Origin of the sequence: Caballeronia udeis (assembly GCF_001544555.2) — a bacterium.
Taxonomy (GTDB): domain Bacteria; phylum Pseudomonadota; class Gammaproteobacteria; order Burkholderiales; family Burkholderiaceae; genus Caballeronia; species Caballeronia udeis.
In genome coordinates this window covers 1-56277 of sequence record NZ_FCOK02000003.1, presented here as the reverse complement: position 1 = coordinate 56277, position 56277 = coordinate 1, and the positions used below count along the sequence as shown (strand labels likewise).

54 protein-coding genes and 1 pseudogene are annotated in these 56277 nt (G+C 61.6%); 32 read left to right on the top strand and 23 right to left on the bottom strand.

Translation table 11 applies throughout. The annotated features are described in order from the left end of the window. The first annotated feature begins 413 nt into the window (after positions 1-413). Both AWB69_RS03255 and rpsU read left to right on the top strand, forming a co-directional pair. The gene (locus AWB69_RS03255) at positions 414-1361 is read left to right on the top strand and encodes an aldo/keto reductase (RefSeq protein WP_062082082.1); all 948 of its coding nucleotides are present in this window, start codon (positions 414-416) and stop codon (positions 1359-1361) included. Positions 1362-1725: 364 nt separating this feature from the next. Then, a complete protein-coding gene (gene rpsU / locus AWB69_RS03250) occupies positions 1726-1938 on the top strand; it encodes a 30S ribosomal protein S21 (protein ID WP_031357080.1) in 213 nt (70 codons plus the stop codon). A gap of 270 nt (positions 1939-2208) precedes the next feature. Here rpsU and AWB69_RS03245 read toward each other — a convergent pair whose 3' ends face one another. The 3 genes from AWB69_RS03245 to AWB69_RS03235 all read right to left on the bottom strand — a co-directional run bounded on the left by AWB69_RS03245 (position 2209) and on the right by AWB69_RS03235 (position 4277). Continuing rightward, on the bottom strand, positions 2209-2568 hold the full coding sequence (locus tag AWB69_RS03245) for a hypothetical protein (RefSeq protein WP_062082080.1): 360 nt from the start codon (positions 2566-2568) through the stop codon (positions 2209-2211). 161 nt (positions 2569-2729) lie between these two features. After that, positions 2730-3155: a hypothetical protein gene (locus tag AWB69_RS03240; protein ID WP_062082078.1), complete on the bottom strand. Its 426-nt coding sequence runs from the start codon at positions 3153-3155 to the stop codon at positions 2730-2732. 477 nt (positions 3156-3632) lie between these two features. Then, the gene (locus tag AWB69_RS03235) at positions 3633-4277 is read right to left on the bottom strand and encodes a DNA-3-methyladenine glycosylase I (protein ID WP_062082076.1); all 645 of its coding nucleotides are present in this window, start codon (positions 4275-4277) and stop codon (positions 3633-3635) included. Between the two features lie 254 nt (positions 4278-4531). On the opposite strand from AWB69_RS03235, the gene AWB69_RS03230 reads away from it, so the two are divergent. Together AWB69_RS03230 and AWB69_RS03225 are read left to right on the top strand one after the other, a co-directional pair. Then, positions 4532-5434, top strand: a complete 903-nt coding sequence (locus tag AWB69_RS03230) for a BadF/BadG/BcrA/BcrD ATPase family protein (RefSeq protein ID WP_062082466.1) — start codon at positions 4532-4534, stop codon at positions 5432-5434. Between the two features lie 39 nt (positions 5435-5473). Then, positions 5474-6310: a Cof-type HAD-IIB family hydrolase gene (locus AWB69_RS03225; protein ID WP_062082074.1), complete on the top strand. Its 837-nt coding sequence runs from the start codon at positions 5474-5476 to the stop codon at positions 6308-6310. A gap of 149 nt (positions 6311-6459) precedes the next feature. Here the strand turns inward: AWB69_RS03225 and AWB69_RS03220 are convergent, their stop codons facing one another. Beyond that, positions 6460-6744: a PXPV repeat protein gene (locus tag AWB69_RS03220; protein ID WP_062082072.1), complete on the bottom strand. Its 285-nt coding sequence runs from the start codon at positions 6742-6744 to the stop codon at positions 6460-6462. Between the two features lie 348 nt (positions 6745-7092). Further along, positions 7093-7812: an aquaporin Z gene (aqpZ, locus tag AWB69_RS03215; RefSeq protein ID WP_062082070.1), complete on the bottom strand. Its 720-nt coding sequence runs from the start codon at positions 7810-7812 to the stop codon at positions 7093-7095. Positions 7813-8107: 295 nt separating this feature from the next. On the opposite strand from aqpZ, the gene AWB69_RS03210 reads away from it, so the two are divergent. Continuing rightward, a complete protein-coding gene (locus AWB69_RS03210) occupies positions 8108-8413 on the top strand; it encodes an H-NS histone family protein (protein ID WP_062082068.1) in 306 nt (101 codons plus the stop codon). A 196-nt stretch (positions 8414-8609) separates the two neighbouring features. On the opposite strand, the gene AWB69_RS03205 is transcribed toward AWB69_RS03210, so the two are convergent. Beyond that, positions 8610-9680, bottom strand: coding sequence for a glycosyltransferase family 4 protein (locus AWB69_RS03205; protein WP_062082066.1), 1071 nt, complete (start codon positions 9678-9680; stop codon positions 8610-8612). 766 nt (positions 9681-10446) lie between these two features. On the opposite strand from AWB69_RS03205, the gene motA reads away from it, so the two are divergent. The 13 genes from motA to AWB69_RS03140 all read left to right on the top strand — a co-directional run bounded on the left by motA (position 10447) and on the right by AWB69_RS03140 (position 23874). After that, on the top strand, positions 10447-11307 hold the full coding sequence (gene motA, locus AWB69_RS03200; protein ID WP_062082064.1) for a flagellar motor stator protein MotA: 861 nt from the start codon (positions 10447-10449) through the stop codon (positions 11305-11307). Between the two features lie 33 nt (positions 11308-11340). Continuing rightward, positions 11341-12321 carry a flagellar motor protein MotB gene (gene motB, locus AWB69_RS03195; protein WP_062082062.1) on the top strand — a complete coding sequence of 327 codons (981 nt, stop codon included), beginning with the start codon at positions 11341-11343 and terminating at the stop codon, positions 12319-12321. Between the two features lie 88 nt (positions 12322-12409). Further along, positions 12410-12790, top strand: a complete 381-nt coding sequence (locus tag AWB69_RS03190) for a response regulator (protein ID WP_062082060.1) — start codon at positions 12410-12412, stop codon at positions 12788-12790. A 121-nt stretch (positions 12791-12911) separates the two neighbouring features. Beyond that, complete coding sequence (gene cheA, locus AWB69_RS03185; protein ID WP_062082058.1) at positions 12912-15173, top strand: chemotaxis protein CheA; 2262 nt, start codon at positions 12912-12914, stop codon at positions 15171-15173. Positions 15174-15220: 47 nt separating this feature from the next. Beyond that, the gene (cheW, locus tag AWB69_RS03180) at positions 15221-15754 is read left to right on the top strand and encodes a chemotaxis protein CheW (RefSeq protein ID WP_062082056.1); all 534 of its coding nucleotides are present in this window, start codon (positions 15221-15223) and stop codon (positions 15752-15754) included. 66 nt (positions 15755-15820) lie between these two features. After that, a complete protein-coding gene (locus AWB69_RS03175; RefSeq protein WP_062082054.1) occupies positions 15821-17623 on the top strand; it encodes a methyl-accepting chemotaxis protein in 1803 nt (600 codons plus the stop codon). A gap of 169 nt (positions 17624-17792) precedes the next feature. Beyond that, complete coding sequence (locus AWB69_RS03170) at positions 17793-18740, top strand: CheR family methyltransferase (protein ID WP_062082052.1); 948 nt, start codon at positions 17793-17795, stop codon at positions 18738-18740. Further along, entirely contained in the window at positions 18737-19456 is a 720-nt protein-coding gene (cheD, locus tag AWB69_RS03165; protein ID WP_062082050.1) for a chemoreceptor glutamine deamidase CheD, read from the top strand. The genes AWB69_RS03170 and cheD overlap by 4 nt, the downstream gene beginning before the upstream one ends. Positions 19457-19458: 2 nt before the next feature. After that, a complete protein-coding gene (locus tag AWB69_RS03160; RefSeq protein ID WP_062082048.1) occupies positions 19459-20568 on the top strand; it encodes a protein-glutamate methylesterase/protein-glutamine glutaminase in 1110 nt (369 codons plus the stop codon). Positions 20569-20647: 79 nt separating this feature from the next. Next, complete coding sequence (gene cheY, locus AWB69_RS03155; protein WP_062082045.1) at positions 20648-21043, top strand: chemotaxis response regulator CheY; 396 nt, start codon at positions 20648-20650, stop codon at positions 21041-21043. 11 nt (positions 21044-21054) lie between these two features. Further along, the gene (cheZ, locus tag AWB69_RS03150; RefSeq protein ID WP_062082464.1) at positions 21055-21747 is read left to right on the top strand and encodes a protein phosphatase CheZ; all 693 of its coding nucleotides are present in this window, start codon (positions 21055-21057) and stop codon (positions 21745-21747) included. 288 nt (positions 21748-22035) lie between these two features. Beyond that, complete coding sequence (locus tag AWB69_RS03145) at positions 22036-22563, top strand: DUF2844 domain-containing protein (RefSeq protein WP_407923009.1); 528 nt, start codon at positions 22036-22038, stop codon at positions 22561-22563. An 18-nt stretch (positions 22564-22581) separates the two neighbouring features. After that, positions 22582-23874 (top strand): DUF3443 domain-containing protein, encoded by a 1293-nt coding sequence (locus tag AWB69_RS03140; RefSeq protein WP_062082043.1) that lies wholly within the window; start codon positions 22582-22584, stop codon positions 23872-23874. A 128-nt stretch (positions 23875-24002) separates the two neighbouring features. Here the strand turns inward: AWB69_RS03140 and AWB69_RS03135 are convergent, their stop codons facing one another. From AWB69_RS03135 to argS, 4 genes are all read right to left on the bottom strand, one after another. Continuing rightward, positions 24003-24800 carry an SDR family oxidoreductase gene (locus AWB69_RS03135; protein ID WP_062082041.1) on the bottom strand — a complete coding sequence of 266 codons (798 nt, stop codon included), beginning with the start codon at positions 24798-24800 and terminating at the stop codon, positions 24003-24005. Between the two features lie 16 nt (positions 24801-24816). Further along, positions 24817-25470, bottom strand: a complete 654-nt coding sequence (locus AWB69_RS03130; protein ID WP_062082039.1) for a thiol:disulfide interchange protein DsbA/DsbL — start codon at positions 25468-25470, stop codon at positions 24817-24819. A gap of 199 nt (positions 25471-25669) precedes the next feature. Beyond that, positions 25670-26425, bottom strand: a complete 756-nt coding sequence (locus AWB69_RS03125) for an SPOR domain-containing protein (RefSeq protein WP_062082036.1) — start codon at positions 26423-26425, stop codon at positions 25670-25672. 210 nt (positions 26426-26635) lie between these two features. Then, complete coding sequence (argS, locus tag AWB69_RS03120; protein WP_062082034.1) at positions 26636-28420, bottom strand: arginine--tRNA ligase; 1785 nt, start codon at positions 28418-28420, stop codon at positions 26636-26638. Between the two features lie 482 nt (positions 28421-28902). On the opposite strand from argS, the gene AWB69_RS03115 reads away from it, so the two are divergent. After that, the gene (locus tag AWB69_RS03115) at positions 28903-29229 is read left to right on the top strand and encodes a DUF1840 domain-containing protein (RefSeq protein WP_062082031.1); all 327 of its coding nucleotides are present in this window, start codon (positions 28903-28905) and stop codon (positions 29227-29229) included. Positions 29230-29370: 141 nt separating this feature from the next. Here AWB69_RS03115 and AWB69_RS03110 read toward each other — a convergent pair whose 3' ends face one another. The 6 genes and pseudogenes from AWB69_RS03110 to AWB69_RS03085 all read right to left on the bottom strand — a co-directional run bounded on the left by AWB69_RS03110 (position 29371) and on the right by AWB69_RS03085 (position 37044). Then, complete coding sequence (locus AWB69_RS03110; RefSeq protein ID WP_062082029.1) at positions 29371-29589, bottom strand: hypothetical protein; 219 nt, start codon at positions 29587-29589, stop codon at positions 29371-29373. 154 nt (positions 29590-29743) lie between these two features. Continuing rightward, positions 29744-32479, bottom strand: a pseudogene (gene metH / locus AWB69_RS03105) (methionine synthase); the annotation flags it as partial. A gap of 47 nt (positions 32480-32526) precedes the next feature. Beyond that, a complete protein-coding gene (locus AWB69_RS03100; RefSeq protein WP_062082460.1) occupies positions 32527-33603 on the bottom strand; it encodes a homocysteine S-methyltransferase family protein in 1077 nt (358 codons plus the stop codon). 200 nt (positions 33604-33803) lie between these two features. Beyond that, entirely contained in the window at positions 33804-34061 is a 258-nt protein-coding gene (locus tag AWB69_RS03095) for a BTH_I0359 family protein (RefSeq protein WP_056358215.1), read from the bottom strand. A 701-nt stretch (positions 34062-34762) separates the two neighbouring features. After that, complete coding sequence (locus AWB69_RS03090) at positions 34763-35989, bottom strand: DUF3108 domain-containing protein (protein WP_062082027.1); 1227 nt, start codon at positions 35987-35989, stop codon at positions 34763-34765. 182 nt (positions 35990-36171) lie between these two features. Continuing rightward, on the bottom strand, positions 36172-37044 hold the full coding sequence (locus AWB69_RS03085; RefSeq protein ID WP_062082456.1) for an IclR family transcriptional regulator: 873 nt from the start codon (positions 37042-37044) through the stop codon (positions 36172-36174). A gap of 279 nt (positions 37045-37323) precedes the next feature. Between AWB69_RS03085 and AWB69_RS03080 the strand changes: the two genes are divergently transcribed. The 4 genes from AWB69_RS03080 (at position 37324) to AWB69_RS03065 (ending at position 41287) form a co-directional block, all read left to right on the top strand. After that, positions 37324-38310, top strand: coding sequence for a fumarylacetoacetate hydrolase family protein (locus tag AWB69_RS03080; protein WP_062082025.1), 987 nt, complete (start codon positions 37324-37326; stop codon positions 38308-38310). 149 nt (positions 38311-38459) lie between these two features. Next, a complete protein-coding gene (locus AWB69_RS03075) occupies positions 38460-39638 on the top strand; it encodes an ABC transporter substrate-binding protein (protein WP_062082022.1) in 1179 nt (392 codons plus the stop codon). Positions 39639-39662: 24 nt separating this feature from the next. Then, on the top strand, positions 39663-40490 hold the full coding sequence (locus tag AWB69_RS03070; RefSeq protein ID WP_062082020.1) for an enoyl-CoA hydratase/isomerase family protein: 828 nt from the start codon (positions 39663-39665) through the stop codon (positions 40488-40490). Positions 40491-40552: 62 nt separating this feature from the next. Then, a complete protein-coding gene (locus AWB69_RS03065) occupies positions 40553-41287 on the top strand; it encodes a PhaM family polyhydroxyalkanoate granule multifunctional regulatory protein (protein WP_062082017.1) in 735 nt (244 codons plus the stop codon). 50 nt (positions 41288-41337) lie between these two features. On the opposite strand, the gene AWB69_RS03060 is transcribed toward AWB69_RS03065, so the two are convergent. The 4 genes from AWB69_RS03060 to AWB69_RS03045 are packed head-to-tail and all read right to left on the bottom strand — an operon-like array spanning position 41338 to position 45308. Next, the gene (locus AWB69_RS03060; RefSeq protein WP_082913245.1) at positions 41338-41952 is read right to left on the bottom strand and encodes a chalcone isomerase family protein; all 615 of its coding nucleotides are present in this window, start codon (positions 41950-41952) and stop codon (positions 41338-41340) included. Beyond that, entirely contained in the window at positions 41883-43166 is a 1284-nt protein-coding gene (locus AWB69_RS03055; RefSeq protein WP_082913244.1) for an SAM-dependent methyltransferase, read from the bottom strand. The genes AWB69_RS03060 and AWB69_RS03055 overlap by 70 nt, the downstream gene beginning before the upstream one ends. Positions 43167-43173: 7 nt before the next feature. After that, positions 43174-44016 (bottom strand): DUF1365 domain-containing protein, encoded by an 843-nt coding sequence (locus AWB69_RS03050; protein WP_062082012.1) that lies wholly within the window; start codon positions 44014-44016, stop codon positions 43174-43176. After that, positions 44013-45308, bottom strand: coding sequence for an NAD(P)/FAD-dependent oxidoreductase (locus tag AWB69_RS03045; protein ID WP_062082010.1), 1296 nt, complete (start codon positions 45306-45308; stop codon positions 44013-44015). The genes AWB69_RS03050 and AWB69_RS03045 overlap by 4 nt, the downstream gene beginning before the upstream one ends. An 891-nt stretch (positions 45309-46199) precedes the next feature. Between AWB69_RS03045 and AWB69_RS03040 the strand changes: the two genes are divergently transcribed. Together AWB69_RS03040 and rfaE2 are read left to right on the top strand one after the other, a co-directional pair. Next, the gene (locus AWB69_RS03040) at positions 46200-47072 is read left to right on the top strand and encodes a ferritin family protein (protein WP_062082008.1); all 873 of its coding nucleotides are present in this window, start codon (positions 46200-46202) and stop codon (positions 47070-47072) included. A gap of 164 nt (positions 47073-47236) precedes the next feature. After that, positions 47237-47719: a D-glycero-beta-D-manno-heptose 1-phosphate adenylyltransferase gene (rfaE2, locus tag AWB69_RS03035; protein ID WP_062082006.1), complete on the top strand. Its 483-nt coding sequence runs from the start codon at positions 47237-47239 to the stop codon at positions 47717-47719. A gap of 20 nt (positions 47720-47739) precedes the next feature. Here the strand turns inward: rfaE2 and AWB69_RS03030 are convergent, their stop codons facing one another. The 3 genes from AWB69_RS03030 to AWB69_RS03020 are packed head-to-tail and all read right to left on the bottom strand — an operon-like array spanning position 47740 to position 49767. Next, positions 47740-47979: a hypothetical protein gene (locus AWB69_RS03030; protein WP_062082005.1), complete on the bottom strand. Its 240-nt coding sequence runs from the start codon at positions 47977-47979 to the stop codon at positions 47740-47742. A 13-nt stretch (positions 47980-47992) separates the two neighbouring features. Then, positions 47993-48823: a type III pantothenate kinase gene (locus AWB69_RS03025; RefSeq protein WP_062082002.1), complete on the bottom strand. Its 831-nt coding sequence runs from the start codon at positions 48821-48823 to the stop codon at positions 47993-47995. Beyond that, entirely contained in the window at positions 48820-49767 is a 948-nt protein-coding gene (locus AWB69_RS03020) for a biotin--[acetyl-CoA-carboxylase] ligase (RefSeq protein ID WP_062082000.1), read from the bottom strand. Before AWB69_RS03020 ends, AWB69_RS03025 begins: the two co-directional genes overlap by 4 nt. Before the next feature lie 183 nt (positions 49768-49950). On the opposite strand from AWB69_RS03020, the gene AWB69_RS03015 reads away from it, so the two are divergent. From AWB69_RS03015 to AWB69_RS02985, 7 genes are all read left to right on the top strand, one after another. After that, complete coding sequence (locus AWB69_RS03015) at positions 49951-51084, top strand: MlaE family ABC transporter permease (RefSeq protein WP_062081998.1); 1134 nt, start codon at positions 49951-49953, stop codon at positions 51082-51084. Then, positions 51084-51962, top strand: a complete 879-nt coding sequence (locus AWB69_RS03010; protein ID WP_062081996.1) for an ABC transporter ATP-binding protein — start codon at positions 51084-51086, stop codon at positions 51960-51962. Before AWB69_RS03015 ends, AWB69_RS03010 begins: the two co-directional genes overlap by 1 nt. Before the next feature lie 84 nt (positions 51963-52046). Continuing rightward, positions 52047-53006: an MlaD family protein gene (locus AWB69_RS03005; RefSeq protein WP_062081993.1), complete on the top strand. Its 960-nt coding sequence runs from the start codon at positions 52047-52049 to the stop codon at positions 53004-53006. Between the two features lie 111 nt (positions 53007-53117). After that, entirely contained in the window at positions 53118-53786 is a 669-nt protein-coding gene (locus tag AWB69_RS03000; RefSeq protein ID WP_407923008.1) for an ABC-type transport auxiliary lipoprotein family protein, read from the top strand. A gap of 105 nt (positions 53787-53891) precedes the next feature. Then, complete coding sequence (locus AWB69_RS02995) at positions 53892-55067, top strand: VanZ family protein (protein ID WP_062081991.1); 1176 nt, start codon at positions 53892-53894, stop codon at positions 55065-55067. A gap of 54 nt (positions 55068-55121) precedes the next feature. Beyond that, positions 55122-55454, top strand: coding sequence for a (2Fe-2S) ferredoxin domain-containing protein (locus tag AWB69_RS02990; RefSeq protein WP_062081989.1), 333 nt, complete (start codon positions 55122-55124; stop codon positions 55452-55454). Positions 55455-55465: 11 nt separating this feature from the next. Next, entirely contained in the window at positions 55466-56098 is a 633-nt protein-coding gene (locus AWB69_RS02985) for an alpha/beta hydrolase (protein ID WP_062081987.1), read from the top strand. Positions 56099-56277: the final 179 nt, after the last annotated feature.

Here is a 56277-nt window from a genome sequence, read left to right as displayed (position 1 = left end):
AAGAGGCCCGCGAAGCGCAGCGATACGCTCCCGATATCCAGGCTGGACGGGGAACGAACGTCGCCGTCATCGCACTAGCCAAGAAAATAGCCTGAACGAACTGCGCGTTGCTGGCTCGAGTATGTGAACAGGAGTCCCAGATCAGGGTGATGACTGCACGATTGCAATGAACTTTGCACTTTCATCGATTGCACAAGTAATTTGATCCAATGGCAAACAAAGGGCTCCTGGCGGTTCCGAGCGAGGTAGCCGGCCGCCTACTTGGGTTAGCGCGGCCCATGAAAAAACTTGAGGACTTGGGTAAGGATTCGTAGGGGAATAGCGATCGGCGTGCAGCCTGCGAGTAAACGGATTCGCGGGTATTCTTTTCGGGTCGGTTATTGCGTTTTGTCTATAACAACCCGGGAGTCTCCATGCAGCACCGCACTATCGGTACGTCGGACCTCAAGGTCGCGCCACTCGTTTTCGGCGGAAATGTATTCGGCTGGACCGCCGATGAACGCACGTCGTTTTCCATCCTCGACGCCTTTGTCGACCACGGCCTTAATTTCATCGATACCGCCGACGTCTATTCAGCCTGGGTCGACGGCCATCAGGGCGGCGAGTCGGAGACGATCATCGGCAAGTGGTTCAAGGAAAGCGGCAAGCGCGACAAGATCGTGCTGGCGACGAAAGTTGGCATGCTGAGCACGCGGCCGGGGCTATCGGCGGCGAATATCGAGGCTGCTGTCAACGATTCGCTGAAGCGCCTGAAGACGGATTACATCGACATTTATTTTTCCCATCGCGACGACGATAAAACACCGCTCGTGGATACGCTCGGCGCATATCAAAAGCTGATTGCGGCGGGGAAGGTACGCGTAATCGGCGCGTCGAATTACACCGGTGAAAGGCTGGAAGAGGCACTGAATATATCGGCGAAGGAGGGGATTCCGGCTTATCAGGTGCTTCAGCCTGAATACAACCTTTACGATCGCGCCGGCTACGAGAATGACCTGGAACCGGTTATCAAGGCGCATAAGGTATCGGTCGTGACGTATTACAGCCTGGCGAGCGGTTTCCTGAGTGGAAAATACCGGTCCAAAACCGATACCGAGAACAGTGCACGTGGCGCGAAGGTGGCGGGTTATCTGAACGACCGGGGCTTGAGAATTGTGAGCGCGCTCGTTAAAGTGGCGGACCGTCACGACACGGAGCCGGCGGCAATCGCACTTGCATGGCTGATCGCGCGCCCGGGTGTGACAGCGCCGATCGCGAGCGCGACTTCGGTCAAGCAGCTCGAGACCCTCGCCCATGCGACCCGCATTAATTTGGCGCCAGAAGACGTCGCTATACTCGACGAAGCCAGCAATCCGGACTGAAAGCGGTAAAAAACGCGCATGATCATGGGGTTGCCCCTTCGCAAACCTCGGCAAACAGGTGTTGCGGGGTTGGCGACGGGGCGCCGATCTGATAACATCTCGCCCGAATCGAGATTTTTGCCCGATGGCGAAGCTATTTTTAAGCGACGCCGGGCGGCCCGAAGTGCGCTGTTCCGTTTTCGACAGACCTGCGCATGCCGTGATCGGCGGTGAAATCCCACCTCTCTCTTTTCCGGCCTCCGTGGCCGCTTTGCTCGTGTCCGCTGTTGTCGGGTGGACGATCGGAGTGCCGGCGCGCGGCGTTGCCTTGTGCAGTACGCTTCGCCGCGCAGTCAGAAAAACGTATCAGCGATTTAGGACATCCATGACCACTATTGTTTTGAAAGAAAACGAGCCGTTCGACGTCGCGATCCGTCGCTTTCGCCGGACCATCGAAAAGAACGGCCTGATCGCCGAACTTCGCGAACGCCAGTCGTATGAAAAGCCGACGACGGCACGCAAGCGCAAGAAAGCGGCAGCAGTCAGCCGTCTGCGCAAGCGTCTGCGCAGCCAGATGCTGCCCAAGAAGCTTCACTAAGTCTTGGCAGGTTGCAGCCCGGTTGATGGGCTGCACCAAGCAAAACGGCGATGCCGCCCGCAAGGGTTGCATCGCCGTTTTGCTTGGTTGCTTCGGTTTGCTGTTTTTACGTTGCGGCCCTATTCGGGCTTGCGGCTCGGCTTGTTGGCGTTGTCTATGAGCCGGTTGAGCGGATCTTCCGCCGTGCGCGGATCTTCCGCCGTGCCTTGTCTTTGGGCGCGGCGGGATTTCACCCGGGCCGTCGGGCGCTTGTCCGACGTTTACTCGCGCCTAGATAAACGCGTGCCGTTCACCTACGCGCGCGAGAAGCTGAGGCCATTCGTCCACGCTGAAATCGTCGTGGACTTCCTCCAGCTCGATCAGCAATTCGACGATCTCCGGATCGTAGGCATTCACCTCTGACGCGTACAGCGCGCGCAACAACGAGCCGTCCTTCGCGTGCCGGTAGTACGAGATCCCAACCCCCTCGATCTCCGGCCGATACAACTCGTCGGCGATCAGGGACCCGATAGCGCACTTGCGGCCATTGCCGCTGCGCAGCCGGCACGAACCGTTTTCATCCTCCGATACAGCCCGTTGCGCGAGCAGATGGTTGCTTACGCGTTCGTAGATGTCTCTCGCCGTTAACATTGCATTGCTCGTTGCTTTAATTATTGCGTTGCATCGTCCGATGCTCGTTTCTTAGTTCAACGCAAGCGCGGACTCGCTTCATTCATGGGGCTTTTGCGATGTCATCACTTGTCCTTCGTGATTGACTCGCGAAGCCCCGCGGAACCCTGCCAATTTCGCGCTCAGGCTGCCGATCTAAGGCGATCCGCCGACAAGTTGAACTGCCGGGCGATGGACGCAAAGCGTTCACGCCATTCCCACTTGCCGAACACGTCGTGCACGTTTTGCAGGCAGCTGAGCAGCTCGACGGTTGTTGGATCGTAGACATTGATATTCGAGCGCAAGAGTGCGCGCTTCAGCGCTGCGACGCCGACATCCATGTAAGGCGGCACGGTTTCCGGCCCTTTGCCGACGTAGCGAATGGGCACGCCTTCCATGGCGGTCATGTAATCGCGCGCCTTGATGAAACTGCCGACGGGACAACCGCCGCAATACCCGCGATATGCACCGCCGCCGCGCGGCAACAACGCTGCCTGGCCCTGGCCAAACAGGTGATGGACGGCACGGTCGAAGATTTCCTGGTGCGTCAAGAAGTTGAGGTTTTTCATTCTGGTTCTCCCCTGCGCCGACAACTGCGGTGCTTCGTGGGTGTTCATCTAACAGCGTTATCAGTATCGGACGCGGACTCGGTCGGCAAAGCGCGATCGACCACATAAAACCGCGTTATGTCGCCGGCGTGTCTGTTTCGCCGCGATCGTTCACACCGTCTGAATACGCTTGGTAAGCGGTACGAAGCGACAGCCGTCCCAGAGTCATCCGATTCGCTGGAAAAAAGCCGCTTACAACGTATTTATAGCGGTTCTTTCCGGTAAAAAAGTGCCGCTATGTGCGGTTGGCCGCAATTTTGACATGATGCCCGCCTTCCTGCACAGGGGCAGAATCCCCGTAAAGGCTTTGTAGTAAAGGCTTCAGAGCGTGATTCACCCCGTAGGTACCGCTATCGTCAGGATTTTCCCTGATGAGAGATGAAACCGCGAAAAATGTTGCGAAAACGCAATGTACGTTTCGAAAATCAGTGGAGCAAATTATCTAATTTGTTCGACGCTTGGCGGATTCTCGCTTGGGACGGCCGCGTTGTCGCGGAACCGGCAGAAACAGGCAGCCTCATGGTCGTTGACCATGCCGGTTGCCTGCATGAACGCGTAGCAGATGGTTGTTCCGATGAACTTGCAGCCGTATTTCTTCAGGGCACGGCTCATGGCGTCGGAGATTTCGTTGGAGGCGGGTGCTTGTGCATAGGTTGCGCGTGGGGTGTCGATAGGCGTATTGCCGACGAACGACCACACAAAATTCGCGAACGAACCGTGTTCCGCCTGGATGCGCTGCACCGCGCGAGCGTTGGCGACCGCCGCCGAGATCTTTGCGCGATTGCGGATGATGCGGGGATCGAGCAGCAGCCGGGCTGCGTCGTCTTCGCTGAAAGCGGCCACCCGGTCGATGTCGAAGTCATGGAACAGAGCCCGGTAACCCTCCCGCTTGTTCAGGATCGTGGACCATGACAGCCCGGCCTGTGCGCCTTCCAGCACGAGCATTTCGAACAGATGGCGATCGTCATGGGACGCCACGCCCCACTCTTCATCGTGATAGTGGGCGAGTGCTTCGGTTGTTGCCCAGCCGCAGCGGTGGGGCTCCGTGCTGTTATCCGGGCTGCTTTTTTTCGGGTTCGTCATGTCGGCTTCTGGGAATGCGTAGTTGGCGTTTGATCAGCATAGGCGGAAGGACAAGGCGAGAACAGTCGGCCGATCGGTCTGGTTCTCCGGTGGGCCGTCGCGTGGCGGCTCCCTGCAGGCATTGGCCTGATGTCCGGCTCCAATATCAGCGGGCTCATGGCAGAAGCTTGCCGGATGCGCAGGCAGTGCGGTGGCGCCGCATACCCCATTCGGCTGAGTGGCGGCGCGCGGGTCGTGCCGTTAAGCTTGCGGACATGACTACTTCAACTTACACCCACAAGTACCTGATAGGCGTCGACGGCGGCGGCAGCGGTACGCGCGTCGTCCTGGCAGACACAGACGGCATTGAATTGGCACGTGCGACGGGAGGGCCGTCAGGCTTGGCGCTCGGCGTCGAGAGAGCGTGGGACGCTATCGAAGCGGCGTGCGTGCGCGCCTTTGAAACAGCGGGCTTGCCGTTCGAGTGGCGTGCATGCGCGCTTGGCTGCGGTCTTGCGGGCGTGAATCACGCGGGGTGGCTGGCGCAGTTTCACGCAACAGCGCCCAATGGATGCGCGCTTGCCGTCGAAAGCGACGCCTTCACCACGTTGCTCGGCGCGCACGGAGGCGAGCCGGGCGTGATCGTGGCGCTGGGAACGGGCAGCATTGCCGCGTCGCTGGACGCGAGCGGTCAGCTCAGGATCGCAGGGGGTTATGGTTTTCCAAGCGGGGACGAGGCGAGCGGAGCCTGGTTGGGTTTGCGGGCGGCCGCCCATTTGCAGCACGTGCTGGACGGTCGGGCGCCCGCCGACGACTGGTCCGCGGCGTTGCTCGAGCGCACGGACGCGACCGATCGGGACAGCCTCGTCGTATGGCTGTGCGCGGCGAATCAAACGGGTTATGCGACGCTGGCCCCGACTGTGTTCGAGCACAGAAACCATCCGTTCGCGGCGCGTCTGCTGGAGGACGCGGGGCGTGAGATCGAAAAAATGGTGTCGGCGCTGGACCTGGATCACGCTTTGCCGGTGGCGCTGTGCGGCGGCCTGGCCGTGCCACTGGAGCCATTCGTGCCGGAAGAGCTCCGCGGCCGGTTACGCCAGCCGCTAGCGGACTCCGCTTCAGGCGCGCTGCAACTGGCTCGCCAGGCTGCGAGCCGAAAATCGCTCCATGGGGGCTAAAATGTCAGGTTCCTAACGGCTTAAAGGAAAGCGCTTCCCATGTATTCCATCATCGCTACCGATCTCGACGGCACCTTGCTCAACAACGACCACCAGGTCGACCCGTTCACCGTCGAAACGGTCCGCGAGCTGGAAGCGCGTGGCGTGCGTTTCATCATCGCGACGGGGCGGCACTATCGCGATGTGGTCGGGATTCGGGAAGTGCTCGGCATTGACGCTCACCTGATCACGTCGAACGGCGCGCGCATTCATGCGCCGGACAATGAACGTATTTACGCCCGTGACATCGCTCCAGCGGCGGTGCGCCGCCTCGTTCAGCCGGATCTGGCGGGAAGCGAGCGCGTGATCGTGAATCTCTTCGCCGACGACGCCTGGTTGATCGACCGCCACGCACCTGAATTGCTGGTGCTTCATCAGGACTCGGGTTTCGACTATGACGTAATGGACCTGCGTGCGCACGACGGCGAGAACATTGCGAAGGTGCTGTATATCGGCGAGCCGGACGATCTCAAGGTGACTGCGGCGAATCTCGAACGTGAATTCGGCGATTCCATCTACGTTACTTATTCGATGCCGGATTGCCTGGAGGTGATGACATCGGATGTGTCGAAGGGACGGGCATTGCAGTTCGTGCTGGACCGGCTCGATATTGACACTGCGCATTGCGTCGCTTTCGGCGACAACATGAACGACATCGATCTGCTCGAAACGGCGGGCCGGCCATTCATGATGAACAACGCGAATCCGGCGCTGGTAAAACGCCTGCCGAATGTCCCGCGGACCGGCAACAACTTCGAGGCCGGCGTCGCGCATCAACTGCGCGCGTTATTCGGCATGACGGATGAACTTGCCTCGCCGGCGCGCGCTGACGAATAAAGGGGCCGAATCGGTCATTGCGGCAGCGGTCGTCCGCGGTGCTGGGACGTAGGGAATAACGTAGGGAACAGAAGGAAAAAGGGAGCCGCCTATACCGGCCGCTCCCTTTGCTCAAACAACCCTTGGCAAACCTCTACAACCAGCGTCACCTATCCTCGACGATTCCAGCCGTCACGACCATAGCCGCCGTGATCCCAGCCGGTGCGGTTCCAGCGTCCGCGGTCCGGACCGCCCCAGCGGTCATCGCGATGACCCCAGGCGGGCGGCGGCGCGCGATAGAACGGCGCGGGCTGGACATAAACCGGTGCGGGCTGCACATACCCGGGCTCGCCGAGCGACAGTCCTATGGAGAGATCAGTGTGAGCCTGCGCGACGCCAACCGCTCCCACTGCAAGACCGGCGGCCACCAGCAAATGAGTGACGATGCGTTTCATGGTGTTCTCCTTTTAGGGCGACGCGTGTCGCATGACTCCAATCTACGCAATGACCGTTTTACGAGTATCGACGAGTTGTTAGCAGATGAAAGTATGGCGAAAGTTGAAGTCAGGGTTTGTCCGTGGAGTAAATACCCGCAAAGTCCTGTCAGCCATCGTTTGTCGGACATTTCGTGAGCCCGGCATAAGTAAATTGACGTTTAACACCCCCGCAGACCGTAAGCCGTCATTACATTTGTCGCAGATTATTCATATAGATCGGCTATTCGGACCCGATACAAACGAATTGGGCAATTAAAAAAACGGGCGTCGAGCGCCCGGTTTTTTCGGCTTTCACCGTTTTTTAATTCAGGCCGCAGCAAGCGCCTGCTTTTTCGCACCGGTCAGCAATGGATAAACCACGCCAGCGATGACCGCGCCGATAATCGGGGCCACCCAGAACAGCCACAGCTGTTCCATTGCCGCGCCGCCCACAAACAACGCCGGGCCGGTGGAACGCGCCGGGTTCACCGAGGTATTCGTGACCGGAATCGAGATCAGGTGGATCAGCGTCAGGCACAGGCCAATGGCGATTGGCGCGAACCCGGCAGGTGCGCGGCTGTCGGTAGCGCCCAGGATGACAAACAGGAAGAAGAACGTCATGACGACTTCGCACACGAGCGCGGCGATCATGGCGTAATGACCCGGCGAATGATCGCCGTAACCGTTGGTGGCAAAGCCGCTGGCAACGAGGTCGAAGCCCGGCGCGCCGCTGGCGATCACCGACAAGACATACGCGCCAATCACGCCACCGACCACTTGGGCGGCAATGTACGGAACCAGGTCGCGGACCGGGAAACGCCCTGCGACCGTCAAACCGACGCTCACCGCCGGGTTCAGGTGGCAACCCGAAATATGGCCGATAGCGTAGGCCATGGTGAGCACGGTCAAGCCGAATGCGAGCGCCACGCCCGCGAACCCGATACCGAGTTGAGGGTAACCCGCCGCGAGCACTGCGCTGCCGCAGCCGCCCAGCACGAGCCAGAACGTACCAAACATTTCTGCGCCGAGGCGCTGTCCTAATCGCATGATTCGAAGTCCTAAAAGTATATAAAAAACCGAAACAATTCCGGCGCTCGTGACCATGACTATTTGTACGGACCACTGCGGCGGGTAGGCAGTGTAATCCGAGTCCGGAGGTTAATTGTCAAGAATTGTTAAAACGCCATGAACTAAGGGAACTCTTATTAGGAATGCCCTATAGTTTCAAGACTCTTCTCATTCGCATTAGGACTTTTTGCAATTGCATGTTCAAACGTTGCATCTTTTAATCGATGCCGTTACGCTTCCCAATAATCGCGGGCTATTAGAAAGGGTTGAGAAAATGTCGCAATACACTGAGCTCAAAGCGCAGATCGCCAAGCTTCAGGAGCAGGCGGAAGAGGCACGCCGCGCTGAACTGGAAGCAGTACTGGCGGATATCCGGCGCAAGATTGTGGAGTATGGGCTCACGGCCCAGGACCTGGGGCTGTCGGTCGTCCGGCGAGGCCGGCCACCGAAGAAGGAGCCGCTACCCCCGATCTATCAGGATCCCAAGTCTGGCAGCACCTGGAGCGGGCGCGGCAAACCACCGAAATGGATCGCGGGAAAGAACCGTGAGCGCTTCCTGATTAGTCAGGCGCATTCGTAAAGGCGCTTGGCAGCGGCATCGAATAGTGCAGACAAAAATAGAAGCAAGATGTCAGCATGAAAGGCAAAGCACAAAAAATCCGTCCTTTCAGACGGATTTTTTGTGCTTTGCAATAAAGTGTCAGATAACGATGCAATCATCGTTTCCAATCAAGTCAACGCCCAGTCTTCAGGCGGCTAAAAAAATTAGCTGAAAGTTAGCCGGCTGCAACGCGGCGCAGTACCGGGCGTTTCGCTGCTTGCAGCAACGCGGTGTAAGCCTCGACATAGTTCAGCGCCATGGTCTTCGCGCTAAAGCGGCGTTCGAACTGCGCGCGAATTTCGGTGCGCGAGAGCTCGCCCAGGCGCTGGAGCGCCCCAACCGCACCCTGCACGTCCTCGCAAATGTAGCCCGTTACGCCGTGGTCAATCACTTCAGGCACCGAACCGCGATTGAACGCAATCACCGGCGTACCGCAAGCCATGGCCTCGATCATCACCAGACCGAACGGCTCCGACCAGTCGATCGGGAACAGCAGCGCCTTCGCGCCCGACAGGAACTCCGGCTTTTGCTGCTCGTTGATCTCGCCAACGAATTCAACGCTGGCCTTCGACTCCCTCAGCAACGGCTCGATCGTGCTCTTGAAGTATTCCTGGTCGACCTTGTCCACCTTGGCGGCAATCTTCAGCGGCAGACCGCTTTGGGCAGCGATCTTGATGGCGAGATCGGCGCGCTTTTCCGGGCAGATACGACCCAGGAACGCCAGGTACTCAGGCTTCTTGTGCGTTTGCGGCGTCAGCAGGTTTTGCGGCAATCCGTGATAGATCGTGTTGAGCCACGCGGCTTGCGGCAGCGGCACACGTTGCGAATCCGAGATCGAGACAACCGACGCCTCGGGGAACGCGTTGAACACCGGTTGCAGCTCCGGCAAATCCAGCCGGCCGTGCAGCGTGGTCACAAACGGCGTGTCCATTTGCGAGAACACCGAGAACGGCATGTAGTCGAGGTGGAAGTGCAGCACGTCGAACTCGTGCGCGCGGCGGCGGACATTCTCAAGCAGCAGCGCGTGCGGCGCATTCCAGTCGCGGATCGACGGATCGAGGCGCAATGCGCGCGGCCAGGCTGCTTCCAGCGTCGCCTTGGTCTGCGAATCGCCGCTCGCGAACAGCGTCACGTCGTGACCGAGATCAACCAGCGCGTCCGTCAGGTACGAGACAACGCGCTCGGTGCCGCCGTAGAACTTCGGGGGGACTGCTTCGTGCAACGGTGCAATTTGTGCGATACGCATAACGTGACTCTCCTGTTCGTGAGGGCTTCAACGCACAGTCTCCGAAACGAAAACCGGTAAAGCCTTGGCAGACGGGCCAGCGCCTATGCTGCCGCCCCTGAAAATAGGACCCGAATGAATCGGGTTATCCCTTACGTCCATTATCGAGATGACTCTCTTCATCAACGAGTCATTTTTCAAACGCTTAACCTTGTTACAGGCCGCAACACCGGCCGTTACGAAGCTCGGCGGATTGCTGACGCCCAAGTGCTGCAAGCGATTGCGTGTCCGTCATCAAATTGCGCGGTGCAGGATGCATTGCCCAGGACGGCAGATACAGCAATGCCCGTGCCACCGCCCAGGCGTGCTGGTTATGCCTTTCCTGTGTTGGTGCTAACCCGTGGTCATGAAAATAAATGCACGTCGCGTAAAGATATTCCCCGGTCCGCCGTTAGTCAGACGATAAGCCTGCGGGGTCTGAGAAGCGGTTTGTCCGGTCCCAACCCGCTCGTGCTTGCTTACAATTTATTGCCGATTTGTAAGCCGTGAATCGGCATATTTACCCGGTTTTTTTGCCGGCAAAACCTCGGGCTTTGCCCTGGAAGCCGGCAAACGATCAAACAGCCTCATCCGGCCGACCACCTTGCTGGCTTGAATGCACCGCCAACAAAGACGTTGCCGGTGTTCGGGCCGGCCGCCCGTCCGCTATTTCCCTTCAAAGTTTTCCAGCCGCTTGCCGTAAACCACTTAACGGCGGTTTCGCCGATGCAACCATGAGGGCTCGACTGTGCTGATTTTCATCGGAACACTAGTGACGCTGTTGTCCGTTTTCGGCGGTTATGCGCTGGAAGGCGGTCACCTTGGCGCATTGGTCCAGCCGGTTGAAATCCTGATGATCGCGGGCGCCGGCCTGGGCGCGTTCATCCTCGGCAACGGCATGAAGACGATCAAAGCCACGCTGCGCGTGATCCCGACGCTCTTCAAAGGCTCGAAGTACAACAAGGACGTGTACATGGAGTTGATGGCGCTGCTCTATGTGCTGCTCGCAAAAGCACGCAAAGAGGGCACGCTGACGCTGGAGTCGGACATTGACGATCCGGCCAAAAGCCCGATCTTCGGCCAGTACCCGAAGATCCTGGCGGATCGGCATATCGTCGAATTCCTTACCGATTATTTGCGCCTGATGGTCGGCGGCAACATGAACGCGTTCGAGATCGAAAGCCTCATGGACGAGGAGATCGAGACGCATCACGCGGAAGGCGAAGGCCCTGCACACGCGCTGCACAAGGTAGGCGACGCAATGCCCGCGTTCGGTATTGTCGCGGCCGTGATGGGCGTGGTCCACACCATGGCGTCCGCCGATCAGCCGCCGGCCATCCTGGGCGAAATGATTGCGCAGGCGCTGGTCGGGACGTTCCTCGGCATTTTGCTTTCTTACGGGTTGATCGGTCCGCTTGCGAGCGTCGCGGAACAGCGCGTGGCCGAGTCGACCAAGATGTTCCAGTGCATCAAGGTGACGATCCTGGCGAGCCTGAACGGCTACGCACCGGCTATCGCGGTCGAGTTCGGCCGCAAAGTGCTCTTCTCCACTGAGCGTCCGTCGTTCTCCGAACTGGAAGAACACGTGCGCCGCGTGAAGGCGAAGTAACCGCCTTCAGCGACCGAGCGCCCGGAACCCGCCATGCCGACCAACAAAGATCGCCCGATTTTCATCAAGCGCGTCATAGCGAACAAGAAGGCGCACCACGGCGGCGCGTGGAAGCTGGCGTACGCCGACTTCATGACGGCAATGATGGCGTTCTTCCTGTTGATGTGGCTGTTGAGCGCGGTGTCGCCGGTGCAGCGGCAGGGGATTGCCGAGTATTTCAACATGCCGCTCAAGAACGCGATCATGGGTGGGCCGCGTAGCGGGATGGACTCCAGCATCATCAACGGCGGCGGACGCGATATTTCAAGCCCCGAGCCGGGTACGACCCGCATGAGCGACGGTACGCGGCGCGTGGACCGGCTCGACGAACAGACGCTGAAAGCGGCGCAAGGCGAGCTCGAACGGCGCGACCAGGCGCGTCTGCACGACCTGCAGGTCAAGCTGATGGCGGCGATCGAAGCGAATCCGGTGCTGCGCCAGTTCAGGCAGCAGATCCGGATCGATTCGACACAACAGGGTCTGCGCATCGAGATCGTCGATACCCAGAAGCGCCCGATGTTCGGGCTCTCCAGCAACAACGTGGAACCCTACATGCGCGACATCCTGCGCGAGATCGGCAAGGCGCTCAACGACGTGCCGAACCGGATCGTGGTGCAGGGGCACACCGACGCCAATCAGTACGCGGGCGGTGAAAAGGGCTACAGCAACTGGGAGTTGTCAGCGGATCGCGCGAATGCGTCGCGGCGCGAGCTTATCTCGGGCGGCATGGACGAATCGAAGGTGTTGCGGGTGCTTGGACTCGCCTCGACGCAGAACCTGAACAAGCAGGATGCTTTCGATCCCGAGAACCGGCGTATCAGCATCCTGGTATTGAACCACCGGTCGGAGGAGTCCATGACACGCGAGGACATGCCGGCGACCACGATTACCAGCAACGCGGGCGGTCCGGGAGAGCTCAAGCCCGACCTCGGTCCGCTGGCGCCGGCATTGCCGGCCAAGCCGGCGGCGCCGTGACGGCTGCACCATGACAGCGGCAGGATCAAACACGCTCACGAGAGCACGAGAGCACGACAGGAACATCGGACAGAGGGCGGCACACATCATGATCAAGAACATTCTGGCTATCGACGACTCGGCTGCCATGCGGCAAATCCTCTCGGCGACGTTTGTCGCGGCGGGGTATCGCGTGGCGGTGGCCACGGATGGCGCAGAGGCCTACGAAGCGGCGCTTGCCGAACAGTTTGATCTGGTGATCACCGACCAGAACATGCCGGCAATGAGCGGCCTGGAGCTGATCGGGAAACTGCGCGGACACCGCGCTTATGCGAATACGCCGATCCTCGTGCTGACGACCGAATCGGGCGAGCCGTTCAAAGCCGCGGCGCGTGCGGTGGGCGCGACGGGGTGGATCGAAAAGCCGTTCGATCCGGACGTGCTGACCGATCTGGTAGCCACGCTGTCGGAAGCGGAGCACCCGCACTGAAGCAAACCGGTTTTGGCATGAAGCATGACGCATCAGGCACTAAGCATCAGGCACGAAGAACACATTAGCTTTTACGACGCGCATAGCGACGACAGACAAGGCATCCGGTGGTGACCCAGGCATGACACTCGACATTACGCAGTTCTATCAAACATTCTTCGACGAAGCCGACGAGCTGCTCGCGGATATGGAGCAATTGCTCCTCGCGCTGAATCTGGCGAACCCCGATCCCGAGGATCTCGGCGCGATCTTTCGCGCGGCGCATTCGATCAAGGGCGGCGCGGCCACGTTCGGGTTTTCGGCACTGACCGAGACTACGCACATCCTCGAGTCGTTGCTCGACCGGGCGCGCAATAACGAACTGGTCTTGCGTCGCGACATGATCGATACGTTCCTTGAAACCAAGGACGTGCTGTCGGATCAGCTCGGCGCGTATCGCGCCAGCGCTGAGCCGGATGCCGCGGCAGCGAAGGCGATTTGCGCCAAGCTTGAATACTTGCGAGACAACGATCCGGCCGATGGCATTGCTGCCGCGGAAGTAGCAGAGCCGGAATCGGAGCATGAAGCGGAGCCGTCGTTCGCCGAGTCCGCCGCGATCGCACAGGATCTCGCGCAAGTCGCGCTGGCGCTCGGGCCGAACGAACCGCCGCCGCATGTAGTCGAGCAAGCCAACGAAGCGGTCGAGGAAGAAGGTGAGTGGACCGCTTTCCCGGCGACCGAACTTCCTGCCACGCCGGCCGGGCAAGATGGACCTCATCTGAAGATTACGTTGCGGGGGGTAGGAGAGAAGGACCAGGCTCTGCTGACCGAGGAGCTTGGAAACCTGGGTACTGTTGTCGGGGAACTGAAGTCGGGCGGCGACTTGACGCTGTGGCTCGACTCGGATGTGTCCTCCGACGATATCGTCGCCGTGTGCTGTTTCGTGATCGATGAAGCGCAGATCGCGGTGAGCCGCGGCAATGCAGCGGATGCGGTACCTGCAGGTGGGTCGCAAGCCGCTGCAGAGCAGGAAGAGTTGAACGAGGTGGCAGCAGAAGCACCCGCATCTGAGAAGACGGAACCGGCGGCAGCTTCTGCTGCTGCCGCCGAGTCCCGCGCCAAGGCTCCTGCAAGCGCAGCGGTCGCAGAAGCGACTGACGCGCCGAAAGCACCGGAAGGCGACAAGAAAACCCGCACGGCAGCCGCGCCCGCTGCCGCGGAAGGCAGTTCCATTCGTGTCGGCGTGGAAAAGGTGGATCAACTGATCAACCTCGTCGGCGAACTGGTGATCACGCAGGCCATGCTTGCCGAGACCACGAGCACTTTCGACCCAGCATTGCACGACCGCCTGTTCAACGGCATGGCGCAGCTCGAACGCAATGCGCGTGATCTGCAGGAAGCCGTGATGTCCATCCGCATGATGCCGATGGACTACGTCTTCAGCCGTTTCCCGCGCCTCGTGCGTGACCTCGCCGGGAAGCTCGGCAAGGAAGTCGAACTCGTCACGTTCGGACAGGCGACGGAACTGGACAAGAGCCTGATTGAACGGATCATCGACCCGTTGACGCACCTCGTGCGCAACTCGCTTGATCACGGCATTGAAACGGTGGAAGCGCGCCGGGCGGCGGGCAAGGCGGCGGTGGGGCAACTGGTGCTGTCGGCGGCGCATCACGGCGGCAACATCGTGATCGAAGTCAGCGACGACGGCGCGGGCCTGCGCCGCGACAAGATTCTTGCGAAGGCGCTCAAGCAGGGCATGCAGGTCAGCGAGCAGATGTCCGACGACGAAGTCTGGCAACTGATCTTCATGCCGGGTTTCTCCACTGCCGAACAGGTCACGGACATTTCCGGCCGCGGCGTGGGCATGGACGTGGTGAAACGCAACATCCAGGCGATGGGCGGCCATGTCGAGATCCAGTCGCGCGAAGGCAAGGGCACGACCACGCGGATCGTGTTGCCGCTGACGCTGGCGATTCTCGATGGTATGTCGGTGAAGGTGGGCAGCGAGATTTTCATCCTGCCGCTGAACTTCGTGATGGAGTCGCTGCAACCCGTTGCCGACGATATCTACACGGTCGCCGGCGGCGAGCGCGTGGTGCGCGTGCGGGGCGAGTATTTGCCGCTGGTCGCGCTGCACCAGGTGTTCGAAGTGGTCGATGCACGCACGGAACCCACGCAGGGAATCATCACGATCATCCAGTCGGAAGGGCGCCGTTTCGCGATGCTGATCGACGAGCTGGTCGGCCAGCAGCAAGTGGTGGTGAAGAACCTGGAAACGAATTACCGCAAGGTGCACGGCATTTCCGCCGCGACGATCCTGGGTGACGGCAGCGTCGCACTGATCGTCGACGTAGCGGCGCTGAACCGTGAAAACCGCTCGGCGCATGGCGCGCTGACGCACTAGTCAGACAGCAGATAGTCGGAACATCCAACCAATTTTTGGAGGCTAACGTGGCAGCAGACATCCAATCGATTACTTCGGCGGCACAACGCCGTGACGTTCAACGTGTCAGCCAGGCAGAAGCGGCAGGACAGGAGTTCCTCGTCTTCACGCTGGGCGCGGAAGAGTACGGCATCGACATCCTGAAGGTGCAGGAAATTCGCGGCTACGACAACGTCACGCGCATTGCAAATGCGCCGGCGTTCATCAAGGGCGTGATCAACTTGCGCGGCATTATCGTGCCGATCGTCGACATGCGCATCAAGTTCAATCTCGGCCGCGTGGAGTATGACAACCAGACGGTCGTGATCATCCTGAACGTCGCGCATCGCGTGGTGGGCATGGTGGTGGACGGCGTGTCCGACGTGCTCACGCTGCAAGCGGACCAGGTCATGCCGGCGCCGGAATTCGGCGCCACGCTCACCACCGAATACCTGACGGGCCTCGGCACCGTCGACGGCCGGATGCTGATCCTGATGGACATCGAAAAGTTGATGACGAGCAAGGAGATGGAGTTGATCGACTCCGTCGCCGTGTCTGCTTGAGACTGCTTGCGACTCGCTTGAGACTTTATGTAACTGGCTTACCAACACGCTGGTCGGGAAGAAGACATGCTTAAGAACTGGTCGATTCGTACCACGCTGACGCTCGTGGGCCTGCTGTTCGTGGGATTTGCTGCAGTGGTGAGCGCGTTGTCGCTGAACGGCTTGCGCTCGGCGGGCAATTCGCTTTCCCTGCTGGCGGACAGCGACATGGTGTCCATGCGCGCACTCAACGAAGCGTCGTCGAACCTGCTGCGCTCACGCGTGGCGCTCGACCGCGTTCGCGGGTTGACCGAAGCGAACAACGCTGATGAAGCCAAGAAGGTGCTCGAGCGCGGGCAGTTCCTGCTCGACAAGTCGAACGAGAGCTGGAAGCTGTTCTTGTCGACGCCAAAGCCGATGCTGCCACAAGCCGCACTGGACGATATCGTGGCGAAACGTGACGCGCTGATGCATGACGGCGTCGAACCGGAGTTCGCGGCGATGCGCGCCGGCGACATGGCCGCGTATCACGCCATTGCGGACACCAGGATCAGCCCGATGTTCATCGCCCTCGACGCAGCGACAGCTATCACGTCCGACTTGACGCAGAAGCATGCCGAGCAGTTGCGCGCGGACGCGGCGGCGAGCATTACGCTGCTGATCGAGGTGATCGTTGGCGTGATGGTGCTGGCCGTGCTCACGCTGATTGGCACGCGCGTCGCGCTGGGCGGCATGATCGTGCAACCGATCAACGACGCTGTCGATCACTTCGAGCGCATCGCTCAAGGCGATCTGACGAAGTCGGCGCACACGGACAAGACCAACGAGATCGGCCGGTTGTTTGCCGGCATCGAGCGGATGCGAACGAACCTGACCACGATGGTCGGGTCGGTGCATCACGGTGCGGAATCCATCGATGTCGGCGCGCGGGAAATTGCGAGCGGCAACACGGATCTCTCGCAGCGCACGGAAGAACAGGCGGCGTCGCTGCAGGAAACGGCGTCGAGCATGGAGCAGCTCACCAGCACTGTGAAGCAGAACGCCGAGAACGCGCGCCAGGCTTCGCAACTGGCCGTCAACGCGTCGGATATTGCGTCGCGGGGCGGTCAGGTGGTGGAGCAGGTGGTCGGCACCATGAGCGCGATTTCATCGAGTTCGAGCAAGGTGGTCGACATCATCGGCGTGATTGAGGGCATTGCATTCCAGACCAATATTCTCGCGCTGAACGCGGCCGTGGAAGCGGCGCGGGCGGGTGAGGAAGGGCGCGGTTTTGCGGTTGTCGCCGGCGAAGTGCGAAGCCTCGCGCAACGCAGCGCGGCAGCGGCGAAAGAGATCAAGTCGCTGATCGGCGACTCCGCCGCGAAGATCGAAAGCGGCTCCGTGCTGGTTGGCCGCGCCGGCGAGACGATGGACGAAATCGTGCAGGCCGTGCGCCGCGTCACCGACATCATGGGCGAGATCAGCGCCGCGTCGGACGAGCAGTCGCAAGGCATTGAACAGGTGAGCCGCGCCGTCGGACAGATGGACGAAGTCACGCAGCAGAACGCGGCACTGGTTGAACAGGCTGCAGCCGCAGCGGCGTCGCTTGAAGAGCAGACACGCAAGTTGAAGGACGTGGTCAGCCACTGGCAAGTCAGCAGCGACGCGCCCTCCGCCGACCCGCGCGCCCGACTTGAGCCGAAGGTCATCGCCCGGCCGCACGCCAGCCCGGCGATTAAAGTTGCTGCACGGCCTAACGTCACGGCTAATCGCGCCGTTAATAAGCTTATCGCCTCACCGGCTCCCGCCGCTTCAGCCGCGGCAACACCGGCAACACCGGCAATACCGGCCGCGAAAGCGCCCGCCGCGAAGGCTGCGGTTGCCGTGTCCGGCGACTGGGAAACTTTTTAAAGCAGTATCAGACGACCATGCCGGCCCATTGCATCGCGCTCCCTGACGAGCATTTCATCGAAGTGCGCGAACCGGGCGCAAGGCAAGGGGCTGGGTGGTTGTCGAAGAAACGCGGTGCAACGCCCGTACGGGATGCAGCCGATGCACGTTCCAGCAGAACAAAGGCTAGATGATGGCAACGCGCCCGCCCGTCGATACACCCCGCGACCGGACCAGAAACGGTTCGGAAGTGGAACGCGACTTCGAATTCACCAACGCCGACTTTGGCCGCATTCGCGAGCTGATTCACCGGCGCGCGGGGATTTCGTTGTCCGAGCACAAACGCGACATGGCGTACAGCCGTCTCGCGCGACGCCTGCGCGCCTGCAATATCGATACGTTCCGGATCTATCTCGACCGTCTTGAAGCGCAACCGGATAGCGACGAGTGGGAAGCGTTCACCAACGCGCTCACCACGAACCTGACCGCGTTCTTCCGCGAATCGCATCATTTTCCGATCCTCGCGACGTTCGCGAAGAGCCGTCCGCAGCCGTTCTCGGTGTGGTGCTCGGCGGCGTCGACGGGAGAGGAGCCGTATTCCATCGCCATGACATTGATGGAAACGCTTGGCGACAGCGCTGCGCGCCATTGCACGGTGATTGCGACGGACATCGACAGCCAGGTCCTGCAGAAGGCCGACGCGGGTGTCTATTCGCTCGATTCCGTGAAGACGCTTGGGAGCGAACGCCTGAAGCGTTTTTTCCTGAAAGGCACAGGCGTACATGCCGGGATGGTGAAGATCCGCCCGGAAGTACGCGCGCTGGTGAAGTTCGAGCAACTGAACCTGACGGACGCGAAGTACGCCCTGCCCGGCCAGTTCGATGCCATCTTCTGCCGCAACGTGATGATCTACTTCGATAAACCCACGCAGGCGCAAGTGCTCGCGCGCTTCGAGCCGCTGATGAAAAGCGGTGGTTTATTGTTCGCCGGACATTCGGAGAACTTCACGTATGTGACGCAGGCGTTCAAGCTGCGCGGCCAGACCGTCTATGGATTGACGCGTGACGCAGCGGCGGCGGCCACGGCAGCGGCAGCTGCGAAGAAAGCGGGCAAGACGCTCGCCGGGGAGCTGGCATGAGCGGCTTGCCGATCGCATCGAATCTCTACTTCGACAACCACTTCAAGCTTCCGGGCGTGAAGCTGCTGCCGAACGAGTTCTACATGACGAACGAGGACATGGTGCTCGTCACGGTGCTCGGTTCATGCGTGGCGGCGTGCATTCACGATCGCTCGGCGGGCATTGGCGGGATGAATCATTTCATGCTTCCGGACGACGGTTCCGACGCGTCGCAATCCAGTTCGGATTCCATGCGCTACGGCGCGTACGCAATGGAAGTGCTGATCAACGAGATGATCAAGCGCGGCGGCCGGCGCGAACGCTTCGAAGCGAAAGTGTTCGGCGGCGGCGCGGTGCTGGCTGGCATGACGACGATCAATATCGGCGATCGCAATTCGGAGTTCGTGCGCCGGTATCTCGCGCTGGAAAAGATTCGCATCGTGGCTGAGGACTTGCAGGGCATGTATCCGCGCAAGGTCGCGTTCATGCCGCGCACCGGCCAGGCGATGGTCAAGAAACTCATGACGCAACAAGACCCGAGCGTGGTCGAGCGTGAGCGGGTGCTCGCGCGGCAAACGCCTGAAGCACGTAGCGAACGGCTTGTAAAGGCGCGTGAGCGTGTCGAGCTGTTCAGCCGGCCCAAAGCTACAACTACCGATAAACCCCGCATCGAATTATTCGGTGCCGCAGCCGGCCTGCAGCGAACCGTCCGCACGAAGACGGCGGAGGAAGCATGACGATGGCCCGGAGTACGGAACCGAAGATCAGTGTGCTGTGCGTCGACGACTCGGCGCTGGTACGCAGCCTGATGACCGAGATCATCAACTCGCAGCCCGACATGCACGTGTGCGCAACGGCGCCTGATCCGCTGGTGGCACGTGAGCTCATCAAGCAGCACAACCCGGATGTACTGACGCTCGATGTCGAAATGCCGCGCATGGACGGCCTCGATTTTCTTGAAAAGCTGATGCGGCTTCGGCCCATGCCGGTGGTGATGGTGTCGTCGCTGACCGAGCGCGGTTCGGAAATCACGCTGCGCGCGCTGGAACTGGGCGCGGTGGATTTCGTGACGAAACCGCGCGTGGGTATTCGCGACGGCATGCTCGAGTATTCCGAGAAGCTCGCCGATAAAATCCGCGCGGCTGCCCGGGCCCGGGTGCGGCAGACGCCTCACGTCGTGCACGCGGCGCATGGCGCCGGCGGCGCGGCCGCTGGCGAGAAACCCACGCCCAACCTGAACAATCCGCTGGTGAGTACCGAGAAGCTGATTATTGTCGGGGCATCGACGGGCGGTACCGAAGCGATCCGCGAACTGCTGATCCCGCTGCCACCCGACGCGCCCGGCGTGATGATCGCGCAGCATATGCCGCCGGGCTTCACGAAGTCGTTTGCGCAGCGCTTGAACGGCCTGTGCCGGATCGCGGTGAAGGAAGCAGAGCATGGCGAGCGTGTCCTGCCGGGCCATGCGTACATCGCGCCCGGCGACGCCCATCTGGTGCTCGCGCGCAGCGGTGCGAACTACGTGGCGCATCTGTCCGATGCCCCGCCGGTCAACCGGCACAGGCCGTCAGTGGATGTGCTGTTTCGATCGGCCGCGCAGAACGCCGGCAAGAACGTGCTTGGCGTGATCCTGACCGGAATGGGCCGTGACGGCGCGCAGGGCATGCTGGAGATGCAGCAGGCCGGCGCGTATACCTTCGCGCAGGATGAAGCGAGCTGCGTGGTGTTCGGCATGCCGCGCGAGGCTATCGCGACGGGGGGCGTCAGCGAGATTGTGCCGCTGGCGGAAATGACCCGGCGCGTGATGGCGCGACTCAATTCAATGGGTGAACGCACGCAACGCGTTTAATCCGCCCAAGAGAATTCGGATAAAAATGCGGCGTCATGCGCCGCTTCAAGAAAACACGGGAATACAAGGAGCAGTGAAGATGGACAAGAACATGAAGATTTTGGTCGTCGACGACTTTCCGACGATGCGCCGTATTGTGCGAAATCTGCTGAAGGAGCTGGGTTTCTCCAACGTCGATGAAGCCGAAGATGGCGCGGCCGGCCTCTCGCGCCTGCGCGGCGGCGGTTTCGATTTCGTCATCTCCGACTGGAACATGCCAAACCTCGACGGCCTGGAAATGCTCAAGCAGATCCGCGGCGACAGCACGCTTGCCCATCTGCCCGTACTGATGGTGACGGCGGAGTCGAAGAAGGAGAACATCATTGCCGCGGCCCAGGCTGGCGCGAGCGGGTACGTGGTCAAGCCGTTCACGGCGGCGACCCTCGATGAGAAGCTGCAGAAGATTCTCGAAAAGATGGCTAAGGCCGGGAGCTGACCGTGAACGAAATGACGAACCACGAGACGCTTGTTGACGTCGAGCAAGAAGGCGATGCATCGAGCGACCGCATCCTGGCGCGCATCGGCCAGTTGACACGGACCTTGCGCGATTCCATGCGCGAACTCGGCCTCGACAAACAGGTGGAAGCCGCCGCCGAGATGGTGCCGGACGCGCGCGACCGCCTGAAGTACGTTGCGACGATGACAGAGCAGGCTGCCGAGCGCGCGTTGAATGCGATCGAACTGGCCAAGCCGCTGCAGGAGACCATGCAGCGCGACGCACAGGCGCTCGACGCACGCTGGGAGCAATGGTATGGCGCGCCGCTCGAAAAGGCGGAAGTGAAGACCTTGCTGGCTGACACCCGGGGCTTTTTGCAGCAAGTACCGGTGCATACGGTTGCGACCAACGAGCAATTACTCGAAATCATGCTCGCGCAGGATTTCCAGGATCTGACCGGTCAGGTGATCAAGAAGATCACGGACGTCGTCCATTTGATCGAGCAGCAATTGCTCGGCGTGTTGCTCGAGAACATTGCGCCCGAGCGGCGTGAACAGTTCGCGGCGCAAGCGGCGGCGCTGGCGGCGGCATCGAGCACGTCGGACACCTTGCTGAACGGTCCGCAGATCAATCCGGAAGGCCGTACCGACGTAGTCCAGGACCAGACTCAAGTCGACGATCTGCTCGCCAGCCTGGGTTTCTGACAACACGGGCCGTTCGACGCGGACAGGCTTCGGAACACGTATACGCATGACCTGCACCCAGTCGCCGGCATCTGCCGGCGACTGGGCGTCGAGCCCGCTCCTACAGCGTCCGTGTCCCGTTCGTCTCCTGTCGCGCCTCAATATTCGCGTTTGTACGAAGCGCCATTTTCCTTGTTTCGACTCATTCGGCTGGCATACTGGCAGCGCTATATTACGAGTGCTTTTGTGGTGCGGACATTGCACAAGGCAAAATAGCGGATATTGAGATAATCGAAACGGGGAGGCGAAGTGAACACTTCGATCATTTCATTGAGCTCGCGACGCGCATCCGCGTTCGCCAGCCTGGCGGCAGGGCTGACATTGAGCTTGCTCGCCATATCGCCGGCCTATGCTGTCCTTGGTGGCGCACCCATGACACCGCCGGCCGGCGCCACCGTCAGTAACGCCGTGTCGCATGCGGCGGCTTCAGCGGTTGCGTCCGGCGCCCGCACGACGGCTGGTTCCTACACGGTTCGCACCACGACGCTCGCCGTCGGGACGGTCGTGAACGAGTACGTGGGCTCGGATGGCGTGGTGTTCGGTATTGCGTGGCAAGGTCCCAGAATTCCCGATCTGCCGACGTTGCTCGGCAGCTATTTCCCCCAATATGTGCAAGGCATCCAGAATCAGCGTGCCAACGGCGGCGGCCGCGGCCCCGTCAGCGTAGCCGGCAGCGCGCTGGTGGTCCGCTCCGGCGGCCACATGGGCGCATTCGCCGGGCAGGCTTACCTGCCGCAGTCCTTGCCCGCCGGCGTCAGCCCTAGCGACATCCAATAACGGACGGAGACTTCTACTATGCGTCCGACGGTTTTTTCGTCCAATGTGCGCCTGCGTTCGGGCCTGTTCCGCTGGCTTGCCGTGCTGAGCGTGTCGGTGTTACTCGCTGCCTGCGGCGGCGGAGGCGATTCCGGCAGCAGTTCCGTCAGCAGCGGCGGCAGCAGTAGCAGCGGCAGTAGTGGCAGTGGTTCCAGCAGCACGCCCAGCGCGCAGCCGATTGCAGCCACGGCGGCGAACACGGTGCCTATCACCGTGGGTCCCGGCGCGCAGAACTTCGTCAATATCCCGAACGTATCGGTGACGGTGTGCGCGCCCGGTAGTACGAGCAATTGCCAGACCATCGACAACATCCAGGTCGATACCGGCTCGTACGGCTTGCGTTTCGCAAGCGACCAGGCGGCGCAGATTATCGGCAGCTTGCCGGTGGCCCAGTCGACGAGCAATGGTCAACTGGCGGAATGCACGCAATTCGCCGATGGCTTCACGTGGGGCACCGTGCGTACCGCCGACGTCAAGATTGGCGGCGAAACCGCGAGCGGCATTCCAATCCAGGTGGTGGGCGATCTGCCTGACTCCACTGTGCCGCTGAACGGCTGTATCAACGGCAGCAACGAGAGCAGTTCGCGGCAACTGGGCGCGAACGGGATTCTCGGCGTGGGCGTGGCGGCGACCGATTGTGGCGTGACCTGCACGAACGCCGCGACCAGCAACTACTTTTCGTGCCCAGGCGGGACCAACTGCTCGGCCATTGGCGTGCCGGTTGCCCAGCAAGTGGTGAATCCGGTCACGAAGTTCGCGGTGGACAACAACGGCGTGATTGTGCAATTGCCGCCGGTGGCGACCTCGGCGGCGTCGGTAACGGGCACGCTGGTGTTTGGTATTGGCACGCAGAGCAACAATACGCTGACCGGCGCGACGTCGTATCGCTCGACGAGTTTTGGCAACCTGACCGGTACCTACAAGGGCTCGGCGGTGACGACGATCGTGGATTCGGGTTCGAACGGTATGTTCTTCACCGACAGTTCGTTGCCTGCCTGCACGTCGACGTTCACCGACTTCTACTGTCCGGCCAATGCGACGGCGCTTTCTGCGACCGTTACCGGGTTGAATGGCGTAACGGGCACGGTGAATTTCACGGTCCAGAACGCGCAGACGCTGGCTGCCAGCGGCACGAGCTATGCGCTTAACGGATTGGCTGGCAGCATTGGTTCGTTCCCGACGCTGTTCGACTTCGGCCTGCCGTTTTTCTTCGGACGATATGTTTATTTCGGTTTCGGGACCAACGGAAATTCGCCGTTCGTGGCGTTTTAAGCGCGGTTAGTTCAGTTCTATAGCCTTGGCGCGACGAGGAAAATCAACAAAGCCCGGCGAGTTCCTGCGCCGGGCTTTGTTTTTGGTGGAAGCGTTCACGGCTTCGCTGCGCACGCGGCTCCAGACGATCATTCCCCCGCGCGCGGTTTCCTCGGCGCTTTCTCCATCACGCGGTCATACAGCCAGCGCGGCACCACATGCAGCAGCGCACCGGCTACGCGCATCTGCCAGGGAAACGTCGCAAACCTGACTTTCCTCGCGATCGCATCGGCGGTTTTGGCGGCGAATACATCGGCGTCCATCAGGAAGGGCATCGGATACGGATTGTGCTCGGTCATCGCGGTGCGGATATAACCCGGCGCGATGGTCACTACCGTCACGCCCTTCGGCCGCATCTCCACCCGCAGCGCTTCGAGATACTTCAGCGCCGCCGATTTCGACGCGCTGTACGCGCCCGAACCCGGCAACCCGCGAATGCCCGCCACGCTGGCTATGCCAACCAGCGTCCCGCGCCGCTCCTCGACCATGCGGGCGACGAACGGCTCGAATGTGGCGATCATTCCGAAGTAGTTGATATCCATCACGTCGCGAAAGACGTCGAGGTCGCCGTGACCGGTCAGCGCACCGCGGCTGACGCCGGCATTGGCGATCACCACGTCGGCGCCGCCATGCTGCGCGCAGAACTGCGCCGCCGCGGCGCCGAGCGCGGCGGCGTCGCGGACGTCGGCGGGATAGATCGAGATGGAATGGGAGGGGAAGCGTGCGGCGAATGCCGCGAGAGTGTCGCCACGACGGGCGACGAGGCCAAGCACCGCACCGCGCCGGAGATATTCCTCGGCGAGCGCGAGGCCAATGCCACTGGATGCGCCGGTGATGAAAACTCTCAGCCGGGCCGGCGTAACGCCATTGCCCGGCGTGTCCTTCATAGTGGCGCCCACGCCTTTACATCTTCTTCGCGCGGATCTGGGCGATCAGGAAGTCGAGGACCTGAATGGTGCCCGGCAGGCTGTTCGTGGTGGCCGGACCCGTTTCGTACTTGCCCTGCACCGCGAGCGTCGGCACGCCGTCGATCTTGTAGTCCTGCATCAGCTTGGTGTCGCGTTGCAGGTCGCTTTGCGTCGAGAACGAGTTGTATGCGTCCATGTACTTCTTCTTGTCCACACCCAGCGTGGCGAGGAACGTAGCCTGCGCTTCCGGCGTCAGCAAATAGTTCTTCTTGACGTGGATTTCGTTGAACACGGCGGGCGTGAGCTTGTCAGCCAGGCCGAGTGCGTCGAGCGCGTGATACATCTTCGAGTGCGGGATGAAGTCGTCTCGGAAGGCAACCGGCACGCGCTTGAAGACCACGTCGGGACCTTGCTTCTTCACCCACGCTTCCAGGTACGGGTCGAATTCGTTGCAGTGCGGGCAGCCGTACCACATGAATTCGATCACTTCGATCTTGCCGTTGGCATCGACGGGCTGAGCGGGTTGCAGCACCGTATAGTCGGTGCCGGCGACAGGCGCCGCCGGCGATGCGTGCGCCGCATTCACGGCGCCCAGGGTGCCGGCTACAAGGCCGATGGAGAGAGCGAGGGCGCGGAAGAGTTTGTTCATAATGACCGAGAAAGTGATCGAGAAAGGGCGTGGAGACGCGAAAGGGGAACACACGACGCTTAAAGGACGCTTAAGCCGGACGGGCCGCGCAGGCCGGGCGCGACCGGCGGGGCCGCAATCAACCGCTGGCCGGCCATGCTTTTCAACCCGCGCCAGCCTTGTATGAGAGGCCGCGCGGGCTGCGGGCTCCACTGCATGCTCACTGCTTGGAGAAGCGGATAACGGCGGTATCCACGCCTGCGTCGGACAGACGCTGACGCACGTTGTTCATGTCCTCGAACTTCGTGAACGGCCCGATCCGTACGCGGAAATATGTCACGTTGCCCGCATCGCGTTGCGTGACCTTCGACTCGAAACCCTGGAAGCCAAGGCGCGCGCGCTGCTGCTCTGCGTCCGCCTCGGTCTTGTACGCGCCAACCTGCAGGAAATAGCCGGTGTTGACGTCGCCGGGTGCGGGCGGCGTGACCTTGGCGGTCGACGAAGCCTGCGCCTCAGCCGGTTTCTTTCCAGGCGTTGCGCCCGACGAGCCGCCCGGCGCATTCGCGACCGGCGGCACGGTGGCCGGCTTCGGTGCGACGGCCGTACCGTTCGCGGCCGACGGGGGGACTTCCAGGATCTCGGGTTCGTCCTGCATGCCCGACGACTGTGTCTGGTTGTTCGTTTGTCCGGGCGCGGTGTTCGGCGGCGCCGGCTGTGCCGCTTGCGGCACGGCCTGACCGGGCGTCTTGCCCTGGAGCGGCCGGTTGGGATCGTACGGCTGGCCCGTGGCGGCGGGCGCGGAGCCTGCGTCGACTGGAGCCGGCGCGACCTTCGCGACGAACGGCGTGGGCGCGCGCGTGATGTACAGCGCCACGATCACTGCAATTGCAAGGCCGACAATCAAGCCCAGCACGATACCGAGAAAGGTGCCCCCGGTTTGCTTCGACTGCTTCGACGTGCTGCGTGGTTTTGCCATCGTATGAATAACCTGCAAAAAGTCTTCTGAATGGCCGTCGATTATAACGGCGGCCTTAAGCGCGGCGTGGCCCGTGGTTGTGTTGCGCGGTGTTGCGTTACATCATGCACCCGTCGTCAAGCCGTCTTCACTCGTCATAAGCGTGCCGCGTGACTTCTGCACGCCGGGCGTATGACACACCTGGCGTGCCGGAAGTGCCCGGCGCGGGAATTACATCTTCACGGGGGCCGACACGCCAATCAGCGAGAGGCCGTTCTCGAGCACTTGCCGTGTGGCGGCAAGCAATGCAATGCGCGCGTTACGCACGCCATCTTCGTCCACCAGCACGCGCTCCGCATTGTAGAACGAGTGGAATTCGCCTGCGAGGTCACGCAGATAGAACGCGACCGCGTGCGGCGCGAGTTCGTCGGCGGCGTGCGACAGCATATCCGGATACTCGGCGAGCTTGTTCAGCAACGCCATCGCGCGTTCGCTCGAGAGCGGCGAAAGATCGACGTTCGGCAGGGTGTCGGCATTACCGGCGTATTTGGTCTTCCAGTCGCCGAGGATCGTGCAGATCCGCGCGTGCGCATACTGCACGTAATACACCGGGTTTTCGTCGCTCTGCTTGAGCGCCAGGTCGATATCGAAGACAAATTCCGTGTCGGCCTTGCGCGAGATCAGGAAAAACCGCACGGCGTCGCGGCCTCGGCGAATGGTCTCTTCATCGATCTGATCCGGTGCGACTTCCTCGCCCGGCGTCATGCCGCCCGACCATTCGATCAGGTCGCGCACCGTCACATAGCTGCCCGCGCGCTTCGAGATCTTCACTTCCACGCCATTGCGCATGACCGTGACCATCTTGTGCAGCACGTAGTCGGGATAACCCTTCGGAATGCCGATGCCAAGCCCTTGCAGCCCCGCGCGCACGCGCGCGATGGTGCCGTGGTGGTCCGAGCCCTGCACGTTGATGACCTTGGTGAACCCGCGTTGCCACTTCGCCACGTGATACGCAACGTCCGGCACGAAGTACGTGTACGTGCCGTCGGACTTGCGCATCACGCGGTCCTTGTCGTCGCCGTCGTCGGTCGTGCGCAGCCATAGCGCTCCGTCCTGCTCGTAGGTCTTGCCTGCGGCGATCAGCGCGTCGACCGTGGCTTGCACGCGGCCCTCGTTATACAGCGACGACTCCAGGTAGAACTGGTCGAAGTCCACGCCGAACGCGGTCAGGTCCAGATCCTGTTCGTGGCGCAGGTACGCGACCGAAAAAACGCGAATCGCGTCAATGTCGTCCACATCGCCCTTCGCCGTCACCGGCGCGCCGTCCTTGGCCGCGACCGTCGCGCCGGCCAGATAGCCCCGTGCGATATCCGCGATGTACTCGCCGTTGTACGCGTTATCCGGCCATTCCTTGTCGCCGGGCGCAAAACCGCGGGCGCGCAGTTGCGTGGACATGGCCAGGTTGCCGATCTGCACGCCGGCGTCGTTGTAGTAGAACTCGCGATGCACCGCGTTGCCTTGCGTGCCGAGCAGGTTCGCCAGTGCGTCGCCAAGCGTGGCTTGCCGGCCGTGTCCGACATGCAGCGGCCCGGTCGGGTTCGCCGAAACGAACTCGATCAGCACGCGTTTGCCTTCGTCGCGGGCGTTGTAGCCGTAGCGCGCGCCTTCCACAATAACCGCCGGCACCACGGCCTGTTTCGCCGATGCCGCCAGCCGCAAGTTGATGAAGCCCGGACCCGCGACTTCGGCGGCGTCGACCAGACCCTGAGCTGCGGCCAAACCGAGCACCGCATCGACAATCTGTTGCGCCAGTTGCCGCGGGTTCGCCCGCAGCGGCTTGGCGAGCTGCATGGCCACGTTCGATGCGACATCGCCATGCGCCGCGACTTTCGGGCGCTCGAGCACGATGGCCGGCTCGACAAAGTTCGCTTCCGATGCGCCTTGCGACGCCTGTACGACCTGCTTGACCGCGTCGGCGAGCAGCGTTTCGAGTGTGTGTTTTTGTGCGGGCAGCATGCTGATTCTTAAATCCGGTGATTGGGCTGTTGGTCCGATGCAGCGATGCTTCGTTCCTTCGACATCTTGGCTTTAATCCACGTGTTCGCCGGCAACGCGAGAAAACCGTGCGATTTGAGCGTCGAACGCCGACATGACGCGTGCTCAACTGTTTCCGCACAGTTTCAACCCATTACGCCCGTTCGGGCGCGGGAAAAGACCCTGGACGCTCGGTCAGGACTGCGTATGCGCGTCCGGAGGCATAGCCGGAGCCGGTTACGGCTATGCCGCCAGAACCGGGGTTTTGTAACCGACGCAACATTTGCTCGGGTAAATCGGGATTTTAGCAGGTGCTAATATGTCGAATCAGGGTCGAGTCGGGGAAACAAGTCAGGAATTAAAACAATACGCCGGCGTGTGATGTGGTGGCCTGGGCTGTTACCACGCTTGGCGCATCTCGCTCATTAGCCACAAAAGGCCAACAAAAGGGAAAGGACCTTGCCATGCTGATCACATTCAAAACCAGAGCTGCACCAGACGTGCAGATGCTCGACAACCTTGCTGATTACCTGCTTGGCATCATTGGCAAGCGGCTTGGCGAGCGCGGCGTCATTACGCATGAAGAACTGCCTGCATGCATCCAGAAGCTTGAGTCTGCAGTAGCGACAGACAAGCAGGAACGCGCCGAACACGACGGCCATTTCCACGAAGGCGAACCCGGCCACGAACCGCACGAGATTCCGGTCGGTCTGGCGCAGCGCGCGTACCCGTTCCTCGACATGATGCGCCTCGCCCATGAGGCGGAAGGCGACATCCTGTGGGGCGTGTGAGCCTCGTGCGACGTAGCGGGATTGGCTCATTGGCCTAGCTGAAGCGAACCAATGGCGTCAGTATTAAAAAAACCCGCCTCGTCGCCGATGCGGGTTTTTTTGTTCCGATGAATACGGAGCCGGGTGTGGCGCCAATCGCGGTTATTGCGAGGCTCCGGATGCCGGCGCGCTCGCGCCTTTTTTCGCACGCGGCTTGCGGGGCTTTTTCTTGTGCTCCACCACCGGCGGCGAATAGCTCGACGCGGTGCTCGAGCTTGCGCCCGTGCCCGGCTTGGCGTTGCCCTGCGCGAAGGCAGCCGGACTTCCCGACGTGAACAGCACAGCAACAGCAACGGCGAGGACAGGCGTCAGCTTGATCATTTTCGACTTTCTCCGTGACGAGTGAAGGAATGCGTGACCGCCGCCAAGACGGCCTTTGCACCCCTCCGAGTGTAAGGAAAGTCAAAATAACCGTAATAGACTTCGCCAATATTGCGTCTTTGTGATTCCCGGTATTTGCCTACCCGGTTTTTGCCTACAGTAGGGGCGCCAGTGCGCGTTCGGCGTCGTTCTTCGAAATCGCCATGCGTTGCGCGAAACTTTCCACCTGATCGTCGCCAATCTTGCCCACCGAAAAGTACGTGCTTTCCGGATGCGCGATGTAAAAGCCCGACACGCTGGCCGCGGGCAACATGGCGAGCGACTCTGTCACGGTCATGCCGATTTCGTTTGCTTGCAGTACGTCGAACATGTCCTGCTTCACCAGGTGATCCGGGCACGCCGGATACCCCGGTGCCGGACGAATCCCCCGATACTTTTCTTCGATCATGGCGGCGTTGTCGAGCGTTTCACCGGCCGCGTAACCCCATAGTTCACGACGCACCCGCGCGTGCAGCGCTTCGGCGAAGGCTTCCGCAAAACGATCCGCCAGCGCCTTCAGCATGATCGCGCTGTAGTCGTCGTTATCGGCTTCAAACTGCTTCTCTTTTTTCTCGACACCCAAACCCGCCGTCACCGCGAACATGCCGATGTAGTCCGCCACGCCCGAGTCCTTCGGTGCGATGAAATCCGCTAGCGAGCGGTTGGAGCGCTGCACGCCATCCACAATCGGGCGCACGGTCTGCTGGCGCAGGTTACGCCATGTCATGGCGACTTGCGTGCGGGTATCGTCGGTATAGATCTCGATGTCGTCGTCGTTCACGGTGTTCGCAGGCAGCAGCATCACCACGCCGTTCGCCTGCAGCCAGCGGCCCTGGATGATGCGCGAGAGCATCGACTTGCCGTCGGAGAAAACACGCCGCGCGGATTCGCCCACGATCTCGTCGTTGAGAATGGCCGGATACGGACCGGCGAGATCCCAGGTCTGGAAGAACGGCGCCCAGTCGATATAGTTCGCCAACTCCGCGAGATCGTAGTTCTTGAAGATGCGGCGTCCGATGAACGTCGGTTTCTTCGGCTCATAGCTCGCCCAATCGATTTTCGTCTTGTTCGCGCGCGCTTCGGCGTAGGTGACCATGGGCGTCGCCTTGCGGTTCGCGTGCTGCGTGCGAATGCGTTCGTAGTCCGTCTTGAGGTCTTCGAGATATTTCTTCGCGCCGTCATCAGAGAGCAGGCTCGACGCCACCGACACCGACCGCGACGCATCCGGCACATAGACCACCGGACCATCGTAATGCGGGGCGATCTTCACAGCCGTGTGCACGCGCGAGGTCGTGGCGCCGCCAATCAGCAGCGGCGTTTGCTTGCCGCGGAAATAATCATCGCGCTGCATTTCCGACGCCACGTAGGCCATCTCTTCGAGGCTCGGCGTAATCAGCCCCGACAAGCCGATGATGTCCGCGCCTTGCTCCTTCGCCATCGCGAGGATGGTCGCGCAGGGCACCATCACGCCCATGTTGACCACTTCGAAGTTATTGCACTGGAGCACAACCGAGACGATGTTCTTGCCGATGTCGTGCACGTCGCCCTTGACCGTCGCGATCACGATCTTGCCCTTCGGCCGGACGTCTTCGCCGGCATCGGCCATGCGCTTCTTTTCTTCCTCGATGTACGGAATCAAATGCGCCACGGCCTGCTTCATCACGCGCGCTGACTTCACCACCTGCGGCAGGAACATCTTGCCCGCGCCGAACAGGTCGCCGACGATATTCATGCCGTCCATCAACGGCCCTTCGATCACGTTGATCGGCCGGCCGCCTTCAGCTTCAATGCGCGCCCGGACTTCCTCGGTATCTTCCACGATGAAGTTCGTGATGCCGTGCACCAGCGCGTGGGCGAGGCGTTGATCGACGGGCTGGTTGCGCCACTCGAGGTTTTCTTCTTTCTTCGCCGCGCCGGTCTTGAATTTATCGGCGATTTCGAGCAGGCGATCCGTGCCGTCCTCGCGACGATTCAGCACCACGTCTTCCACGCGTTCGCGCAGTTCGGGATCGAGATCCTGATACACGCCGAGCTGACCCGCGTTCACAATGCCCATGTCCATGCCCGCCTGGATCGCGTGGTAGAGGAACACGGTATGGATGGCTTCGCGCACCGGGTCGTTGCCGCGGAACGAGAACGACACGTTCGACACGCCGCCGCTGATCTTCGCGTGGGGGAGGTTTTCCTTGATCCAGCGCGTGGCGTTGATGAAGTCGACGGCGTAGTTGTTGTGCTCTTCAATGCCGGTGGCGATCGCGAAGATGTTCGGATCGAAGATGATGTCTTCCGGCGGGAAGCCGACTTCGTTCACGAGGAAATCGTACGAGCGCTTGCAGATTTGCGTCTTGCGTTCGTAGGTGTCGGCCTGGCCTTCTTCGTCGAAGGCCATCACGACGGCCGCGGCACCATAGCGGCGGATCAGCGTGGCGTGATGGCGAAATGCTTCTTCGCCTTCTTTCAATGAGATCGAGTTCACGACTGCCTTGCCCTGCACGCATTTCAGGCCGGCTTCGATCACTTCCCACTTCGACGAGTCGATCATGATCGGCACGCGCGAAATGTCCGGCTCGGAGGCGATCAGGTTCAGGAACCGGACCATGGCCGCCTTCGAATCGAGCATGGCCTCGTCCATGTTGATGTCGATGATCTGCGCGCCGTTCTCGACCTGCTGGCGCGCGACGGCCAGCGCTTCGTCGAACTGGTTGTTGAGGATCATGCGCGAGAACGCCTTCGATCCGGTCACGTTGGTCCGCTCGCCCACGTTGATGAAGAGCGAACCGTCGGTGACGTTGAACGGCTCGAGGCCGGAAAGGCGCATGGTGTGATCGGTCATGGTGTCTCTGGGCGGCGGTGCAGCGTGATTGTCTTGTCGAAGGGCTCGGGCGTCGTGTCAGGCAGTCAGGCGGCTTCACGATAATGCGATGGCCACTTCCTTGGCTTCACATCGGCCAGCGCCTTCGCGATTTCCGCGATATGTTCCGGCGTCGTTCCGCAACACCCGCCCGCCAGATTCACCAGTCCCGCCTGCGCGAATTCCTTCAACAAGCTGGACGTGACATCGGGTGTTTCATCGAAGCCGGTATCGCTCATCGGGTTGGGCAAACCCGCATTCGGATAACACGACACGTACGTGTCGCAGAGCTTCGACAATTCAGCGATATACGGCCTCATCAGCGCCGCGCCCAACGCGCAGTTCAAACCAAACGTCAGCGGCCGCGCATGACGCAGCGAGTTCCAGAACGCCTCGACCGTCTGCCCCGACAGGATCCGCCCCGACGCGTCGGTCACGGTGCCCGAGATCATGATAGGCAGCAGTTCGCCCGTGTCTTCAAACAACTGGTCGAGCGCGAATAACGCGGCCTTTGCGTTCAAGGTGTCGAAGATGGTTTCAACAAGGAACAGATCGCAGCCGGCATCCATCAGCGCCTTCGCCTGCTCGTAATACGCCTGGCGCAGTTCGTCGAAGGTCACGTTGCGCGCGGCAGGATCGTTGACATCCGGCGAGATACTCGCGGTCTTGGGCGTCGGCCCGATAGCACCCGCGACAAAGCGCGGCTTGTCCGGCGTGGAGTACTTGTCGCAAGCCTCGCGCGCCAGCTTCGCCGACTGCATGTTCATTTCAACCGCCAGCGATTCCATGCCGTAATCGGCCTGCGCCACGGTCGTTGCGCCGAAGGTGTTCGTCTCGAGAATGTCTGCACCGGCAGCCAGATACTGGTCGTGAATCTCACGAATCACATGTGGCTGCGTGATCGACAACAGCTCGTTATTGCCCTTGATATCGCGGGGATAATCGGCAAAACGTTCCCCGCGATACGCGGCTTCGTCGAGTTTGTAGCGCTGGATCATGGTGCCCATCGCGCCGTCGAGAATAAGAATCCGCTGTTGCAAAAGGGCAGGCAACACTGCGCCGCGCGTGTACGGGCGGCGCTCTGCGGCAGATTTCGATGCGTCAACGATAGCGGACGGATTCATGATTGACATGGCTCCAAACAGGCTGAAATAGCCCAACATTGTATCTGTAGTAGGGCGCGAACGCTTTCTTATGGCGCTTTCCAAAACAGCGGCCAATCAAGCTTCATGAACAAAAAAACCCCGCCACGAAGGTGGCGGGGTTTTGGAGGGTGTCGCTAGGCGTTCTTACCGCTTGGTCAGGATACAACCGGGATCCGGAGTTAGTGGAGGATCACCGGCTGGTTCATCAAGATGTCGAACTGGCCGAGAAACTCGTCCACGTCCTCCAACGATTGTTCTTCCTGCATCAACTTCTGGACATGCTCGCGAAAACGCGCCGCGAGCGCGCCATCAATGAAAATTTCGCGCTGCATAGTCTTGTCCACGATCTCGTAACCCCCCGCTTTCATCGCGAGATGATTGTCCTGCGGCGGGAATTCGACTACACAATAGTTAGGGCTGTTGTAGATCATTTGCATGGCGACACTCCTTATTCCTGTTTGCCCGTAAGGCGTTTCACCGTCTTACATTGAGCGTTTGGGTTGGAATTCAAGGGGTGGCCTCGACGTTGAGTCCGAAAGCCCATCGAGGACCTTTGTTAGACATTCTCCCGCATAAATGTTTCCAGAAGTGCCCTGAAACGCTGTGTTTCTTCTACTGGGGACAGATGTGCCGCGTCAAGTATTTCGAATCTTGCATCCATGATTGAATCCGCCACCACTTTCGTCTGCCTGAGTGGCAACCGGCAACGTGCCGGCCTGCAGCTATCAGTGTGATCGTTTTAATCTATGCCATTCTGCTTTTTCTCACATCGAAATCGGGGTTTGCGTCAGCGACTCTCGCGAACCCTTCAATCGATGTACGTACAACCAAATCGCTTACCTACACCCGCCTATTCAACCACTTCCGGGCCCGCCTCACCCGACAGATGATGAGCGGCGTCAGTCAAAGGCTCCGCCTTCGTTGCAGAGAACATACCGCGTTTCGATACCGTTAATCGTCACTTTCATACTGGCCCCGTTGGGATGCGGTTTCAGTTCGGGATCGAACCATCCTCACCCATTTGCGCACGCTCCGAAGTCACCTGTTTAACGGAGTTTTTCGTCGAATCTTTACCCCGTTCGGGTCTTCGTCCGGGTTTGCCTGATCTTGGCCCGGCCTGCGTTCCGTCGAACCAATATCAGGGTTTGTCGGATCCAGGCGCGGCGGGTGTTGTTTCTGTTGTTTCTTCAGACGCATCCGGCGTGCCTGCACCGGATTGACCCGGCGTGGCCGACGGTGGCTGCAGCTTGCCGCGCCAGAGCATTTCGATCTGCATGCCGTTCGGCTCCGTCTGCAGGATACGCACCGGCAGCCAGCCCAGGTCGGGTGCGAGCCAGATTTCGAGACGCCGGCGATCGCCCTCGCGTCGGGGCAGGCGCGTGAAATGGCGAGCCTGTACGTTGCCGTCGGCGGTCTGGACGTTTTCATCGCCGACGGTTTCTATCGGCCAGATCTCGTTGCTGTCGTTATCGGCAACACTGAATTGACGAACTACGCCGGGCTTGTACTTGTCGGGCGAACCGCGCACCAGACTCGACAACTGCATGACAACGCTGAAGCGGTCTTCCGCACCATCGGCAAGTGGCTGGTTGTTCGGCGTCTTGGTGTAGACCAGTTGCTTCGTGGTGCGATCGAAGACGGTGATGTCGGCGGCGCGCCGGCCCCGCTGCTCCGAGTATTGCTCGGGTGCAATGCCGAAAGCATCGATATGGCCCTTGCTGGAATATACATACGGTCCGACGAACGGCAAGGGAATGGACACGACCATTTCATAATGCTGGCCGTCGTTGATCCAGTGGATATTGCCGACCTGGTTCATCACGCCATTGATCCGCGTGTCGTAGCGAAGTTCGCCCGAGGGCGGGACGCTGAATTTATCGCCGGTTGCGGCGGCTGCGGCCGCCGCCGCTGCTTGAGAGGCCGCGGCGTCGCTTGCCGCTTTCGCAGCGGCTTGAGCCGCTGCTTGGGCTGCTAGCTCGGCTTGAGCCGCTTGAGCCGCTTGAGCTGCCTGAGCTGCCTGTTGAGCCTGTTCAGTTTGCGCTGTTGTGATGGCGTGTGTGGGTTCGGCCTGCTTCACCGGCTTGGGCTTCGGTTTGGGTGCGGGCGGAGGCGGTGCGGGAGGCGTTGGCGCCTGCGCTATCGGCTTGGGCGTCAGCAACTCGACCTGCACCGGGACATGTTCAGCCGGCTCCGGATTCGAGGCGCTCCGGTTCCTCTCCATCCATCGACCGGCGGCCCAATGCAGTGCCAGTACAACGAGCAGCACGGCCAGCCACACGACCCATCGAAGCGAATGGTCGGCGGGCAAATTGTCGGACGATGCGCCAAAAACGGCACGACGGCGGCGAAGCGGGAAGAACGGCATCGGCTAGCTCGGAAACGCGCGTGGTCAGGCAAGCGGCGAAGCGCTGCCAGGAGAATAATCCGCAACAATCATGACAGAACGCGAGTGATCAAAGGACCAAGCGAAACGCGCACGAAACGCATATGACTCAGGGGCACGCCGCGATGTTCCGCGCTCGTGAAACATCACGCAATCCTCAGGCCTTACCGTTCGCCCGGTTTGTACCCGAGTTCGTAAGAAAGCTGCCCGGCGCACTCGCGCAACGCAGTGTCAATTTCGCCGCCCCAGCGGGTATCGAACGATCCCTCGTGGCCGAGCGCAATCAGTCCGAGCGCGAGATCGCCGGTCGAGTCGAACACCGGCGTGCAGAACGCATGGATGGTCGGCAGCAACATGCCCTCCACCCGCGCCGCGCCGTGCGCGCGGATCTCGGCGAACACAGGTTCGATATCCGCCATCGACTGGCGCGTGGCGGCAAGTTCGCGATCAAGCATCGCTTGCGTCTTGCTGCGCGGTAGCCACGCGCCAAACAGCAAACCCGTCGCCGATGTCAACAGCGGCATGACATCGCCCAGTTTCAACGCCGCCTTCGCCGGATAACTCGATTCCATCCAGTGCACGACCGTCGGCCCCTGATTGCCCCACACCGCGATCCCCACCGTCAGGTCCAGCCGGTCGCGCAATCCCGTCAGCGCGATGCGTGCGAGCTTCACGCCGTCCACCCGGGCAAGCCGCGCCAAACCCATCTGCAACGCGAAACCACCGAGTTCATAGCGCCCGGACACCGGGTCCTGCGAGACCGCGCCAAGCCGCAGGAAACTCACCAGATAACGATGCGCTTTCGCCGGGCTCATGCCGGCGCGCTGGGCGAGATCGCGCAGCATCATCGCGCGTGGCTCGTTGGTCAGCACATCGAGCAGGCGGAAGCCGACCTCGATCGACTGGATGCCGGAGCGGGACTTTTCCTCGGCGGTGTCGGTTGAGTCGGAGGAATCTGCCAGATCGAGGGTATCGTCGGCTTCGACCTGTTCGGATCCGGGCAGCGTGGGCGAAGCAGGACGGCTGGAAGAGGGCATGGGGAAATTGATGACGGCGCGAGCCGGTTCACAAAACGAGGTTAGGTCGGGCGCATGAGCGGCCTTGATAGCAGCGGTAAGCAGCCAGGGGGCCCACGTGCAACGGCAAGCCGCAAACGCCATCACCGCTCAAAACGGACGTTCGCCAGCCCTGAAAACAAACCGGCAAACGCAGCGAACCATTCACCGTACCAGCCCGAATTATCCCAAAACCGCCCCGACATGATTCACCATCGTAAAATAGATTTCCTCCATCGTCACTAAACGTACAAACGCTTTATGAAACTTGCCACGCTGAAGGACGGAACGCGCGACGGCCAACTGGTCGTTGTATCGCGTGATTTGCGCACGGCGGCCATTGCCGACGCGATCGTGCCGACGCTGCAACGCGCGCTGGACGACTGGACTTTTTACGCGCCGCAGTTGCTGGATCTCTCGGATTCGCTGAACCAGGGCCGCGCGCGCCACTCGTTCGCCTTCGATCCCAAAGCCTGCATGGCGCCGCTTCCCCGTGCGTTCCAGTGGGCGGACGCCTCGGCTTACGTGAACCATGTCGAACTCGTGCGACGCGCCCGCAAAGCGGAAATGCCGCCCGAGTTCTGGACCGATCCCTTGATGTACCAAGGCGGCAGCGACGATCTGCTCGGACCCACGGACGATATCGTGTGTGCGTCGGAGGCCTATGGCATCGACTTCGAAGCCGAGGTGGCCGTGATCACCACCGACGTGCCGATGGCCGTCAAACCCGCTGATGCCCTCAGGCACGTCCGCCTCCTGATGCTGGTCAACGACGTCTCGCTGCGCAACCTGATTCCCGCGGAACTCGGCAAAGGCTTCGGCTTTTTCCAGGGCAAGCCGGCCACCGCGTTTTCACCGGTTGCGGTCACGCCCGACGAACTGGGCGACGCGTGGCGCGAAGGCCGTGTGCATAGGCCGATGATCGTGCACTGGAACGGCAAGAAAGTCGGCCAGCCCGATTGCGGCACGGACATGGTGTTCAACTTCGGCGAGCTGATCGCGCACGCGGCCAAGACCCGCAATGTGCGCGCGGGATCGATCGTCGGTTCGGGCACGGTTTCCAACAAGGACACGAAGCGGGGTTATTGCTGTATCGCCGAGAAACGTTGCCTGGAGACCATCGAACACGGTGCGCCCGCAACAGAGTTCATGAAGTTCGGCGACAGTGTGAAGATCGAAATATTCGACGAAGCCGGCAAGTCGATTTTCGGCGCGATCGATCAGTCGGTCGTGGCGCTGAATGAATAGCCGATTGAATAGCCGGTGAATCAGCGACGCCACTGGTAAGGGGTTTCGCCCGATGCGCTCGTATGCTGCGCCGCCCTACACTTAGCCGCATTGCGTCGAAACGCTTACAAAAAACCGGGCGTCGACGCACTCATAACAAGGAGACTTCAATGCAGTCAGGCGGCGGATGGGGAACGGCGTTCAGGCAGTTGGCGGCGGGTGTCCTGATCACACTTTCAACGGCGGCCTGGGCGCAGACGCCGCATGTGAAGATCGGGCTGGTGTTGTCGCTGACGGGGCCGGCGGCGTCGCTCGGCATTCCGGCCCGCGATACCGTGGCGTTGCTGCCGAAGGAAATGGGCGGGCGCCCGGTGGACTACATCATTCTCGATGACGCCTCCGACACCACGCAGGCCGTCCAGACCACGAAGAAGCTGATCTCCGAAGACCACGTGGACGTGATCATCGGATCATCGATTACGCCGAACTCGCTTGCCATGATCGATGTGGTCGCCGACGGCCAGACGCCAATGATCTCGCTCGCGTCTTCGTCGAAGATCATTGAACCTGTGGACGCCAAGCGCCACTGGGTCTTCAAGACGCCGCAAACCGACGCGATGATGGCATCCGCCATTGCCGAACATGCCAGCAATCACGGCGTGAAAACGATGGCGTTCATTGGTCAGGCCGACGCGCTCGGCGAGACCTTCTACGCGGAAGTAGCCAAGTTCGCGCAGCTTCACCACATCACCATGGTGGCAAACGAGCGCTTCAACCGGACGGACACCAGCGTGACCGGACAGGTGCTGAAGATCCTCGCGGCGAAGCCGGACGCGGTGGTCGTAGGCGCAGCGGGAACGCCCGCCGCGCTGCCGCCGAAAACATTGAAAGAGCGCGGCTACAAGGGCACGATTTATCATAATCACGGCACGGGCAATCGCGACTTCCTGCGCGTGTGCGGGGCGGATTGCAACGGCACGTTCCTGCCGGCGAGCCCCGTGCTCGTCGCGTCGCAACTGCCCGACGATCATCCGGCGAAACATCTCGCGCTCGAGTACATCAAGCTGTATGAGTCGAAGTACGGCGCGGGCACGGTCTCGGCGTTCGGTTCGTATGCGTGGGACGCGGGCATGTTGCTGAACCGCGCGGTGCCGATTGCCTTGAAGGCGGGTGCGCCGGGCACGCCCGAGTTCCGTGGCGCTCTACGCGACGCGCTGGAAAACACGAAGAATTTTGCGGACTCGAACGGCCTTGTCAACATGACGCCGAACGATCATATCGGTCTCGATCAACGTGCCCGGGTGATCGCGGAGATCGAGAACGGCAAGTGGATCTATCAACCGCGTTGATCTTTCTTTAGCTAAGGCACGACCATGAGCGACCTTTCTCTTTACGCGCATTACACGTCGCTGGAATTGCGGCGGCACGATCACGGTGTGCTCGAAATCGTGATGAGCGGCGCGGGCGCGAACAAAAGCGGACTTGCGACCGCGGACGCGAACATGCATCGTGAACTGGCGGATATCTGGCGTGATATAGATCGCGATCCGGACACGCGCGTGGCGTTGATTCGTGGCGAGGGCAAGGGGTTCTCGGGCGGCGGCGACCTGGGTCTGGTCGAACAGATGGCCTCCGACTTCGAGGTCCGCGCGCGGGTCTGGCGCGAGGCGCGGGACCTTGTTTATAACGTGATCAACTGCAGCAAGCCGATTGTTTCGGCCATGCACGGGCCGGCGGTCGGCGCGGGACTGGTAGCAGGTCTTCTCGCCGATATTTCGATCGCTGCGAAAACTGCGCGCATTATCGATGGTCACACGCGGCTTGGCGTGGCCGCCGGCGATCACGCGGCAATCGTGTGGCCGTTGCTATGCGGCATGGCGAAAGCGAAGTATTACCTGCTGTTGTGCGAACCGGTGAGCGGCGAGGAAGCGGAACGCATCGGGCTGGTGTCGCTGGCAGTGGACGAAAGCGAACTGATGCCGAAAGCCATCGAAGTCGCGAATCGTCTGGCGCAGGGGTCGCAGACCGCCATCCGCTGGACGAAATACGCGCTGAACAATTGGCTGAGAACGGCTGGCCCGGCTTTCGATACCTCGCTGGCGCTCGAATTCATGGGCTTTTCCGGGCCCGATGTGCAGGAGGGTATCAAGTCGCTGCGTGAGCGGCGCGCGCCGGATTTCCCGGGCGGATCGCCGTTTTAGATCCGCATCGACTAGTTTGTGGTTTCTCTCATTCCTACTCGCAGCATCAAGGAGAAAGTCTTATGACCGATACGCCCGGTGGCACGTCACCCTTTGGAAGCATCCCAGGCATGTCTGGTTTCGCACAGGGCGACATGATGGAAAAGATGTGGGACATGATGAAGCTGAACCCGTTCGCGGCAGCCGCGGTACCAGGGGGATCCCCGTCGCTGTCCATGATGTCCGACATGCTCGCGCCGCTCACGAACGTTGAAGAACTCGACAAGCGCATCAAGGACATGCGCGCGGTCGAGCAATGGCTGAAGCTCAACCTGAACATGCTGCAATCGGCTATCCAGGCGCTGGAAGTGCAGCGCGCGACGCTTGCCACATTGCGTGCGTTCGGCGCGTTCGCGCAGTCGTCGGTGGAGAAGGCGCAGGCTTCGCAGCCCGCATCATCGACGGCTGCCGCGTGGCCGGCGCCGCCGCGGGAAGAGCCGAAGGCGGAGCCGGAGCCCGGTACGGCAGCGCCCGGTGACGCCGGCGGGAACGACGCTTCATTCGATCCTTCCGGCTGGTGGAACATGCTTCAGTCGCAATTCAACAGTCTTGCGACCCTGGCGCTGGCGCAACAACATGCCGGCGCGGCAGCCCCGAGCATGAGCACGGATGAGGACGAGAACGGCGATGACGACGATGAGGTAGAGCCGCCCGAAGCCGCTGCGCCGCCTGAAACCGGCGTGCCGCCTGTGCCCGCCAAAGCTGCAGCGAAGAAAGCGCCCGCCAGGAAAGCGGCGCCACGAAAGAAGCCGCTTTGACCCATGCCTGAAGTGGCTCGGCGGTTCTGCGGCGCGGTTGAAACGCTAAGCTACTGCACCGCGCCGTTGGCGAGCAACTGGTTGCGCAAGCCCGGCGCCGACGTGCGCGGATCGAGCCAGATCGCGAAGAATGCGCGGGCGAAGTCGTCGCCGGCAATCGTGCCGATGACTTTATCGTCGGCATAAAACGTCGTGCCTTGTTCAGGCACGAATACGCCAATAACATGATCTCCCGGCTGCACGTCCGGGAAGATCTTCTCCATCTGCTCTTGCCATTGCGCCGTCTGCGCTTTGCTTGCCACCTTCAGGTCGTCCATTTCCTCGCGGCCTCTCTTGGCGATCGCGGGGCCCTTGAAAGCACGCGCATATTCGATATCCAGCGCAAACGGCCGCGCCGTCAATTCCTTGCTCGACAGGCCTGTCGGCCCCACAAACAGCTTGGCGTCGTAGATATGAAAACCGTACATGCGCAACTCGCCTTCGCCCTGCACGCGGGCTTGCGGAATCGTCTGGCGCACGATCGATTCTGCGTCAAAGGCAAACGCCTGCAACGGCAATACGATCAGGACCAGCGCAAGCGCGGCGATCCTGGCGATCAGGCGTGTTCCAGGGTGAACTGGATGACGTCGGTGTTCGAGTGCGCGAACGCGGCCTCGCAATAGCATAAGTAAAAGTCCCACAAGCGGATGAATCGTTCGTCGAATCTTTGTGCGCGAATTTCGTCGAGCCGCGCAACAAACGCATTACGCCATATCCTGAGCGTGCGTGCATAGTCGCGGCCAAAGGAGAACTGGTTGACCACTTTCAGCCCATGGCGTTCCGCCGATTGCACGAACACGGCAGGCGAAGGCAGCATACCGCCCGGAAAAATATACTGCTGGATAAAGTCGGTGCTCGTCCTGTAACGATCGAACAGCGCGTTGTCGATGGTGATCGTCTGCACGCATGCCCGCCCGCCGCGCTTGAGATTGCGCTTGAGGCATTCAAAGTAGCCCGGCCAATATTCCTCGCCCACGGCTTCAAACATTTCTATCGACGCAATCGCGTCGAACTGGCCGTAGGTATCGCGGTAATCCTGCAGGCGAAGATCGGTCCTGGCGGCCAGCCCCGCATCTGCCAGACGCTGTTGCGCGTAAGCGAGTTGTTCGGTGGACAGCGTCAGGCCGGTCACGTCCGCTTTCGCTTCGCTTGCGGCGAGCTGCGCGAATCCGCCCCAGCCGCAACCGATTTCCAGCACGCTTGGATTGAGCCCCTCGAGCTTCAACTCGTTCAACAGCCGCCGGTATTTCGCACGCTGTGCGTCGTCGAGTGTCTGGTCTGGCGAGCCGTCGAAGAGGGCGCTCGAATAGGTCATCGTGCTGTCGAGCCAGAGCTGGTAGAACGCATTGCCGAGATCGTAATGCGCGTGGATATTGCGCCTGCTGCCTTCCTTGGTGTTCGCGTTGTGACGATGGCGGAAGCGGTTCGTCAGCTTGCCGAACCACGAGCCGTAGATCACGGCCTCGATCGTCGTGCGGTTACGCACCATGATGTCGAGCAGTGCGGGGAGATCGTCGGTATGCCAGTCGCCCGCCAGGTAGGTTTCCGCAAAGCCGATATCGCCGCTCTTCAGCGCCGCCGCGCACACGTTCCAGTTGGTCAGCGCGACACGCGCGTACGGCGGGTTGCCGGGGGCGTCGGCTGCTTGTCCGTAACGGCGCGTGGTGCCGTCGGGGAGGTGGACATCGAGCACGCCGTATTGAAGCTGGCTCAAGAGCCTCAGCACCATGCGCGCAGCCGCGGGTCTGCGCAGTGCGCGATGAGTCCGCAGCAAGGGCCGGATGAACCACGATTCAGACGGACTGCGAAGCGATGAAGGGGAGGAGGGCTGCGTCGACATTTGCAAGTCACCTGGTCGGCAATTCGGCCCGCTCGTGCGAGACGTTCGCAGCCGGCGGAGTGGGTTTTCTCAGGAACGGCACGCGCTTGAAGAGCAACTTCAGCGCCTGCCAGTGGATTTTCGCGACGACACCGAACGTCATCAGCGGATAACCGAAGAACACGCGCAGCACGTTGCGCGCATCGAGCGGGCGTGCGCTCCCCGCGATACTGGTCAGGAGCAGCGGACCCTCTCCGTCGTCGTAGTCGATGCGCGCGAGCGAGCGCAGCGGCTTGCCGTGTTTCGGCGATGCAAACATGAAGCGGAATGTGTAATGCCCCTGCACCTTGCAGAACGGCGACACGTGGAAAACCTTGGCGGCGGTGAGCGGCGTGCCGTTCAGGATGCCGCTGCCTGCATCGAGCAGATAGCAATGGCGCTCGCCGAAGGTGTTGTTCACTTCACAGACCACGGCGCGTAACAAGCCGTCCGAGCGCTCGCAAAACCAGAAGCTCACCGGATTGAAGACGTAGCCCAGCACGCGCGGGAAGGTGTGCAGGAAGATCTCGCCCGCGGCGTCGTGGATGCCGTTTTCATGCAGCATCGACTCGATCCATTGCAGCGCCGTTTGCCCCTCGGCGCCGTGATCGCAGTCGTAAAAGCTTAGTAAACCGAATCGATTGGTAGCGAACCAGCGCGAGTCTCGCTGCGTGCCTTGTGCAAGTCTTGCAGCACGAGCGCGCAGCGGTAGCCGCAACGTATAAACGCCGTAGGAGAACGCATTGCGCGCCGGGCGTAGCCGCTTGTGGCGCACGGGCCCGACGAGCAGCAGGTCGGGGGCATCGAAGGAGTGAGACGCGGGCGCACTCATGCTGCAAGCGCCGGTTCGTTACTGTTCGATGCCGCGATGCCGGTCAGCTTAGCTGCCGCCTCCAGCCCCGACTTCAGGCCGTCCTCGTGGAAGCCGTAACCGGTCCATGCACCCGCGAACCACGTGTTGCGCGCGCCTTGAATAGACGGCAAAGCGCGTTGGGCCTGCACGGCGGCTTGATCGAAGACGGGATGCCTGTAGGCGAACTCGCGCATTACCGTGTCGCAACGCGGCTCACGCACCGGATTCAGCGAGACGATCACCGGCGTCTTGAACGGCAGCGGTTGCAGCTTGTTGATGAGGTAATGCACGCATAACCGCGGTTCGCCGCCCAGTTCGCCGGTGCGGCTTTCGTAGTTCCATGCCGACCATGCGCGCTGTGCCGGCAACAGCGCAGTGTCCGTATGCAACACCGCGCGATTCGGCGCGTAGCCGATCGCGCGGAGCATGGCCGATTCGTCGTGCGAGGGATCCGCGAGGAGAGCCAGCGCCTGGTCGCTGTGGCACGCAAGCACCACGTGATCGAAGTGTTCCGTGCCGCGCGTGCTGTGTATTTCCACGCACCGCAAGCTGCGTCTCACCGATGTCACGGGCGCGCAGACACGGGCATCGCCGATTACCGCGAGCATTCGCCGCACGTATTCGCGTGCGCCGCCGTTGACGGTGTGCCATTGCGGCCGGTCGTTGACCTGCAGCAGGCCGTGGTTATGACAAAAGCGGATCAGCGTGCCGACGGGAAACGCCATCATCTGCGATGTCGAGCATGACCAGATCGCACCGATCATCGGCAGCAGGTACCAGTCGCGGAATGCCGTCGAAAACTTTTCGCGTTCGAGAAAACGGCTCACCGGCTCGGCGAGTTGAACGTCCTTGCCAGCCAGCGCCAACGCGCTGGCCGTGCGGTTGAAGCGGAGGATATCGGCCAGCATGCGCAGGAATGCCGGGCGCAGCAGATTGCGGCGCTGCGTGAAAACCGTGTTCAGGCCGCTGCCCGCCCACTCCAGCCGACGGTCCGTCAGCGATACGGAGAACGACATATCGGTCGCGGTGGTGGAGACGTCGAGCTCCTCGAACAGCTTCACCAGGTTCGGGTAGGTACGGTGATTGAAGACCAGGAAGCCGGTATCCACGCCGTGCGTGATGCCGTCGAGTGTCACATCGACCGTGTTTGTATGACCGCCAAAGTAGCTGTTTGCCTCGAACAGCGTTATGTCGATACCCGAATCGGCCTTCGCCAGCCGGTACGCGCACGCAAGTCCAGAGATCCCCGCTCCGATTACTGCAACTTTCATGACGTTGCTCCGTGTGTTTCGCTCTTTCGTGTCGACTGCCCGATGGCTCTTTTGGCTGGAACTCCCGGCGGTTGCCCGTGCCGCGTTCAAGGTGATTTACGCAATCCCGGTCGCGATGGATGCACGCAGCCGGAATTTGACGGCTACCCGTTGATTATGTTTTGTCCACGCTGTGGTCAATGGATTGAAGGAGTTGCGCCAGGCGGTGCCTGCGAAGGGGGCGATCCGGGTCGGCGGCAGCGGCGCTGCATCAAGGCGCAAGCTGTCCTGCGGCGTGTTGAACGTCGCGCGGTTTGGGCCGATTGAAGAAGCTGTAGCGGAGTGGCGCTATAGCGCCATGCTATGATCGACGGGCAGTTTGCCGCATCGCCTGCGCCGCATCAGGGTTGATGCAGCGGGGCCGCCCGGGCGTGACTACGGTCGTGAGCGGGTACGCAATACAGGGTCCGGCCGGCGGTGTGGCGTAAAACAACATTGCGCCTTGCGCCTGTCATGCACGAAAGGCATGCTTCACGCGGTGTACGCAGCAGCTCGGCCGCTGAGGTCTGGCAAGGTGGTAACAAGCGCCTCGCCGAGCAACAGGATTTTACAAAGTATCAAAAAAGGCTTTAAACGAGCTTCATCAAAGTTCGTGCTTCGTACTTACCTCAGGCACAGGGTTCGCTCCTCACCCACGGTAGACATTGCAACGCGGCTTGGGCTGCACGTTTGCAACGGGCAAAAAGTCGCAGAAGGACGCGACAGGCGCTTCTTTACCGTTTTTGCATCTGAACGCCTGATTCCCGCGTAAAATTGAAAGCTTCGCTGCTGGCGGCGCGGATTCCCGCGCGTAGCCGGCTAAAGTTACAACAGACAGAACTGTCGCACTACGTTGCAAACCAGGGGTGGACTATGAACACGATGCTTTATCCGGAACTGTATAAATCGCTGGAATCGGTTCGTTGGGACATGGAGAAAGATATTCCCTGGGACAAATTCGACTCGGCGCTGCTGACCGACGAACAAGCCAAGACCATCAAGATGAACGCGATCACCGAATGGTCCGCGTTGCCCGCCACGGAAATGTTCCTGCGCGACAACCACAACGACAGCGATTTTTCGGCGTTCATCAGCGTGTGGTTCTTCGAAGAGCAGAAACACTCGCTCGTGCTGATGGAATACCTGCGCCGCTTCAAGCCCGAAATGGTGCCGACCGAAGCAGAACTGGACGCTGTCCGCTTCGAATTCGATCCCGCTCCCCCGCTCGAAACACTGATGCTGCACTTCTGCGGCGAGATCCGCCTGAACCACTGGTACCGGCGCGCAGCCGAGTGGCACACGGAACCGGTGATCAAGCACATCTACGAAACCATTTCGCGTGACGAAGCACGGCATGGCGGTGCGTATCTGCGCTACATGAAGAAAGCGATGACGCAAACCGGCGATATCGCGCGGGCCGCATTCGCGAAGATCGGTGTCCTGATGGCATCGGCACGGCGCACGGAAAAGCCGCTGCATCCGACCAATCTTCACGTGAATCAGGCGCTGTTTCCGCGCGACACCATTCAGTCGCGCTTGCCGGATCCGGAATGGCTCGAACATTGGCTCGACGAACAAATTCGCTTTGACGACAGCTGGGAAAAGAAGGTCGTCGAACGGATCTTGCATAACCTGTCCATTTTGTTCGAGCGCTCATTTGCCACGGCACAGGAATTGAACCGGTATCGCAAGGAAGTGGTGCTGCGTCTGCAGGCTGCGCAAGGGGCGTCGCAACAGCCGGCCTGACCGGAAACCCGGCATGTCGTCCTGAACAGCCCGCTGGTTGATGACCGGCGGGCTGTTTTGTTTTTGAAGGGCGCTCCCCAGGCGCAGACGCGCTTGAACGTCACAGCGCGCGCCGCCATGCATGGCACACTACGGTCCTTCCGAATCTCTCATCGCTTACCGCCATGCCCGCTCCTTTCGAACGCAAGATCATGACGCGCGACGCGCTTGCCGCTTTACGCCCGCAATTTACGTCGCCGGTGGTTTTCACGAACGGCGTCTTCGATATCCTGCATCGCGGTCATGTGACCTATCTCGCCGACGCCAAAGCGCTGGGTGCAACGTTAATCGTCGGCGTGAACAGCGACGCGTCTGTGCGCATGCTCGGCAAGGGCGACGACCGGCCGATCAATCGCGAAGATGACCGGATGGCGCTGCTCGCCGCCCTGGAAAGCGTGGATTGGGTGGTGAAATTCGAGGAATCGACGCCGCTGGAACTGATCGGCGAACTGCATCCGGACGTGCTGGTGAAAGGCGGCGATTACGACATGGACAAGCTGGCGGAATCGGCGCTGGTGCGGAGCTGGGGCGGCAAGGCGCTGGCGATCGCGTTCGAGCACGATCGCTCGACGACCGCATTGCTCAAGAAAGTGCGCACGCAGGGATAAGGGCGCAGCCGGAAACCCGCTTATTGCGCGAGCGGCGCTGCCTGCACCGCGGCCGAAGGTGCGGGACCGCCGACCACCGCCTGGTCAGCGGCTTCTTCCGGACTGATCGGGCGAACCTTCACCAGTTCCGGGTGCACCTGGCGGTCGAGATGCTGCGGCTCACGTCCACCGGCCGACGGCAGCGGTCCGAACACGCCTTGCACGACGACGAACATCAACAGATTTGCCAGAAATAAAAGGGCGAGCAGCCAGCGCAGCATGGAAAGCGCTCCATCAATCGGGTGAACGGGAAACGGCAGCTTCGGGGCTAGCGTCGTGGGCGGCTTCATCGGCAATTAACGCCAGCCCCGCGAGCACTAGCGAGTCGTGGCGAGTATGCGGCACCTTTAGCGCGCCCGCCACTTCGCTGGCGCCCCCACCGCTCAGAATCAGGCGCACGTCATTGTTCCACTGGGCGCGCAGATCGTGCCACGCCCGCTCTATCAAACCCGCCTGCGCGAGCAGGCATCCCGTCGATAACGCCGTGCGCGTGTCCGTCGCGAAAATGTCGCTGGATGAACTGATCGCGCGGCGAGCGGTATCGGGGAGCAGCGTGGGCAATTGTGCCGTGTGGGTGCCGAGCGATTGCATCATCAGCAGCCAGCCGGGCGCGATCAGGCCGCCGGTGAAGGTGCCGTCGGCCAATAGCGCTTCAAGCGTCGTTGCCGTGCCGATGGTGGCAATCAGCAGGTTCTCGCCGGGGTACGCGGCGTGTGCGCCGATCATGCCGCACCACCGGTCGCTGCCGAGCGCCGCCGGTTCCGTGTAGCGGTTCGTCACGCCCGATTGTTGCGCCTGTGCACGCACGATCGTGCGGGGCAAGCCGGGCCAGCGTGCGTCCAGCAGGGCGGCAATGCGTTCGCCCACGCGCGGGCCTGCGACGTTCGAAATCCATGCGGCTGCGGGGCGCGGCAAGCTGGACCAATCGGTTATATCCGCCAGCACGGCTTCAACCTCAACATGTTCAAACGCACCGCCGTTCAGCGTTTCCCGAGTGGCGCTTACCAGTGACCACTTGATCCGGCTATTGCCTGCATCGATGAGCAGAAACGGTGAACCTCTCACGGCCGTTGCTCCGCGAGCCGCAGTGAGACGTCGCCGGTGGTGGCGGTCCTCAGGCCGGTCGGCGTATCGATCTGCAACTGGCCGTTGTCGTCGATACCCACCGCCAGGCCGCGCGCCACCTCCACGCCCTGTTCCAGCAGCACCACCTCGCGTCCCGCGTAGGCGTGCGCCGCCAGCCACTGCTGGCGGAAAGGGCGGAAGCCATCGGCGGCAAAACGCGCCAGGGTGGCGTCGAGCGCGTTCAGGACGGCGGCGAGGGTATCGGTGAGATTCGCTTCGGGCCACGCCCGCGACAAGGACGCCGGCGTGTTGCCCGGTACGGGAAGGGCGTTCCGGCGCTGGGCTTCATCGAGTTCGGCCGCCAATTCGGCCGCACCGTGCAGGTTGATGCCGATGCCGATCACGACCGCGCTCGCCCTCGGCGTGTTCCACGCGGTTTCGATCAGGATGCCGGCGAGCTTGCCGTCGTCGAGCAGGATGTCGTTCGGCCATTTCAGCGCCAGTCTCGCCGATGCCGTCAGCGGCAAGCTGTTCAGCGCATCGAGCACGGCCGTGCCGACCGCGAGGCTCAGGCCCGCGAGTCCTTCAAGCGGCCGGGGCAACATGCAGGCCGTGGAAAACAGCAGCGCGTTGCCGGGCTGCGCAACCCACGTGCGGCCCCGGCGGCCGCGGCCCGCTGTCTGCAAGTACGCAACCCGCACGAACGGTGTGCCATCGGCGGCCTTCAGCGTCGAACGCGGGGAGAACGAGTCGGGCGCCGACGCCGATGTCTTGTTGCGGGGCTGCTCCTTGAGCTGCGCCATCAGGTCGGCATTCGTGGAGCCCGTTTCATCGACGATCTCGATCGGCCAGTCGCGCACCGGCCGCGCGGCGAGCGACATCAGCCGGTCGCGGTCGATCCGCCAGGCCGCGTCGAGCGGGAAAGACGAGTTGGATGAGTTCATATCCGCATTGTAGCGATCTGGCGCCCGGGAGCCTTGACGGGGAAACACTCACGCGGATCGTTGCACCGCGCTCGGGCGCCGAAACCCTGGCCGGTTGGCCAACGCCCCGCGTGATCGAGATTCCGTGACGCACCTTCGCTACAATGGCTTTTCCCTTGCCCCTACCTGGAGCGTTTTCAAGCCTTGAACTTCGACACTCCGCCCGGCCTGAAGGTTGAGTCAGGTCAGCAGGGCAAGGTTGTCCGGCTTTCCGGCCAGTGGACGGCGTTCGCACTGGCGCGCGATCACGCGAGCGCCAAGCGCGGCGTAGTGGACCGGCTGCGCAGCGTCGGGCAGGAAGCAATCAGGCAGTGGGACCTGCTGCCTGTCGAACGGCTCGATCACGTCGGTGGACAGGCGCTGTGGCGTGTGTGGGGCAGGAAGCTGCCGGAGCGTGTCACCCTATCGGACACACAAAGGGAAATCTTCGAACGGGTCGCGCTGCTTGACGCGAATCGTGAAGAGCCTGAGCAGATTGATCGTATCGACCCCATCACGCGCCTGGGCCTGATGCTGTTCTCGTTCTTCGAGCATCTGCTGGGCGGCCTCGTCATGTTCGGCGGCTTCGTGCTCGACCTGATCGGGCTGGTCCGGCGCCCGAAACGCATTCCGTGGACTGAAATCTCCGCGAACATCTATGCCGCGGGCACGCAGGCGCTTGGCATTACGGCGCTCGTGGCGTTCCTGATCGGTATCGTGCTGAGTTATCTGTCCGCGCAACAACTGCGCATGTTCGGCGCGAACCAGTACATCGTGAATATCCTGGGGCTTTCGGTAATCCGCGAGCTCGGGCCGGTGCTCTCGGCCATCCTGGTGGCAGGCCGCTCCGGCTCCGCCATCACCGCGCAGATCGGCGTGATGCGCGTGACAGAAGAGCTCGACGCCATGCAGGTCATGGGTATCCCGCATGGCCTGCGGATAGTGCTGCCGCGCGTGCTCGCGCTCGGCATTGCCATGCCGCTGCTGGTCATGTGGACCAACATGGTGGCGCTCCTCGGCGGCGCGCTGGCGGCGAAACTGGTATTGGGTATCGACCTGTCCTTTTTTGTGCGCTCGCTGCCGTCGGTCGTGCCGGTCGCCAACCTGTGGATCGGGCTGGGCAAGGGCGTGGTGTTCGGCATGCTGATTGGCCTGGCCGCGTGCCATTTCGGCTTCCGCATCAAGGCGAATTCGCAGAGCCTGGGCGAGGGGACCACCACCTCGGTGGTGTCGTCCATCACCATCGTGATTCTTGCTGACGCCGTGTTCGCCATCCTCTTCCAGTCGGTGGGCATCTGATGTCGGCTACCCTTGCATCCGCCGTTCGCAACAAACCTACCCCTGTCACCGCCGAACCGGTGGTCGAAGTCGTGGACGTGACGAAGCGCTACGGCCGTACGGTGATTCACGAGCACCTGAACCTGGAAGTGCGGCGCGGCGAGATCCTGGCTCTGCTCGGCGGATCGGGCTCCGGCAAGACCACGCTCGTGCGGCAGATGCTCGGGCTGGAGTCGCCCACGTCGGGCACGATCCGTGTGCTCGGCGACGAGTGGGCGAACATGGACGACGAAACCGCGCGCATCCTGCGCACACGCTCCGGCATGATGTTCCAGCAGGGCGCGCTGTTCTCGTCGCTGTCGGTGTACGACAACATCGCGCAGCCGTTTCGCGAACTGGGCAAGATTCCGGAGGAGCTGATCCGCGAGTTCGTGATGCTCAAGCTCGAGATGGTCGGGCTGTCGTGCAAGAACATGAGCAAGATGCCGGCGGCGTTGTCGGGCGGCATGATCAAGCGTGTGGGCATCGCGCGGGCCATCGCGCTTGAACCCGAACTGCTGTTTCTTGATGAACCCACGGCGGGGCTGGACCCGAAGGCGTCGGACGAATTTGTCGACCTGATCGCGACGCTGCACCGGGCGCTCGGGCTGACCGTGGTTCTCGTTACCCATGACCTCGACACCATGGTCGCGCTGTCCACGAGGGTTGCCGTGCTGGCCGAGCGGCGCGTGCTGGTGGCGGCTCCCGTGGAGGAGGCGGTGGCCGTGGATCACCCGTTTATCCGCGAATATTTTCTCGGGCGGCGCGGCAGGCGCGCGCTGCAGGCGCTGCCGCCCGAGCGCCGCGCAAAATTGCCGGCGGTCGCGCTGGAAGACGCGCCATGCGGTCCCGCGCTTTAACCGTTCCAGGCGGTCTTGTGGATATTGTTCCGGGCAGCTCTCAGGGAAGCTCTGGAACGTCGTAGTAAAAAAAGGAACCTGCTGATGGAAAACAAATCCCATGCGTTCTGGGCCGGTCTGTTCACTATCGGGCTGTTGGCCGCTATCGGCATCGCGGTGTTCTTTTTCAACGTGGACCGCACTGTGCGCGTGCCGTACGACCTCGTCGCGCGCACCAATGTGACGGGTTTGTACACGGACGCCGACGTCCGGTATCGCGGGCTTGGCGTGGGCAAGGTGGAGTCCATCAAGTTCGATCACGAAAATCCGGGGCAGATCCGCATCCGGATCGAGGTCGACAAGAACGCGCCGATCACGCAGTCCACCTTCGCCACGCTCGGCTTTCAGGGCGTGACGGGGATTGCATTCGTGCAACTCGACGACACCGGCAAGAATCCCACGCCGCTGCCGTCATCGAAGCAAAAGGTTGCGTCGCTGCCATTGCGGCCGGGTTTGTTCGATCAGTTGCAGCAACGTGGCGACATCCTGATCAAGAAGTTTGAACGGATTGCCGACGACGCAGACAGATTCATGTCCGAGGACATGCGCGATCAGGTGCTGCAGACCGCGAAGAGCTTGCAAGGCGCCGCTGACGGTATTGCTGTGCTGAGCAAGCAGGTCGGCCCGGTGGCGGAGCAACTGCCGCGCACGCTGGATCAACTGGATCGGACGCTCGCGTCGACCAATGCGCTCGCGAGCAGTTTGAGCCGGGCGGACGGTCCGTTTGTCACCAACATGAACAAGGCGGGTGACGCGGCCGAACGTGCAGGCCGCGTGATGAACGAAGTCAACGAGTCGTTGCAGGAAATGGCCGCGCGGGTGGGTTACGAGACCTTGCCGCGCGTAAATTCGCTGGCCGACGACGTGGGCAGTGCGGCGCGTTCGGTGGATCACGCCGCCGAGACTTTCAACCGGAACCCGCGCAGCGTGCTGTTTGGTGCGCCGCAGCCCGCGCCGGGGCCCGGCGAGCCGGGTTTCCAGTGGCCGTCGGCACCGTCGAAATGAAGTCGTAAAACATTGCGCAAGAACCATCGGCACCGGGTCCGCTGCTCGCAGGAATTTGGCGGACTAGAGTTCGATGTCCAGGCGTTTTTGATCTTGAAATAGGGAACTGTGATGCCAAACACGATCTTGCAGGCGATGCGCTTATCCAAGCGCGCTGCGCGCCCGCTGCCGCGGGCGCGCTCCGGTTTTACCAGTCTGGCTGTCATAGCTGTTGTTGCGGTACTGGCGGGTTGCGCGTCAGGGCCGCCCGCGGCCGTGTCGAATATCCGCTATGACCTGGGCGCACCCGCGCCGCTGGCCAACACCATGAACATGCCGCCGGTAAAGGTGCTGGCGGTAAGTGCAGCGAAGAACCTGGATACCGACGCGTTCGTGTATCGGCTGAAATATGCCGATGCCCAGCGCACCGGCAGTTATGCGGACAGCCGCTGGACCATGTCGCCCGCGGAGTTGTTCACGCAGCGTCTGCGCGCAGCGCTCGCCTCGCGCGGGCCGGTGCTGACAGGCGCCGACCCGGTACGCGCACCCATGTTGCAGGTCGATCTGACGGACTTCGAGCAAGTCTTCGATGCCCCCGAGCAAAGCCACGGCGAGGTCTCGGCGCGGGTGACGTTGTCGCAGCATGGGCAGGTGGTCAGCCAGCGTACGTTCATCGCGCGGGCGCCTTCGTACACGGCTGATGCCGCGGGCGGCGCGCGTGCGCTTGCCGCCGCGTCCGACGACCTGATCGCGCAGATGGCCGCATGGCTCGGTGTGCAGCCGCTGGTCGCATCTCAGTGACAGCGTTGAAAGCCGCGAACGCGCCCGGGACCGTGCAGTGACTGCCATGCATGTCGACGAGGCGCGCCGTGCCACAGGGCGGGGGCAAGGACAAGGGCGGCGCGCATGATCGTCAAGCACTGGCAGCATCGGCCGTCCGCGCTTTCGCGGCAGGCACTGGCGGTTTATACGATGCTGGTGGTCTACGGTTCGCTGTATCCGTTTTCCGGCTGGCGAACGCTCGGAATCGGCCCGTTCGCGTATCTTTCCGATCCGCTGCCGCAATATCTCACCGCGTTTGACGTCATCACCAACGTGCTCGGTTATATGCCGTTCGGCGCGCTGGCCGTGCTCGCGTTGTATCCGCGCTGGCGCGGCGCGCTCGCGGCGGGGGTGGCGTTTATCGGCGGGGCGATGTTGTCCGGCACGATGGAAGCCGTGCAAACCTACCTGCCCACGCGGGTGGCATCGAATCTCGATTTGACCGCAAATGCGCTTGGCGCACTGCTGGGCGCCGCGCTCACCGCGCCCGCCACCAGCATGCTGCTCGATCGCGGCTTGCTGCGGCGCATGCGTTTCATGTGGTTCGAGCGCGATGCTGCGTACATGATCGGCTTGTCCGCGCTCTGGCCGTTTGCCACCATGTATCCCGCGCCGTTCCTGTTCGCTGTCGGCGATTTACCGCGCGTGCTGTGGCTGCGCATCGACCCGGTCATGCAGGATGCACTGCTCGCGTGGACCCCTGCGGCGTGGAACGTCGCGGCATGGCCGGCACACCTCGGCGCAATGCTTCCCGACGACGTGTGGGAAACGCTCATCACTTCGCTCAACCTGTTTGCCGCGCTGGTGCTGGCCACTTTGCCGATGCGCGCCCGCGCGCCGCGCGTGCGGCTGCTGTTCTGCCTGGTGATCGCGACACTGGGTGCGAAGGCCGGGGCGGCGTTCCTGCAGTCGCGCTCCGGGCTCGCGTTCGACTGGGCCACCGGCGGCGCCGTAGCAGGCATTGCGTGCGGCGCGCTGGCGGGCTTGCTGTCCCTCTGGTGCTCACGGCCGTGGCGTGCGACGCTGGCTGGTCTTGCGCTCATCGTGGCGCTGGTGCTGGTGAACCTGCTGCCGGTGAATCCCTACTTCGACATCGTGCTCGCCGACTGGCGCCAGGGGCGGTACCTGCATTTCAACGGTCTTTCGCAGTGGCTTGCGTGGGTGTGGCCGTACGCCGCACTTGGCTGGCTGGCATCGACTGCGGAGCGCGCTTTTCTTGCCCGGTGGCGTGACGGCGGCGAAAAGCGCCGGTCGTTATAATCGGCCAAAACCGACACAAAATCCCCACGAATCGAACATCTTCCGGCCAAGCCCATGGACCCGTTCTACAAATATCACGTGTTCTTCTGCCTCAACCAGCGCGACCCCGACGCTGGACGTCCCAGTTGCGCGAATTGCAATGCCCAGGCCATGCAGGAGTACGCCAAGAAGCGCGTAAAACAGCTCGGGCTCGCCGGCGACGGCAAGGTGCGCATCAACAAGGCCGGTTGCCTCGAGCGCTGCGAACTGGGGCCCGTCGTGGTCGTGTATCCCGAAGGGACCTGGTACACGTATGTGGATGAAGCGGATATCGATGAAATCGTCGACTCCCATCTGGTGAACGGCAAGATCGTCGAGCGTTTGCTGATCGATCAGCCCGCAGCCTGAGGGCTTACGCAATGAACGCACAGACCGACAGGTTTCTGATCGACGGGCCGGTGGGCAAGATTGAAGTTGCGCTGGATCGTCCCGCCGACGGCGCGCCCACCCGGGGCATTGCGCTGGTCGCTCACCCGCACCCGCTGTACGGCGGGACGATGGACAACAAGGTGGCGCAGACCCTCGCGCGCACGCTCGTGCAACTTGGGTACATCACGTATCGCTCGAACTTCCGAGGCGTGGGTGAAACGCAAGGCGAGCACGACAACGGCACGGGCGAACGCGACGACTTGCTGGCCGTGGTCGCGCACATGCGAGCGCAACCGGGGCAGGCTGACGTCCCCCTGGTGCTCGCCGGCTTCTCGTTCGGCACCTTCGTGATGTCGCATGTGGCGAAGCATCTGCGCGAGTCAGGCGAGGCCATTGAGCGGATGGTATTCGCGGGCACGGCGGCGAGTAACTGGCAGGTTGCCGAGGTACCGGACAACACGCTCGTGATCCACGGTGAAGTGGACGATACCGTGCCCATCGGCTCCGTTTATGATTGGGCGCGGCCGCAGGAATTACCGGTGGTCGTGATTCCCGGCGGCGAGCATTTCTTTCATCGCAAGCTGCATGTGCTGAAGAAGATTATCGTCGACGCATGGCGTTGAGTTCGCCCCGGTTTCACGCTTCACCAATCCAAACCCTCTGTTGAATAAACGTGCGGCGCAAGGCTTTCAAAGGCTTTGCGCCGCTGCTGTTTTTATCCCCTTATTCCATTTCTAATTCAATAGTGAATCAATCATCCACGGCCACGCGACGATGGAATGAACCCGTTGGTGATCCAGTT

What these genes read in the sequence shown, in the direction of transcription:
- AWB69_RS03255 (WP_062082082.1), top strand. Translation starts at nt 414, where the DNA reads ATGCAGCACCGCACTATCGGTACGTCGGACCTCAAGGTCGCGCCACTC.
- rpsU (WP_031357080.1), top strand. Translation starts at nt 1,726, where the DNA reads ATGACCACTATTGTTTTGAAAGAAAACGAGCCGTTCGACGTCGCGATC.
- AWB69_RS03245 (WP_062082080.1), bottom strand. Translation starts at nt 2,568, where the DNA reads ATGTTAACGGCGAGAGACATCTACGAACGCGTAAGCAACCATCTGCTC.
- AWB69_RS03240 (WP_062082078.1), bottom strand. Translation starts at nt 3,155, where the DNA reads ATGAAAAACCTCAACTTCTTGACGCACCAGGAAATCTTCGACCGTGCC.
- AWB69_RS03235 (WP_062082076.1), bottom strand. Translation starts at nt 4,277, where the DNA reads ATGACGAACCCGAAAAAAAGCAGCCCGGATAACAGCACGGAGCCCCAC.
- AWB69_RS03230 (WP_062082466.1), top strand. Translation starts at nt 4,532, where the DNA reads ATGACTACTTCAACTTACACCCACAAGTACCTGATAGGCGTCGACGGC.
- AWB69_RS03225 (WP_062082074.1), top strand. Translation starts at nt 5,474, where the DNA reads ATGTATTCCATCATCGCTACCGATCTCGACGGCACCTTGCTCAACAAC.
- AWB69_RS03220 (WP_062082072.1), bottom strand. Translation starts at nt 6,744, where the DNA reads ATGAAACGCATCGTCACTCATTTGCTGGTGGCCGCCGGTCTTGCAGTG.
- aqpZ (WP_062082070.1), bottom strand. Translation starts at nt 7,812, where the DNA reads ATGCGATTAGGACAGCGCCTCGGCGCAGAAATGTTTGGTACGTTCTGG.
- AWB69_RS03210 (WP_062082068.1), top strand. Translation starts at nt 8,108, where the DNA reads ATGTCGCAATACACTGAGCTCAAAGCGCAGATCGCCAAGCTTCAGGAG.
- AWB69_RS03205 (WP_062082066.1), bottom strand. Translation starts at nt 9,680, where the DNA reads ATGCGTATCGCACAAATTGCACCGTTGCACGAAGCAGTCCCCCCGAAG.
- motB (WP_062082062.1), top strand. Translation starts at nt 11,341, where the DNA reads ATGCCGACCAACAAAGATCGCCCGATTTTCATCAAGCGCGTCATAGCG.
- AWB69_RS03190 (WP_062082060.1), top strand. Translation starts at nt 12,410, where the DNA reads ATGATCAAGAACATTCTGGCTATCGACGACTCGGCTGCCATGCGGCAA.
- cheA (WP_062082058.1), top strand. Translation starts at nt 12,912, where the DNA reads ATGACACTCGACATTACGCAGTTCTATCAAACATTCTTCGACGAAGCC.
- AWB69_RS03175 (WP_062082054.1), top strand. Translation starts at nt 15,821, where the DNA reads ATGCTTAAGAACTGGTCGATTCGTACCACGCTGACGCTCGTGGGCCTG.
- AWB69_RS03170 (WP_062082052.1), top strand. Translation starts at nt 17,793, where the DNA reads ATGATGGCAACGCGCCCGCCCGTCGATACACCCCGCGACCGGACCAGA.
- cheD (WP_062082050.1), top strand. Translation starts at nt 18,737, where the DNA reads ATGAGCGGCTTGCCGATCGCATCGAATCTCTACTTCGACAACCACTTC.
- AWB69_RS03160 (WP_062082048.1), top strand. Translation starts at nt 19,459, where the DNA reads ATGGCCCGGAGTACGGAACCGAAGATCAGTGTGCTGTGCGTCGACGAC.
- cheY (WP_062082045.1), top strand. Translation starts at nt 20,648, where the DNA reads ATGGACAAGAACATGAAGATTTTGGTCGTCGACGACTTTCCGACGATG.
- cheZ (WP_062082464.1), top strand. Translation starts at nt 21,055, where the DNA reads ATGACGAACCACGAGACGCTTGTTGACGTCGAGCAAGAAGGCGATGCA.
- AWB69_RS03140 (WP_062082043.1), top strand. Translation starts at nt 22,582, where the DNA reads ATGCGTCCGACGGTTTTTTCGTCCAATGTGCGCCTGCGTTCGGGCCTG.
- AWB69_RS03135 (WP_062082041.1), bottom strand. Translation starts at nt 24,800, where the DNA reads ATGAAGGACACGCCGGGCAATGGCGTTACGCCGGCCCGGCTGAGAGTT.
- AWB69_RS03130 (WP_062082039.1), bottom strand. Translation starts at nt 25,470, where the DNA reads ATGAACAAACTCTTCCGCGCCCTCGCTCTCTCCATCGGCCTTGTAGCC.
- AWB69_RS03125 (WP_062082036.1), bottom strand. Translation starts at nt 26,425, where the DNA reads ATGGCAAAACCACGCAGCACGTCGAAGCAGTCGAAGCAAACCGGGGGC.
- argS (WP_062082034.1), bottom strand. Translation starts at nt 28,420, where the DNA reads ATGCTGCCCGCACAAAAACACACACTCGAAACGCTGCTCGCCGACGCG.
- AWB69_RS03115 (WP_062082031.1), top strand. Translation starts at nt 28,903, where the DNA reads ATGCTGATCACATTCAAAACCAGAGCTGCACCAGACGTGCAGATGCTC.
- AWB69_RS03110 (WP_062082029.1), bottom strand. Translation starts at nt 29,589, where the DNA reads ATGATCAAGCTGACGCCTGTCCTCGCCGTTGCTGTTGCTGTGCTGTTC.
- AWB69_RS03100 (WP_062082460.1), bottom strand. Translation starts at nt 33,603, where the DNA reads ATGAATCCGTCCGCTATCGTTGACGCATCGAAATCTGCCGCAGAGCGC.
- AWB69_RS03095 (WP_056358215.1), bottom strand. Translation starts at nt 34,061, where the DNA reads ATGCAAATGATCTACAACAGCCCTAACTATTGTGTAGTCGAATTCCCG.
- AWB69_RS03090 (WP_062082027.1), bottom strand. Translation starts at nt 35,989, where the DNA reads ATGCCGTTCTTCCCGCTTCGCCGCCGTCGTGCCGTTTTTGGCGCATCG.
- AWB69_RS03085 (WP_062082456.1), bottom strand. Translation starts at nt 37,044, where the DNA reads ATGCCCTCTTCCAGCCGTCCTGCTTCGCCCACGCTGCCCGGATCCGAA.
- AWB69_RS03080 (WP_062082025.1), top strand. Translation starts at nt 37,324, where the DNA reads ATGAAACTTGCCACGCTGAAGGACGGAACGCGCGACGGCCAACTGGTC.
- AWB69_RS03075 (WP_062082022.1), top strand. Translation starts at nt 38,460, where the DNA reads ATGCAGTCAGGCGGCGGATGGGGAACGGCGTTCAGGCAGTTGGCGGCG.
- AWB69_RS03070 (WP_062082020.1), top strand. Translation starts at nt 39,663, where the DNA reads ATGAGCGACCTTTCTCTTTACGCGCATTACACGTCGCTGGAATTGCGG.
- AWB69_RS03065 (WP_062082017.1), top strand. Translation starts at nt 40,553, where the DNA reads ATGACCGATACGCCCGGTGGCACGTCACCCTTTGGAAGCATCCCAGGC.
- AWB69_RS03060 (WP_082913245.1), bottom strand. Translation starts at nt 41,952, where the DNA reads ATGCTATTGCGAGGCCGCGTTCGCGCACTCGAACACCGACGTCATCCA.
- AWB69_RS03055 (WP_082913244.1), bottom strand. Translation starts at nt 43,166, where the DNA reads ATGTCGACGCAGCCCTCCTCCCCTTCATCGCTTCGCAGTCCGTCTGAA.
- AWB69_RS03050 (WP_062082012.1), bottom strand. Translation starts at nt 44,016, where the DNA reads ATGAGTGCGCCCGCGTCTCACTCCTTCGATGCCCCCGACCTGCTGCTC.
- AWB69_RS03045 (WP_062082010.1), bottom strand. Translation starts at nt 45,308, where the DNA reads ATGAAAGTTGCAGTAATCGGAGCGGGGATCTCTGGACTTGCGTGCGCG.
- AWB69_RS03040 (WP_062082008.1), top strand. Translation starts at nt 46,200, where the DNA reads ATGAACACGATGCTTTATCCGGAACTGTATAAATCGCTGGAATCGGTT.
- rfaE2 (WP_062082006.1), top strand. Translation starts at nt 47,237, where the DNA reads ATGCCCGCTCCTTTCGAACGCAAGATCATGACGCGCGACGCGCTTGCC.
- AWB69_RS03030 (WP_062082005.1), bottom strand. Translation starts at nt 47,979, where the DNA reads ATGCTGCGCTGGCTGCTCGCCCTTTTATTTCTGGCAAATCTGTTGATG.
- AWB69_RS03020 (WP_062082000.1), bottom strand. Translation starts at nt 49,767, where the DNA reads ATGAACTCATCCAACTCGTCTTTCCCGCTCGACGCGGCCTGGCGGATC.
- AWB69_RS03010 (WP_062081996.1), top strand. Translation starts at nt 51,084, where the DNA reads ATGTCGGCTACCCTTGCATCCGCCGTTCGCAACAAACCTACCCCTGTC.
- AWB69_RS03005 (WP_062081993.1), top strand. Translation starts at nt 52,047, where the DNA reads ATGGAAAACAAATCCCATGCGTTCTGGGCCGGTCTGTTCACTATCGGG.
- AWB69_RS03000 (WP_407923008.1), top strand. Translation starts at nt 53,118, where the DNA reads ATGCCAAACACGATCTTGCAGGCGATGCGCTTATCCAAGCGCGCTGCG.
- AWB69_RS02995 (WP_062081991.1), top strand. Translation starts at nt 53,892, where the DNA reads ATGATCGTCAAGCACTGGCAGCATCGGCCGTCCGCGCTTTCGCGGCAG.
- AWB69_RS02990 (WP_062081989.1), top strand. Translation starts at nt 55,122, where the DNA reads ATGGACCCGTTCTACAAATATCACGTGTTCTTCTGCCTCAACCAGCGC.
- AWB69_RS02985 (WP_062081987.1), top strand. Translation starts at nt 55,466, where the DNA reads ATGAACGCACAGACCGACAGGTTTCTGATCGACGGGCCGGTGGGCAAG.